The organism is Marinobacter sp. P4B1 (assembly GCF_001447135.1).
In the GTDB taxonomy this organism is placed as follows: Bacteria; Pseudomonadota; Gammaproteobacteria; order Pseudomonadales; family Oleiphilaceae; genus Marinobacter; species Marinobacter vinifirmus.
The window spans coordinates 112,846-170,176 of record NZ_LLXM01000005.1 but is presented as its reverse complement, the minus strand read 5'-3'; the positions used below and the strand labels follow the sequence as shown (position 1 = coordinate 170,176).

Here is a 57,331-nt window from a genome sequence, read left to right as displayed (position 1 = left end):
TCTTGATCAGGAGGGTGTCGAGGCGTATCTGGTGGAAATCGGCGGAGAAGTGCGCACCCGCGGCAAGAAGCCTGGCGGCGAGGTGTGGCGGCTGGCGGTCGAAGAGCCGGCCGATGAAGCAAGCCAGGGCCGGCAGGTGAACAAGATAGTGGCACTGGTGGACCAGGCCATGGCAACCTCCGGCGACTATCGTAACTATTACGAATCACAAGGGCAGCGCTATTCCCATACAATTAACCCTGATACCGGTAAACCGATAAGCCACAAACTGGCATCGGTAACCGTACTGGCGGATGATTGCATGACAGCCGACGCACTGGCCACGGCATTCAACGTGATGGGTTATGAGCGGGCTGCGAGCCTGGCGACCCGGGAAAACATTCCCGCATACTTTATCGTAAGGGGAGACAACGGTTTTGAAACCCATCAGACACCGGCATTCTCGTCTTACGTTGTCCAGTAAAGGAGGGCAGTAATGGGTACCTTTCTTTTAGTTCTGTTTATTGTGGTACTGCTGGTTGCCGGCATGTCGATCGGCGTTATTTTCGGTCGCAAGCCGATCAGCGGTACCTGCGGTGGTATTGGTGCCCTGGGCATCAGTGCTTCCTGCGATATTTGCGGTGGTAACACCCAGAAGTGTGAAGAGAGCCGGAATGGCTCCGACGAGCCGGCAAAAATGGAAGACCTGGCCTACGACGCCAGCAAAGCCGACAAGTAACCGCAACGGGTCACCTACAATCACTATAACGACAGCTACGCACTCAAGACGTAGATAAGGAGTCACTGCGCACATGGCAGAGCATCATTACGACGTAGTCGTGATCGGCGCCGGCCCTTCCGGGGAAGGGGCGGCAATGAACGCGGCCAAGCACAACAAGCGCGTCGCCATCATTGAAGACAAACCCACCGTTGGCGGTAACTGCACCCACTGGGGCACCATCCCGTCGAAGGCGCTGCGGCACTCGGTCAAGCAGATCATCACCTTCAACACCAACCAGATGTTCCGGGACATCGGCGAGCCGCGCTGGTTCTCCTTCCCCCGTGTGCTGCAGAACGCCCAGAAGGTCATTGGCAAGCAGGTTAAGCTGCGCACCCAGTTCTACTCCCGCAACCGGGTAGACCTGATCAACGGCCGTGCTTCGTTTGTTGATACGCACCGGCTGGAAATTCGTGGCAACAAATCGGTGGAAACCATCCACTTCAAACAGGCGATCATTGCCACTGGCTCCCGCCCGTACCTGCCGCCCGATGTAGACTTCCGCCATCACCGCATCTACAACTCAGACTCCATCCTGAACCTGTCCCACACCCCGCGCACCCTGATTATCTACGGTGCCGGCGTTATCGGTTCAGAATACGCGTCCATCTTTGCCGGGCTGGGTGTGAAGGTAGACCTGATCAACCCGGGTGACCGCCTGCTGTCGTTCCTGGATGACGAAATCTCTGATGCGCTGAGCTACCACCTGCGCAACAACGGCGTGCTGGTTCGTCATAACGAGCAGTATGAATCGGTGAAGGGCGACGACCACGGCGTAGTACTGTCGCTGCAATCCGGCAAGAAAATCCGTGCCGATGCCTTCCTGTGGTGTAACGGCCGTAGCGGCAACACCGAGAACCTGGGCCTGGAAAATGTCGGCCTGGTGCCGAACGGCCGCGGCCAGCTGGCAGTGGATGACCATTACCGCACCGAGGTAGAGCATATCTACGCTGCAGGTGATGTAATCGGTTGGCCAAGCCTGGCCAGTGCTGCCTACGACCAGGGCCGTGCGGCCTCTTCCGATATTACCCAGGACGAGTATTTCCGTTTTGTGAACGATGTGCCCACCGGCATCTACACCATTCCGGAAATCAGTTCAGTGGGTAAAACCGAGCGGGAGCTGACCGAAGCCAAGGTGCCCTACGACGTGGGCCAGGCCTTCTTCAAAGACCTTGCCCGGGCGCAGATTACCGGTGAAGCGGTCGGTATGCTGAAGATCCTGTTCCACCGTGAAACCCGGGAGATTCTGGGTATTCACTGCTTTGGTGACCAGGCAGCCGAGATCGTACACATCGGCCAGGCCATCATGAACCAGGAAGGGGAAGCCAATTCCCTGAACTACTTTATCAACACCACCTTCAACTACCCGACCATGGCGGAAGCCTACCGGGTAGCTGCACTGAACGGCCTGAACAGAATCTTCTGACCAGGCCGTGGTGCCCGGGCCTGCCTCAGGCAGGTTCCGGGCTGCTTTCCCTTGCCGGCAGGCTCAGTAACGCCTTGGCCCGGTTATCGAAGAACATTTTGGTACTGGTGGGATAGTCAGAAATAATGCTGTCCACGCCCATTTCTTCCAGCTTCAGCATGTCGTGAATACGGTTTACCGTCCAGGTCGACACGTGCATGTTGCGCTTGTGGGCGGTGTCCACCATCTCCTTGTTCAGGATTTTCCAGTTAACGCAGAAATACTCGCAACCCAGCCGGGTGGCCAGATTCAGGGGCTTGGGAAACTTGCGCTCCGCTACCAGGCCGATGCGGATATTGCGGTTACGCCGGCGGATTTGCCGCAAGAACCACGGGTCTGTGGAGGTGACCGCGCAGGTCTGGTACAGGTTGCGGCGCTGGATAATCTCGGTTAGCCGGTTGCACAGAATGTTCAGGCGCGAACGGCTGTCTTTCTTTACCTCCAGCTGCACGTGTTCCAGGTCGTCAAACTGGTCCAGCAGGGTTTCCAGTGCCGGAATCCCGGTTTTGCGGGGCCAGGCGCTGGTGTTGCGCCTGGCGTCCATGTTTTCCAGCTCGGCTGCCGTGTAGTTACCCACGTTGCCTTTCTGGCCGGTGGTGCGGTCTACCGTCAGGTCGTGCACCAGCACGGGAATGCCGTCTTTCGACAGCACAAGGTCCAGCTCGAAATGCCGGATGCCCTGCCGGTATGCATGCACAAAGCCGGGCAGGGTATTTTCGGGGGCCTCACCCTTGGCCCCCCGGTGACCATAAACGATCATTCTGCAGTGTTGTCCTTAAGACGTTGATAAATGGCCTGGCGCTTCTTCCAGGTGTCGTGGCACAGGCGGATATCTTCCAGGTACGCCGGCAGCTCGTTCATCAGCAGGGCCTGGGGGCCATCTACCAGGGCTTTTTCCGGTTTCGGGTGGAAGTCCACCAGCACCATGTTGGCACCGGCAATCACGCCCTGAGCGGTGGCGTGCATCACATCCAGGATGCCGTCCGGAGCGCGGTCACGGCTGCCCACAGAGTGGGACGGGTCTACACACACCGGCATACGGGTCAGCCGTTTTACCGCCGGCACGTGGGCGAAGTCCACCATGTTACGGTGCGGCTGGCCGGCCTCGGTTTTCATACCACGCAGGCAGAAAATCACATTGGCGTTGCCTTCGCTGGCCAGGTACTCCGCCGCGTTCAGGGATTCGTTCAGGGTAATACCGAAGCCGCGCTTCAACAGCACCGGGTAGGTGGTCTGGCGGCCAATGGCTTTCAGCAGCTCGAAGTTCTGGGTATTGCGGGTGCCCACCTGCAGCATCACGCCGGTCGGGCGGCCCAGTTTCTCCAGGCAGGTATCGATTTCTTCGATGTGGCTTTCGTGGGTAATCTCCATGGCCACCACCTTGATGCCATGCTTGCCCGCCTTCTCGAACACCCAGGGCAGGCAGCCCTTGCCGTGGCCCTGGAACGAATAGGGATTGGTGCGGGGCTTGTAGGCGCCCATGCGGGTGCATACTTCGCCGGCGTCTTCCAGCGCCTGCATCATCTGCTCAACGTGCTCGGGTACATCCACCGCGCACAGGCCGGCAAAGATATTCAGGTTGTTCTGGCTGAACTCCACGCCGTTGTAGGTGAAACCGCTCTGGCGATTGTCATCTTTATGGCGGCCCAGAATCCGGTAGTCATCGGAAATGCGAATGGCCCGCTCAACCGCCGGCAGCGCTTCGATCTCTTCCTTGTCCAGGGTCTTGGTATCGCCCAGCAGGTAAACCTCGGTCAGCCGCTGGCTGGCGCCCTGGATTTCGTGAACGCGAATGCTCACGCCAGGCAGGTTTTCCAGGTAATGCATGGTCTGGCGATAGGCATCGCTGTCCAGCGCCGTATTGGGGTGAAGAATGGCTAGCATGGAACGTCCTCGTCCTTAAAATTACGCGGCCCGGGAAGCCAGCTGGCGCACCCGGTTCTCAAGCTCAATCTGGTCGGCCGCAAAGCGGCGGATGCCGTCGGCCAGTTTCTCGGTGGCCATGGCGTCTTCATTGGATTCCCAGCGGAACAGCTTTTCGTCTACCCAGCCCATCTTCTCGGAGACTGTGGCGGAATCCGGGCTCAGCTTGCGGCTGAGTTCGCCCTGGTCTTCTTTCAGTTCCTGCAGCAGGGCAGGGCTGATGGTCAGCCGGTCACAGCCGGCCAGCATTTCAATCTCGCCGGTATTGCGGAAGCTGGCGCCCATCACCACGGTGTTGAAGCCATGGGCCTTGTAGTAATTATAGATGCGGGTAACCGACTGCACGCCGGGGTCTTCCGCCGCCGGATAGCTGTCGCGGCCGGAACTGGCCAGGTGCCAGTCCAGGATGCGGCCCACAAACGGTGAAATCAGGTGCGCGCCGGCCTGGGCACAGGCAACCGCCTGCACAAACGAGAACAGCAAAGTCAGGTTGCAGCGAATGCCTTCTTTTTCCAGCTGCTCGGCCGCGCGGATACCTTCCCAGGTGGAGGCAATCTTGATCAGCACCCGGCTGGTGTCTACCCCTTGCTGGTCGTAAAGCTCAATCAGGCCACGGGCCTTCTGCAGGGTGGCGGCAGTGTCGAACGACAGGCGGGCGTCTACCTCGGTGGATACCACGCCGGGAATCAGGTTCAGGATTTCCTTGCCGGCCAGAACAGCCAGCATATCGGTAGCCACCGAGAGCTGGTCTGCCGAGGAGCCGCCGTGTTTCGCGGCAATGGCCACGGCTTTATCCAGCATGGGGCGATAGGCGTCAGACGCTGCGGCCTTCAACAGCAGGGAAGGGTTGGTGGTGGCATCTTCCGGCCGCCATTGGGCAATGGCGTCGATATCGCCGGTGTCGGCTACCACGGTGGTCATGTTTTTCAGTTGGTCTAACTTGCTGGTCATTCGTCCTGTCGTCCCGGTTGTTCTGTTTTGGTGCAGCATCCAGCTCCCGAATGCTTTGGCAACCCCTACAATAACGGCAGGTTACAACAGGAACAAGACAACAAAAGGTATGCCTGTTATCAGCTTTCCGCTATCGGTTGCGGCTCGCGTACCTTGGCCAGCGCCTGTTCGATCACTTCCAGCCCGGAACCGGGCTTGTTGGCGTTCTCGCTCAGGTGCCGGCGAAACTGCCGCCCGCCCGGCTGGCCCAGGAACAGGCCCATAATGTGGCGGGTAATGTGGGTGAGGTACACGCCCCGGTCCAGCTCCTGCTGAATAAACGGAAACATCGCCCGCAGCGCCTCGTGGCGGCTGGTAACGGCCGGTGGCTCGCCAAATAGTTCAGAATCCACCCCGGCCAGCAACCAGGGATTGTGGTAGGCCTCTCGCCCCAGCATCACGCCGTCGGTATGGGCCAGGTGCTCGTGGCATTCCTCGAAGGTCTTGATGCCGCCATTGATGATGATTTCCAGGTGCGGGTAGGCCTGCTTCAGGCGGTACACCCAGTCGTACTTCAGCGGCGGAATATCGCGGTTTTCCTTCGGGCTCAAGCCCTCAAGAATGGCAATGCGTGCATGCACAATGAAGGTCTTGCAGCCAGCGGCAGCCACCGTCTCGATAAACTCGCACAACTCATCCCAGGACTCGCGGCCGTTAATGCCAATGCGGTGCTTCACCGTAACCGGCAAATCCGTGGCCTCGATCATCGCCGCCACGCCTTCCGCCACTTTATCCGGGTGGCCCATCAGGCAGGCGCCAATCATATTGTTCTGCACCCGATCGCTCGGGCAGCCCACGTTCAGGTTCACCTCATCAAACCCGAACGCCTGCGCCAGCTTCGCACACTGCGCCAGCTCGTTGGCATCACTACCACCCAGCTGCAACGCCAGCGGAAACTCCGACGGATCATGCCGCAGAAACCGCGCCGTATCGCCATGAATCAGCGCCCCCGTAGTCACCATCTCGGTATACAACAAAGCCCTGCGGCTAAGAATACGCGCCAGGTACCGGAAATGCGGTGTAGTCCAATCCATCATCGGCGCAACCGAAAACCGGCGAGACAAAACGGGGGCGGGCTGTTGAGAGGTCATGAACATCCGGAGAACAAAGCAAATGAAGGCGCCAATTCTACCACGTTCCCCCCATTCGGAGTCGATTAGGGGTCTATCCGTACGTGCAGACTAGGGGTCTGTCCCTACGTGGACTGACCCCTCCAGGCACCAGGTTTACGCACTGGGGGGCTGCCCCTGAATTGACTAGGGGTCTGTCCCTACGTGGACTGACCCCTCCAGGCACCAAGTTCAGCCAGGCACCGTGCCTTGGGAAGCTGACCCCGTCGCCGTTCTGTTGGCGACGGTCGCCTGATAGCTTAGTGAGATGCAAGCTCGCTGTAGAACGCAGGGTTTTCCTGAATCGTTGCGAGCACTTTCGCTGCCAGGCCGGTTGGGTTCCTGCGTTTGCTTTCCCAGCTTTTAATCGTATCTACGCTTGTCCCCATCGCCGTGGCAAATTCTGCTTGCGAGACATTTAATTGGGCGCGGATAGCTTTGACATCCGATACTTCATGGCGAGTGATCCGGCCGGCTTTAATCTTACCTTTCTTGATGTCGACAGCCTCTTCCATTGAGGCCTGGAGTTCATCAAATACGCTCATTGGGCTCATCTCCCTTAAGCTGCTGGGCCAATATTTTCAACTTGGCTTTCTCTGCTGAAGTCAGGCTATCTTTTTCGCTTTTCGGATACGCCAGAATCAAATAAATGACCTCTCGCGTCGCCAGAAAATAGATCACCCGTGCTCCACCGCTTTTACCTCGATTCTGAAGAGGCATTCTTACTTTTCTGAGCCCTCCTGTACCTTGAATAAGGGCGCCTCTTTCAGGGGCCGCTATCAAGAGGCGCTGAAGTTCTCTTAATTCGTCGTCCGTTGCTATCTCTTTGATCTGGCGCGTAAATATAGGAGTTTCAATAAACTCGATGGCCTTGTGCACGGTTAGCAAATCCTTTTGCTGAACTAGTTTTGTGTACATAGTACGCCAGCCGAATGAATGGAGTCAAACCCCAACCTTAGACCCCTCCGTAGCCGGCGCCACCCCACCACCACCCCAAACCGGATAAGGAATCCCCGCCAGGCGGTTCATCACAAAGGCATGGGCCAGCAGCAGGGCTACGCCGGCCATCAGAATAGGCAACTGGGCCGGGTTGGGCATCAGGCCCAGGGAGACGATCAGGGCGGTGGCGCCGGCGGGAGGATGGGCTACGCGGAATACCACCATCAGACAGCTGGTGAGGCCCAGCGACAGCGCTGCAGCGCCTACCCTGGACAGGTCAACGCCGGTTGCGAAGGCGGAAGGCTGGCCCTGCAGGCCGAAAATGTACAGGCACAGTAACCCCATCAACGCGCCAATCAGGTGCCCGCACAGGGTATTCCGGGGCGACGCCGGCTGGGCCATCGGTACGTAGAACAGGATAAACGCCGTAGCGCCCAGCGATGGAAAGATAAACGCCTCCTGCGTAACCAGCGCCACAAACGACACCAACGCAATGCTGAAGCTACCATTCACCAGGTTGAACACCGCCATCACCGTGGTGCGGCTGTAACGGCTGGCTAACCGCTCCAGGTGCAGTGCATGAATCAGCCCTTTGGCCAGCTGCCAGCGAAGTTGTTCGTTGCGACGTCCCATAACGCGGTAAAGTGCCTCCACACGGTGCCATAAAAAGGGCGCGATACTAGGCACTGACGGATATCAAGGCAAACAAGGATTTTCGATAATGGTTAAGGGCCCGCTCAATAACCGCTCAAGCCTGGACTTGGTGCCTGGAGGGGTCAGTCCACGTAGGGACAGCCCCCTGGTCTGGCCGCTGGTGGTGGTTTTTTGGCTGCTGATGGCGGGGCCGGCGGGTGCGTTGGAGTTTGAGGTGCAGCAGATCCGGTTCGGGCTGGAGGACATCAGTCATCCGGCGTTGAAGCCGCAGGGGTGGTTGTTTACCGGGCGGGTTGGGGGTTCGTTGTCGGATGTGCAGCTGGAGGGGCAGATCAGTAATGATGCGGGGCTGGAAGCGGATATCAGTGTGCGGCATGTGGCCGGTGAGTTCCAGAGCATACGGCTGAGCACCACCATGGCCGGCAGCGAGGCCGTCGGCATCTTCAGGAATACGCTTACCAACTGGCCGGAGCAGCTGAACCTGCTGGAACTCGACAGCGGCGAACTCAGCGCCGAGGTGACCATTCATCTGCAACCCGACACCCCCATGGCTGTGCACAGCCGCGTGGAGTTTCGGAACCTCAGTGGCCTGATGGACCGAACTGCCATCACCAACCTCAGCGGCCACCTGCTGTTCAGCCTTGAAAACAACCAGCTCACCGCACGCCTGCGGGACACAACCGTCGGCCAGATCAACTCCGGCATCGGCATAGGCCCCATCAGCCTGCTGGCGGATTACCGGGCTGCTCAGGCAGAGCCGTTCGCCGGCGAGCTCAGCATCCAGCAGGCGAATGCCGAATTCCTGGATGGCCGCCTGCGCATCGCCCCGCGTACCATCAGCCTGGCTGACCAGCCCGTCAGAATCCCCGTGGAGGCCCACGAAATCTCCCTTACCCGCCTGCTGCAGGTATACCCCGCGGAGGGCTTTGAAGGCTCCGGCCTGCTCAGCGGCGCTATCCCCCTGGAAATCTCAAGCACCGGTATCGAAGTACAGCAGGGCAGCATTACCGCCCTCAGCCCCGGCGGCACGCTCAAACTGCCGGCCGACCAGCTGCAGGCCATGCTCGGCAGCGACGGCACGGTAGAAACTGTAACCCGCGCTTTGCAAAACTTTCATTATTCGGTGCTCAGCAGCGCGATAGACTACGATGAAAAGGGCAAACTCACGCTTGGCCTGCGCCTTGAGGGCAACAACCCGGACATCCGCAACGGCCAGCCAATTGTGCTCAATGTGAACCTGGAAGAAGACATCCCCGCGCTGCTCACCAGTTTGCAGTTGAGCGGCAGAGTAAACGAAGCCGTTACCGAACGCGTTCGCGAACGGCTGCAACAATCCGGGCAGGAGGCAACACCATGACCATGCTAAAGCGCCTACTGCTGCCAATACTGCCGCTGGCGCTCATCGCCTGCACGCCAACGGTACAAGTGGCCGCACCCAAAGAACCCATCACCGTAAACCTGAACGTAAAAATCCAGCACGAAATCTACGTAAAGGTGGACAAAGAAGTAGACGAACTGTTCAGCGAACAAGGCCTGTTCTGAACACACCCGGCCACCACCAAACGCTGATCAAGGAGTTGACCATGAAACGAATCATCCAAACCGCGGCCTTCATCCTCGCCCTTGGCGTGGCATTACCAGCACTGGCCATGGGCCTGGAAGAAGCCAAGCAACAGCTGGAAACCGCAAAACAACAAGGCCTGCTAGGCGAAACCCCCGCCGGCTACCTGGATGTAGTGCGCGCAGAAGGCAACGCCCGGGAAGTGGCCGAAGCCATCAACAACGCCCGACGAGAGGAATACACCCGCATTGCGGAAAAGCACAATATTCCGGTAACCCAGGTGGAAACCGTGGCGGGCAAAAAGGCTATAGAGAAAACGCCGGCGGGGCAGTTTGTGCTTGTTGGGGGCAGGTGGATTAAGAAGTGAAGGGGTCTGTCCCAACGCAGACTAGGGGTCTGTCCCAACTCAGACTAGGGGTCTGTCCCAGCTCAGACTAGGGGTCTGTCCCAACTCAGACTAGGGGTCTGTCCCTACGAGGACAGACCCCTCAACGTACCAAGTTGAGTCAGACTAGAACCAGGCTTGGTGCCTAGAGGGGTCAGTCCACGTAGGGACAGACCCCTAATCAGTCCACGTAGGGACAGACCCCTAATCAGACCCCTTCCTGAGCCCAGCTAACCAGCGCCTCCAAAGCCATAGGCCGAGCAAAGTAAAACCCCTGAAAGCGGTGGCAGCCCCAGGCTCTTAGGATATCGAACTGCGCCTCGTCTTCCACGCCTTCGGCAACCACGGTCAGGCCCATTTCGCGGGCCATGGTGATTACGCCTTTGCACACGGCGGCATCTTTGTGGTTGGTGACCACGTTTTCCACGAACGACTTGTCGATTTTGATGCTGCTGGCGGGCAGGTCTTTCAGGTAGCTGAAGCTGGAAAAGCCGGTGCCAAAATCATCAATCGCCGTGGAAATTCCCAGCTCCTGCAGGGAATTCACCAAACTAATAGCGCGGCAGCGGTCTTTCATCAGCACGCCTTCGGTCAAATCCAGCTCCAGCAGATCAGCCGGCAGGCCGGTTTCGGCCAGAATCTTCTTCAGCTTGTCCAGAAACCCCGGGCGGTGGAACTGCAGCGGCGACAGGTTCACCCCCATGCGTCCGGGCAGCAGCCCCATTTCCTTCAGCTGAACGGCATCCTTACAGGCCTGGGTGAAAATCCACTTGCCCAGCGGCACAATCTGGCCGGTTTCCTCTGCCAACGGCAGAAAACGCTCCGGCGCAATCAGCCCGCGAGTGGGGTGCTGCCACCGCACCAGCGCTTCCACACCGAAAAACTTGCCGTTCTGGTCTACCTGAGGCTGGTAATGCAGGAACAACTGGCCGCTGCGAATGGCCTCTTGCAGATCCTGGCGCAGGGTAACCCGGCGTGAAAGCTTGGCGTCCAGCTCTGCCGAATACACCTGAAACGTATCCCGGCCCTGGCGCTTGGCCTTGTACATCGCCATGTCTGCCTGGCGAATCAGCTTCTCTGGCGACGTTTCGCTGTCATCCAGCAGGCTGATCCCGATACTGGCAGACAAGTACAGCTCATGGCCGCCCACCTGCTGGGGCAGAGCAATCTTCTGCAGAATGCGTTCTGCCACCTCTTCTGCCTGCCGGGCCGATTCCAGGTCTGGCAGCAGCACCACAAACTCGTCGCCACCAAATCGGGCCAGGGTGTCGGTAGGGCGAATGCACGCCTCCAGCGCCCGCGCCACCGCCACCAGCAGGCGGTCGCCCACCTTGTGGCCCAGGGTATCGTTAATGGGCTTGAACTCGTCCAGGTCTATAAATAGCACCGCCATCAGCCGGTTGTTCTGGCGGGCCAGGGTAAAATCCTGCTGCAACTTCTCTTCAAACATCGTGCGGTTGGCCAGGCCTGTCAGCGCATCGTGTGAAGCCTGGTACGCCAGCTTCTTCAGCAACAACGCCCGGCCAGACGAACGAAACAGCCAGGCAGACATAACCATGCCACCCACCACCAGCGTGAGCGACCCGGCCCAGGAGAAACGCAGCGGCTCCGGTACCGGCAACTGCGGAAAGGCAGACGCCAGCAAACCGGCAAAACCGGCCAGCAAAGTGCAGGCCAGCAGCAACAATGGCCAGGCCTGCAACCGCAGTGCGTGAGAAACTTGTGGCATAGACGGAGCGCCGCCTCAGAGTGGAAGAAAAAAGCCGGCGCATATTGTTAGGCCAGTTTGTTTTTTGCACAACGGCAGTTGTGTAAATAAAGCGTCAAACACGTAAATTCTTGCAAAATCCGGGGTGGATGGTTGTCCAAAGCACAGCCATAGTGCAGATTGACTACCATGAGCCCGCCAAACTGATAGAAACGTTTAATATGCCGACCTGGTTCTCCCGTCATTCATTGCTGCTTCAAAGTTCCGCTTTGCTGGTCCTTATTGTTGTCGTCATTTTTGTCACTCAATACCCCACCTACCAGAAAGATCGGGAGCTGAAACAAGTCGACATCAACCGTAACCTGGAGCTGATGCAGCTGATGACAGCCGGCTATGTGCAGCAACTGACACGAGATGCCGATGTAATTGCCGCCTCTCCGGTGTTGCAGATGTACATAAGAGACCTGTCCGCAGAGGGCTTGCTATCTTTAGAACAGGCGTTTCTGAACCTCGCAGGTCTGAGGCCAAGTTATGACCAGCTACGTTATATAGATCGTTCCGGAGTTGAACAGGTTCGGGTTAACAACTACAACGGTGAGCCACAACTGGTCACGCAGGGCTTACAGCTTAAAATCCATCGTGACTACGTGAAAGCGGGGCTGGCAGGAGAGGCGGGGAGCGTCTTTGTGTCCCGCTTTGACCTAAATGTTGAAAATGGCCGCATTCAAGTTCCCTTTGTGCCCACGGTTCGGGTAGTCGCCAGCGTACACGTGGATGGTGAACAGGGTGGCATGGTGGTGCTCAATGCCAAGGCGAATGAATTGCTGCAACACCTGCGCACAGCGTTGCCGGACGGTACTGACCTGGTCGTGCTTGACGACGCCGGCGGTTGGATAGCCGGTGGTGGTGTTGCCGACTGGGCGTTTGCTGATGATTCCGCCAGTCGGTTTTCGGCTAGCTATCCGGCATTGTGGCAACAAGTGCGTGGCGCTCAGCAGGGACAGTTCGAGTTGGAAGACGAGTGCTATAACTACCGCTGGCACCGTTATTCGGATCCTCGCGTTGAGTCTCCCGAACTGTTGCTGGCCCAGCGAACGGCAGGGGAGCCCTGTTCGGCCGTCGGGATGGATTCGGTCAAAAAAGCGGGCGTTCGGCTGATTTCCGGACTGCTGGTAACCTACCCCTTGCTCTTGCTATGGCGACGCGCTAACACGCGTAAGTGGCAAATGCAGCGGGTGCTGGCAGAAAACTACCATCAGTTGCAGGTGGTTACGCAAATGTCCGGGCACGGGTTGTTGATGGTAGACCAACAATGCCGGGTGCAGTGGATTAATCCGGAAGGTGAACGGCTTTTGGGCTGGACAGAAGCGGAGCTGATTGGCCGCGACCTGCACCAAACCTGCCACGTTACCCCGGATGGCCATAGCCTGCATGACGGGCCTTGCCCGACACTGCACACCCTGGCTACAGGCGAGGACAGCCGCGCAGACAAAGAGCGCATGGTAGGCAGGAATGGCCGCATCGTGCACCTGAGTATGAGTGTTCGGGCGTTTGGTGATCCTGAAAACAGAGGTGCCATCCTGGCCATTGCAGACGTAAGTCGCCATGTTGAGACAGAGCGTAACCTGACCCAGCTGGCCCGCACAGATGCCTTAACCGGAGTATTAAACCGGGGCGCATGGTTGTCGGTGGTAAGCAGCTGGGTGGACAACGATAATGCCGCGCTCTATGTCATCATGTTGGATCTCGACCACTTCAAACGTGTGAACGATACCTTCGGCCATGGCGCGGGTGATACAGTACTAAAAACCTTTGTAAAGACCGTCAGTCACCTTCTGAGAAGGGATGATGTGTTTGGTCGCCTGGGGGGAGAGGAATTTGCCTTGGCCGTGCGCCACCTGACCAAGGAGCAAGTGTTGGTCCTGGCTGAGCGGATTCGCGTGGCGGTGGGTGACATGCTGTGCACCCTGGACGACGGCCAGGAAATTACCATAACCACCAGTTGTGGTGTGGCACAGTATAGTGGCGAGGAAAGCTTAAAACAGTTGCTGGAAAAGGCAGACAAAGCCCTTTACCTTGCAAAGCACGCAGGCCGGAACCAGGTTCAGTTTTACCAGCCGATAACGGATAACGGTTCAGAATAACCGGGCTGCGGCACAGGGAAACGTATGCAAAACTGGCTAACAGGCATAGACCTGGGCGGCACCAAAACCGAAGTGATCCTGCTGGATGATCAATCCAACGAACACTTCCGCAAACGGGTAGCCACCCCGGCCGGCGATTACCAGGCCACCCTGCACACCATCCACGCCCTGGTAAAACAAGCCGAAGCCCACGCCGGCACCACCGGCATACCGGTAGGCGTAGGCATACCCGGCAGCATTTCCCGCAAAACTGGCCGCATCAAAAACGCCAACTCCACCTGGCTGAACGGCCAACCCATGCAGCAACACCTGCAAGAATTACTGCAAAGGCCCGTAACCCTGACCAACGACGCCAACTGCCTGGCGCTCTCCGAAGCCACAGACGGAGCAGGGCGAAACCACCACACCGTATTCGCCGCCATACTGGGCACCGGCTGCGGCGCAGGCATAAGCGTGAACGGCCAGCTGCTTACCGGCCCCAACGGCGTAGCCGGCGAATGGGGCCACAACCCGCTGCCGTGGACGCAGGAAGCCGAACTGCAACAGCGCCCCTGCTTCTGCGGCCGCCACGGATGCAACGAAACCTTCCTGTCCGGAACCGGGCTATCACTCACCCACAAACTGCGCACCGGCCAGCAACTGCCCGCCCACACCATTGTTGAACATGCCGGGCATGGCGACCTGCAAGCCACCGAAACCCTGCACCAATACCTGGAACACCTGGCCCGGGGCCTGGCTGCCATCATCAACGTGATCGACCCGGACATCATCGTACTCGGCGGTGGTATGAGTAACGCCGAACAGCTCTACCAGGAACTGCCCGCCCGCCTGCCCGGCTACGTGTTCGGCGGCGAGTGCGACACACCCATCGTAAAAGCCGCCCACGGCGACTCCAGCGGCGTGCGCGGAGCGGCCTGGCTGGCCAATACCTGAACCCACTCACAAAAAATCCACCGCACGACGCTACCTGTCGCCCCCGTGACTAAACTGGAAGTAACGGCAACACCGGGGGAGATAACACCATGGCGAAGCACTTGATGATTGCCCTGGCCATTGTATTGTTAGTGCTGGCCTCCGGGTGGCTGCCCGCGCAGGAAAACTGCACCTACAGAAAAGACGCCCTGGGCAACATGCGCTACCAGTGCGACAGCGGCGAACAGGGCACCCTGCGCAAAGATGCATTCGGGCACTGGAACGACAACCGAACCGGCAACCGCTACGGCAAAGACAGCCTTGGAAACTATCGGTCTTCTGATGGTGAAGAGGTGTGGCGGAAGGATTCGCTGGGGAACTGGCGGAACCGGGAAGGGCGGCGGTGTAGGGAGGATGCGTTGGGGAATCTGGTGTGTGAGTAGGGCGGGTGGTTCGTAAACAAATGCAAAATTTTGTGTGAGTTTGATCGAACTCCCGGGAATGCCTTGGATTATTGTACTTAGAAGGCTAATGTTCTTTCAGGCCTGTGCTTTGTCACGGGTGGATGCATAACCCGGTAACTCGGGTTGAACAAAGGAATGTAAGGAGTATAAGAAATGCCCTCCAGAATCGCTCTCCGTCGAATTTTCACTGTAACAACCCTGGGTTTGCTCACCGCTTGTGGCGGAGGCGGGGGTGGCAGTGATGATGGTGGCTCACAGCAAACACCTCTTTCTCTGGACCCAAATAACTACGGCTCTAATCCTGCTCCGATTCGCCAGGTATCTGACCTGGATCGCTCCGTAGGTGTATACGACGACCTGACGGAAATTCAGACGCTCGTCGACGATGTGGACTACGCCTTATCCAGCACAGCCACCGGGTACTCTGCTACGGCTTCTAACTACTGCTCACAAGAAGCCGGAAATCTGGAAATCAAGGAAGAAGAAACTGGGCCCTACAGTGGCCGAATATCCTACCGTTTTGACGACTGCCAGGTTGCCGGATACCCCGAGACGCTCTGGCTGGATGGAACCCTGGTTATCGAAGGTTCCGGCGATGAGGTACAGGGCACCGTTAAAGAAACCTACGCGATAACAGGCCGTATCGGTGCGGACGGCGCGCCACTGGGTATTAAAGGAACGCTGACTTCCAGAATTACCGAGCGCAGCTACGATGATCAGTCTATCGAAATTACCAGCCCGGCGATGGAGTACCTGCTTCGTTCGAAATATGTTGCGATCCGTGATTCCAGAATGTCTGTGGCAATCAAGAACGATAGTTTCAGCCTGAGCATGCAATCGGATCTGATCGGGTCGGCTATTGGTGGTTTTGTCACGGTCACTACGCCAGTCACCATTTCTGGGCCTCTGAATGGTTGTCCCACCCAAGGGCATATGAAGATGAATGGTGATGGTGTGGTCGAAGCTAGGTATGGTCAGACTACCGGGACAGCCGCAGCAGTAGAGATTTTGCTGAATGGAAGTCAGGTGGAAAACCTGGACAGTTGCTACCGCAGCCTACCCGCTGTTGTTGGCGGCGGAAATACAAGTACTCCTTTACCGAGCGATAACTATTCGAGCACGCCTGTGGAGACAATGCCGGATAGTGCCCCGAGTGAATAATGCAACAAACCGGAATCTACGAGCAGCTAATCACCAAGCTCATCGAAAGCCGTCTCGACAGAGACAAGTTCTACGTTGGTGAACGCCAGCTCAACAGCGCCGAAGCCTCGGTGTGGCTGTCACGATTCCTGTCCAACATTCTGGAATTTGCTATTGAAGCCGTCCCGTCGGGAGACGACCGGCTTCAGGAGCAAATCGAACTCTCCAACCAGCTGCTGATGTGGCTCAAGAGCCAGATTTCAGACGAAGGCTTTCTGGAAGAGAACCTGCTCGATAGCCAGGGAAAGATCCTGACGGCTCTGTACGAGTTGGAAAACCCGGTTGCTGCCAACCTCCAACAGTACGTTGAAGATATCTTCCCTCTAACGGGATTAACCCAAAGCGAGCTGTTCTCAGGCAGCAATGCGGGTCTCTCGCTCGAATCGGAACTCAAGCGCGAAATTCTGTCAGCAGACAAAATCTACTGGCTGGTGTCGTTCATCAAATGGGCCGGCATCCGCATTTTCCGGAAAGAACTGGAAGCCTTTACCGCCAGTGGCCGGGAGCTCAAGATCATCACCACTTCCTACATGGGGGCAACGGATGCCAAAGCCGTTGAGTACCTGGCGAGTCTGCCGAACACCGAAGTGAAGCTGAGCTACAACACCGAGCGTGAAAGGCTGCACGCCAAAAGCTATTTATTCCTCCGGAATACGGGCTTTCACACCGGTTACATTGGCTCATCAAACCTGTCCCGATCGGCGCTGACCAACGGCCTTGAGTGGAACCTGAAGATCACCTCTCAGGAAATTCCTCACATCATCAACAAATCTCTCAGCACCTTTGAAACCTATTGGGCCTCGGAAGACTTTGAGCGGTTTGATGGCCAGGCTGAGAGTACCGAAAAGCTCAACCGCGCACTAAAACAACAAAAAGGATTGGACGCCCCTGGCTCCTCCCACTATTTCGAAATCACGCCGTTCCCCCACCAGAAGGACATTCTGGAGCAGCTGTCCGTGGAAAGGGACGTTCATCAGCGTTTCCGTAACCTTGTTGTGGCCGCGACCGGTACTGGCAAGACGCTGATTTCAGCTTTTGATTTTCAGCGCTTCCTGAAAGCAAAGCCAAACGCCCATTTTCTGTTTATGGCACACCGGGAAGAAATTCTGCGCCAAGCCCGCGAAGCCTACCGTGGCGTGCTGCGTAATAATGCCCTCGGAGAACTCTGGGTAGGAGGCCAGTTGCCGGAACACTACCGCCAGTTGTTCGTGTCGATTCAGACCCTGAACAACCAGCTGGACCAGCTGAAACTGACCAAAGACTATTACGACTACATCGTAATTGATGAAGTGCACCACATTGCCGCCTCCAGTTACCGGGCGGTACTGGAACACTTCTCGCCTGAGATACTGCTGGGCCTGACCGCAACACCAGAACGGCATGATGGTAGTGATATCCTAAGCGACTTTGGTGGCGTGATTGCCGCCGAACTCCGGTTGCCGGAGGCCATCAACCGACGCCACCTTTGCCCTTTCCAATACTTCGGCATAGATGACGATACCGACCTGCGCACCATTCCCTGGAGTCGTGGCCGTTACGATGTGGTTCAGCTAACCAACCTCTACACCCACAACCAGAGCCGGGTAGATAAGATCCTGCGCAGCCTGCGGGAAATCGTTACCGACATAACCAGCATGAAAGCTCTCGCTTTCTGTGTGAGCCGTGAACACGCGACATTCATGGTGGAGCAGCTCTTATTACACGGCATCAAGGCCGATGTGCTCACCAGTGACAACAGCCACGAACGCCAACAAAAGCAGCAAGCCATTCGCTCCGGGCAAATAAATGTTCTGTGTGTGGTCGACATATTCAACGAAGGCGTCGATATTCCAGAAGTGGATACCTTGCTGTTCCTGCGCCCCACCGAGAGCCTGACCATCTTCCTGCAGCAACTCGGCCGTGGACTGCGTTTGGCAGACGACAAAGACTGCTGCACGGTTTTGGATTTCGTGGGCAACTCCCGGCCGGAATATGATTTCGCCAATAAATTCCGGGCGCTGGTGGGTAAGTCAGAACGCTCAATTACGGAAGAACTGAAGCAGGGCTTTCCCCATGCACCACTGGGTTGCCGAATTGAGCTCACCAAGAAAACCCAGGAAATGGTGCTGAGTAACATCCGGCAAGCCACACTGACCATGAAACGGCTGGTGACACTTGTTCGGCAGTTCCCGCAGCACTCCACGCAGCCACTCACGCTGAAGAATTTTATAACCCATCATCCCCACATCGACCTGAACGAGCTCTACAAACGGGGTAGCTGGGCCGAACTGGTGAGCAAAGCGAAAGACGAAGACGTCGCCGATGACTCGCCGTTCAAACTAGCGAAGAAGGCCATCTACAACCGGATTTTGATCTGCGACGATCACCAGTACCTGCTGTTCCTCAAGGAACTATGCCAGGCCGGATTTAGCTGGGACGACACCAGCAATCGCCAAGCCCTGATGTGCCATTACGACTTCTGGCAGAAAGCCGGGCCGGAGCTGGAGTTTGATTCGCTGGCACAAAGCCTGGCAGAACTCAGCAAGTTGGGGCTGGAACAGGAGCTGGCGGACGTGCTCGACTGGAAACTGGCGAAAACCAAGCACGAACAGCCGGCCATGCCGGAGTTACAGGAAGTCCCGCTGCGATTGCACGCCCGCTATTCCCGAGAGCAGATTCTGGTTGGCTTTGGTGCCATGACGTTCAAGCACCAGCCGCCATCGAGGGAGGGCGTTTATGTCATCCAGGATCAGAACATTGAGCTGCTGTTTGTCACCCTGGACAAGAACGAAAAGCAGTTCTCCCCAACCACCATGTACCACGACTACGCGATCAACGAGCAGCTGTTTCACTGGCAGTCGCAAAACAGTGCCCGGCCTGACCGTGGCAAAGGTAAGGACTATATTCAACACCAAGCCATCAACAAACGTTTGTTCCTGTTTGTAAGAGAGCAAGCGAAGGACGAATATGGCCGCACGATGGGGTTTGTGAATTACGGAGAGGTTAATTACGTGTCTCACACCGGCTCTCAACCCATGAGTATTACCTGGCAACTCCGAACGCCGATGCCGAACTTTATGTGGCAGCAGGCGGCTAAGCTGGCGGTGGCATGAGTTACGGTCCCTACAACAAAAACGCCCAAAAATTCTTCACCCAATACCAGTCCCTGACCTTCGAACAGGTCCACAGCGACTGGCTCCCCCAGTTGGACAAGAAAACCGGTCTCGCGCTCGATGTAGGTGCCGGCAGCGGCCGCGATGCGTTGGCACTGGCGGAGCGTGGCTGGGATGTGGTGGCGGTGGAGCCGGCGGCGGAGTTGCGTCGGCTGGGTGAGGCGGCAACGGCTCATCGCAGTATCCAGTGGGTGGATGATTCCCTGCCGGACCTGAATGAAATCCGCAAACTCAGTTACCAGTTTGATCTGGTGCTGGTGTCTGCAGTGTGGATGCACCTTCCGCCCACCTCTCGGGAGCGTGCGTTCCGTATTTTAACGGAGCTGCTGGCACCGTCCGGTGTGTTGGTTATCACGCTGCGCCATGGGCCGGGGGATGGTGAGCGCCAGTTCTACGAAGTCTCGAAGGCCGAGCTGGACAGTTTTGCCCGCCACCGGGCGGTTATGTCGGTGCCTTTGCCGGATATGCCGCGTGCGGATCAGCTGAAACGCGAGGATGTGTGGTGGGAAACCGCCGTATACCGTCTGCCGGATGATGGCACCGGGGCGTTGCCCACGCTGCGGCATATCATCATCAATGACAACAAATCCTCCACCTACAAACTCGGACTGCTGCGAACCCTGGTGCGCATGGCAGACAGCGCGCCGGGGCTGGTACTGAACCGCTCCGATGATTGGGTAGAGCTGCCACTTGGGGCAGTGGGGCTGTTTTGGATCATGCTGTACCACCCGCTGGTGCTGAAGCATCATTTACGGCAGGCGCCGGGTTCCCGTGGTTTGGGCTTTGCCGGGGATGATTTTTATGAGTTGGGCAAGCTGTCCCCGCTGGATTTCAGGGTTGGTTTGTCGCTGTCGGCGGAGTTCGCACCTGTGGTGATGCGAGCGATCAAAAAGGCTGCCTCGAACATTCTAAAAAATCCCGCTCACTTCACCACCTGGCCGGGCACCAATCGCCAGGTTTTCGAGGGTGGCACCAGTCGACTGACTATTCGTAACGAGGCGGTTCGCCTGGACAAGGAAACCCTGGCCCGGTTCGGGCGTTTCCGGGTGCCTGCCATGCTCTGGGACACATTCAGCCGTTACGCCTGCTGGGTTGAGCCGGCCATTGTGAATGAATGGATCAACCTGGTGGGGAGCTGGGAAGCCCGTTATTCAACGGAAACCTATCATCAGGCGTTGCAGTGGGTAGAAGGGCGGCGAGATACCACGGTCGTGCGCAAGCTGGTAGAGCAACAGCTTTCCGCTGGCCCGGTGGAGTGTGTCTGGACTGCCAGAAATCTTGCCCGTACCCGCTACGATATTGACCACTGTTTTCCCTGGTCCCGCTGGAACAACAACGATCTCTGGAACCTGTTGCCGGCTTCTCATACCGCCAATGCGGCGAAGTCTGAAAAGCTGCCGGCGGATTCGTTACTGAAACAAGCCCGGCCCCGGGTGATCGAGTGGTGGGAGCACGCCATCATCGGTACTGAGCGGGAACAACAGTTCTTCTCCGAAGCGGAAGCCGCGTTGCCGTTGTTGGGGGAGAGCCGCACGGTGGATAGTGTGTTTGAAGGGATGTTGCAGCAGCGCTTGCGGTTGAAGACCAATCTGCAGTTGGCGGAGTGGCTTGGGGTTTAGCCATTCGCCTTGCCTTCCCCCCAACCCCAATTACAATGAAATTAGCTTTCAACCGAAAGCGAATGACGAGCAGGAGGCAATCATGTCCAAGAAAGAAGCGAAAAACCTGAAGAAAAAGATCAACGCCCGTAAAGCCAAGATCGAAAAGCATGAAGCCAAGATCAAGTCGCTGAAGAAGAAGCTGAAGAAAGCTGCCTGATGCGATGCGGGCCGCCCTGTGCGGCCCGTTGATACGCTAGCTATGTAGTTGTCCAGTTAACCTACCGTCACAAACAAACGCGTTTTTGTCACAGTCTCCCCGCCGCTAACAATTTAAAATTCTGCGAAATCTCTCCCTCTGCGGTGTTGTTTCCTATGCCCCATTTTTTGCAGAAATTCCCCCTGTACCTGGTTGTTGTCCTGTTTGGTGTGCTGCTGGCCGGTTGTGGTGGCGGTGGCTCTGGTGATGACGTGGGTAGCGCCCGGGCGGGTGGCTCTTCTGTGCCATCGGGGCAGGAGTCTGCTGTGGGCAGCGAGTCGGTTTCTGAACGCAAGGCGGTACTCAGCTGGACAGCGCCCAGCAGTCGTGAGGACGGTTCTGGCTTGTCGATGAGTGAGTTAGACAGCTACGTTATTCGCTATGGCCAGGACAAAGACAACCTTACTGAACAGGTTGTTGTTCCAGACGCTGCGGCCGAAGATTCGCAAAGTTACCCGTCTTACACCATCACCGGCCTAAAGCCGGGCACCTGGTATTTTACGGTGCAGGCGCAAGACCACGCCGGTCTGCTCAGCGCGCCTTCCGAAATGGTTAGCAAAAACATTTCTTCCTGATGACAATCGGTAGGAATTGTTGGCATTTCGGCTATAGTGAAACACATATGGACGTTGCCCGAACGGATTCACTATGAAGCGCAAAATGGCCGAGCTGGCAGACCAGCAAAAAATTCAGGACATGATTGCCCACCAGGTCCCGTTCGAGGAAATCCTGGGTGCCATTACCGACATGGTCGCGCGCCAGATGCCGGAGTGCGTGGTGTCTTTCATGATGTACGACCCCTCCGACAACACCCTTAGCCTGGTTGCAGGGCAGGGCGTGTCTGAAACCTACCGCCAGGCCATGCAGCGGGTTGTGATCGGCCCGAATGTGGCCAGCTGCGGCAAAACAGCCTTCACCCGCGAAGTTGTCATTACCCCGAATATAGAGCACGAGCCGGACTGGGCGCCCTTCGCGCACCTGGCCCGGGCCGAGAGCCTGAAGTCTTGCTGGTCTGTGCCGGTGCTTACCCCGGGCAATGATCTGTTGGGCACCTTTGCGGTTTATGGCCGCTATCCTTCTGAACCGGCTAGTGAAGACCTGGTGTTGATGTACCGGGCGTCTGGCCTGTTGGCGTTGGCGACCGCCCGGGAGCGCGACAGAAAAGCGCTTCAGGATCACGAGCAGCGTTATCGCAGGTTACTGTACCAGCATGAAAACACGCTGTCTGAACTGCGTTTTCAGGAAACCCACGATCCGCTAACCCGCTTGCCCAACCGCACCAGTTTTGAGGCGTTGCTGAACGAGCATTGCTGCTCGAATGGCGACCGGCTGGTGGGGTTGCTGGTGAACCTGGACGGCTTTACCACGATTAACGAAGGCCTGGGCCACACGGTGGGCGACCAACTGTTGCAGGCGGTGGCCGGGCGATTGCGGTCGGAGGTGCCGAAAGAAGCCTTTCTGGCGCGCCTTGGTGGCGACGAGTTTGGCATTCTGTTGGGCACTCGCAGTGAGTACACCGATGAGTTGCCTCTGAAGACAGCAGATACGGTGCTTGCGTTGTTGTCCCGCCCGTTTGTGGTGGGCGAGCACACGGTGCATATCAGTGCCAGCATCGGGATTGCGTCTGGCTCCGATGGCTGTGAGGGCAATTGTGCGCTGATGGCCCACGCCCATACCGCTGTGCGAGAGGCCAAGAACCAGGGGCGAAATACCTGGGAGTGGTACGCCGGCGAGCAAGATAGTTCCATTCGCGAGCATGTGGCCATTCGCCGGGAGCTGCTGGAGGCGATCGAGGGCGATCAGTTTGTGGTGCATTACCAGCCGCTGGTAGATGCCGCCACCACCGAGATTCGCGGGGTAGAGGCACTGGTGCGCTGGCAGCATCCGGAACGCGGCCTGGTGCCGCCGGGGCTGTTTATTCCGGTGGCGGAAGCAACCGGGCAGATTATCGACATCGGCCGGTGCGTGCTGCGCCAGGCCTGCCACGACATGAAGCAGATTGTTGAGCACCTGGGCAGGCCCATTACTTTGGCGGTGAACATTTCACCGGTGCATTTTCGCCGGTCCAGTTTTTTCAGTGAAATCCAGGGTGTGCTGGAAGACAGCGGCCTGAGCCCGTCTTGCCTGGAGCTGGAAGTCACTGAAGGCGTGCTGATGAGCGCGGCGGAAAAGGCCTTGGAACAGGTTCAGGCACTGCGTAACCTGGGCGTGAAGGTGGCTATCGATGATTTCGGCACCGGCTTCTCCAGCCTCAGTTACCTGCGGGACTTGCCCATCAACAAGGTGAAGATAGACCGTAGTTTCATCAACGATATCGACACCAGCCGCCACAATGCCGCCATTGTGAAAGGCGTGATCACCATGACCCACCACCTGGGCCTGGAAGTGGTTGCCGAAGGTGTGGAAACCGAAGCCCAACACGAATACCTGCGCGCCCACGGTTGCGACTTGCTGCAGGGCTTTTATTTCTCTCGCCCTGTGCCCCTGAAAGAACTCCTGAAATAGCAGGCTACAAAGATTGGCAGGCTACAAAGGGGTCGTACTCCTGGCAGGGGTACGACCCCACCCATCTGCCAGCGCCAGTCACCGAAAACCGCTTTCCCCCTAAGTACTTGCCCGTAACGAATTGTTGTCCCGCCCCACAAACTGACCGATATCAAATTCCCACAAGCCTGCTTTGCTACTGTCCAACCTAGATAGCAACCGACTCATCACGCAGGTGATTCCATGGACAAAATCCGCCGGGCCTTGCTCGGGCAGATCGCAAAGCTGACCGCCGGTGCCGCGCTGGTTCCTTTAAGCAGCCTTGCCTCTGCCGGCATTAACAGCCAACCCCCGCGCCGCGAAGGCGACCCTACCAAGCGCTACGCCATGCTGATTGATTTGCGGGCGTGTATTGGCTGCCAGGCCTGTACGGTGTCTTGCCATATCGAGAACGAGGCGCCGCTGGGCAGCTTCCGTACGATTGTTTCCCAGTACGAGGTAGAGCATGAGGAAACCGGCGACATTGCTACGTTCATGCTGCCGCGCCTGTGTAACCACTGCGACAACCCGCCTTGTGTGCCGGTTTGCCCGGTAGAAGCCACCTTTCAGCGCCAGGACGGCATTGTGGTGGTGGATAACGATGTGTGCGTGGGCTGTGCCTATTGTGTGCAGGCCTGCCCGTACGATGCCCGCTTCATTAACGAACACACCCAGACAGCCGACAAGTGCACCTTCTGTGCGCACCGCCTGGATGTCGGTCTGCTGCCGGCCTGTGTGGAGTCTTGTGTGGGTGGCGCGCGGATCATTGGCGACCTGAACGACCCAGACAGCCAGATCAGCCGCATGATGAAAGAGCACTATGAAGACCTGATGGTGCTGAAGCCGGAGATGGGAACATCGCCCCACGTGTTCTATCTGGGCATGGAAGAGCGGTTTATGTCTCGCCCACAGGCCAAGCCGGCCATTTGGGATGTGCGTACTCAGGAAGGTGAGGAGATCGGTTATGAATTCGATGGCCATTGAGGTTCTTACCCCTCGCTATGGCATTGCTTGGTACCCCTGGGCGGTGCAGTACTTTTTCATGATTGCGGTCTCTTACTCGGCGCTGTTGCTGACGGTGCCTGGGCTGATCTTTGGCAAAAAGAACTATCAGCCGCTGGCGAAGGTGGCGTTGCTGGTAACGGTTACCTGCACCCTGGTGGGGCCGGTGGCGCTGCTGGCAGATTTGCACCAGCCGCTGCGGTTCTGGCACTTCTACGCCAATCTGAATACTCAATCCTGGATGTCTATTGGCAGTTTGTTGCTGCCGCTGTACCTGGTGATGGTGCTGGCCTATGCCTGGCTGGCGTGGCGCCCGGCCATGCAGGAGCAGGCACAGGAGCCCGGCTGGATTGGCAAGCTGTCTGGCTGGATCAGCATGGGTAGCTGGCAGGCACCACGCTGGATGCTGGTGCTGGCGGGCCTGGGTGCCCTGGCGTTTGCCTTCGGCATCATGCTGTACACCGGGGCGGAAGTCGCCATTCTGAAATCCCGCCCGCTGTGGCACACCAACTGGCTGCCGGTGATGTTTGTGCTGACTGGCCTGGTGGCGGCTTCTGGGCTGGTGGTTCTGATCAACCGCTTGATGACCGGTAACGATGAAGAGATCAACCGGCAAGGTCTGAAAGTGATCTTTGTGAGCATGGCGCTTGCGGCGATTGTGGCGGCGCTTTGGGTATCTGAAGGCATCACAGGTTTCAGCCCGTCTGTTGAAGCAGCGTTTGAGTCTTTGCAGGGCAACGCGGAGTGGCGCCTGGTGGCTATTTATGGCCTGGCGGTAGGCATTGTGCTGACCCTGGCGACCCTTGCCATGCTGCGCCGCCCGGGCTGGATGACCCGTGCCTGGATTGCCGGCCTGCTGGCGGTACACATCGGCTGGACCTTCCGCTGGATGGTGCTGATGGAAGTGCAAACCGTGGCCAAGAACACCGCAGGTTATTACCAATACGCCGTTGAGGCAGGCTCCAGTGGCCTGCTTGGAATTGTCGGCACCTTCGGGTTGTGGCTGGCAGCGTTACTGATTATCGACATCCTGGTGCCCTGGAAGAAAGGCCTCCAGGCTGGCAGCCACTGATTAAGGGCGGAGCATAGTTATGGACAAGAATCGTCGTAATTTTCTGAAAGGAGCAGCGGCCGCTGGTGGTGCTGCTACCTTCGCGGCGGGCTACTACGACCCGCTGGAAAAGATGGCCAAGGGCCTGGTGAACGGTACCTCTGGCAAACAGACTAACGACCGGCTGCACGCCAACAGCCTGGCGCCGGAGTATTCCGTAGACCCCACCACCGGTGAGGTAACACTGAACCCGGACCAGCGCATTGCCTTCACCGTGTGCTATGGCTGCACCACCAAGTGCGGCGTGCGGGTGCGGATTGATAAAGAGCAGGACAAGGTTCTGCGGGTGTCTGGTAACCCGTACCACCCGCTGTCTTCTGACGAGCACCTGGACGAGAACACGCCGGTAATGGATGCGTTCCGCCAGATGAGTAACTTCAAGGATCAGGGCCAGCTGAATCGTTCTACCGCCTGTGCCCGTGGCAACGCTGCCATGGCCCAGCTCACCAGCGATCAGCGGGTACTCACCTGCCTGAAGCGGGTAGGGCCGCGGGGCAGCAATCAGTGGGAATCTGTGCCGTTCGAGCAGCTGCTGGATGAAATTGTGGAAGGCGGCGACCTGTTCGGTGAAGGTGAAGTAGAAGGCCTGCGTGCCATTCGCGATATCGAAACCCCGCTGGACCCTGAAAACCCGGAATACGGCCCCAAGGCCAACCAGTTGCTGGTAATGGAAGCCACCGATTACGGCCGTTCCGCGCTGCTGAAGCGGTTCGCCTGGAACGCCTTCGGTACCCGCAACTATGGCCACCACGGTGCCTACTGTGGCCTGGCGTTCCGGATGGGCTCCGGTGCGGTGATGAACGATCTGGCCAAGAACGCCCACGTGAAGCCGGACTTCGCCAACACCAAGTTCGCGCTGTTCATTGGAACTGCACCCAGCCAGGCCGGTAACCCGTTCAAGCGCCAGGGCCGTTTGCTGGCCCAGGCCCGTACCACGGGTGACCTGGAATACGTGGTGGTCGACCCGGCTTTGACTGCGGCTGCGTCTCACGCGGCGGGCGAGCGCAATAACTGGATTTCCATTCTGCCGGGCACAGACCCCGCACTGACCATGGGCCTGATGCGCTGGATGCTGGAGAACGATGGCTACGCCAAGGATTACCTGGCCATTCCGGGGAATACTGCGGCCCAGGCGGCCGGTGAAAAAGGCCACTCCAACGCCACGCACCTGGTGATTGAAGACGAGGCCCACCCGCGGGCGGGTTACTTCCTGCGTATGAGCGATATCGGCCGTGCCACTGAGGGCGCTGCAGACGATGTGCCGGTGGTGGTGGATGCCAATGGCGAGCTGGCAAGCTCCGAAGTGGCCAGCAGTGCCGAGCTGTTTGTGGAGCGTACCGTAGAAACCGGCAACGGCCCGGTTGTGGTGCGCAGCTCCCTGTTCAAGCTGCGTGCAGAAGCGCAGAAGTACAGCATTGAAGAGTACGCCGATATCTGCGGTATTGATGCGGAAATCATCCGCCGGCTGGCGAAGAAGTTTGCCAGCCATGGCCGGCAGTCCGCCGCCGATGCCCACGGTGGCATGATGTCTGGTGCGGGCTTCTACGCCTCTTTCAGTGTGAACATGCTGAACGTGCTGGCGGGCAGCTTTAACCATAAAGGTGGTGTGGCCAAGGGTGGTGGCTCCTTCAATGGTGTGGGTAAAGGCCCCCGGTACGACCTGGCAGATTTCCCCGGCAAGGTCGGCCCCAAGGGTATTTTCCTGAGCCGTTCACGGTTCCCGTACGAGAAGTCTTCCGAGTACAAGCGCAAGGTGGCCAGTGGCCAGTCTCCGTACCCGGCTGAAGGCCCCTGGCGCAAGCTGGCGCCGCCGATTCTGACCGAGCATTTGATGTCTGGCCTGGATGGCTATCCGTACCGCATCAAGGCGATGATCGGTGCCATGGCCAACCCGCTGTATGGCCAGGCTGGTCTGACTTCCGTCATCGAAGAGAAGCTGAAAGACCCGAAGAACATCGGCCTGTTTGTGGCGGTGGATGGTTTCATCAACGAAACCAACCGCTTTGCCGACTACATTGTGCCCGATTCCGTGATGTATGAGGTGTGGGGCTTTACCGGTGCCTGGAGCGGCACGCTCACCAAGATGACTACTGCCTGCTGGCCGGTGGTGGAGCCTCGCCAGGTGAAGACTGCGGCCGGCGAGCCGGTGAGCCTGGATACCTTCTTCATTGAACTTGGCAAGAAGCTGAGCCTGCCGGGCTTTGGTGATGATGTGATTGCCGGTGCCGATGGCACCATGCATCCGCTCAACCGCGCTGAGGACTTCTACCTGCGTGCGGCGGCGAACATTGCGATGACTGGCAAGCCGTTGTCTGCGCCCAGCGAGGAAGACATTGTGGCTGGCGGCATTGAGCCGCTGATGGATCGTATCAAGTCTACCGTGGCGGAAGACGAAGTGGGCCCGGTGGCTCACCTGTATTCCCGCGGTGGCCGGTTCGAGACCATGGAAAAGGCCTACGACGGTGACAAACTGGGCCACGCCTGGAGCCGCCCGCTGTGTGTCTACAACGAAGATGTGGGCACAGCCATCGACAGCTACAGCGGCAAGCGCCTGACCGGTACTCCCATGTACCATCCGCCGCGCTTCTGGGATGGCTCGCTGATGCGGGAGCACTTCCCGGAAAACGAATGGCCGCTGCTGGCGTTCTCGTTCAAGAGCAACCTGATGAACTCCTACGCCATCGGCCTTGAGCGCCTGCGTATGATCAAGCCCTACAACCCGGTGCTGATCAACCGCAAAGATGCCGAGAAGTTTGGTGTGCAACACGGCGACACCATCAGCATCGAAAGCCCGGGCGGCAAGGTGCTGGCATTGGCGCTGGTGGGGGATGGTGTGCACGAAGGCGCCATCGGCATCGAACACGGCTATGGCCACCGCGAACTCGGTGCCGCCGGCCACGTAATCGACGGAGAAGAACGCCCCGGCAACCCCTACCTGGGCGCCGGCGTGAACATCAACGACCTCGGCTTCGCCGACCCCACCCGCACAGACCAGGTTGCCACCTGGCTGGAAAACGTCTCAGGCGCCGCCGTGCGCCAGGGCCTCCCGGTGCGAATCCGCACCGTTTGATAAGGCGGGGTCAGACCCCCGGTACATTTCGAGTGGTGAAATGTATTGGGGGTCTGACCCCGTTCATTAGCCTGCCAGTTCTTCTACCAAGACTCCCGCCGGAATCTCCCGACAACCGCTGGCATTCTGCCCGGACCACAATGGTGAGAAATCCCCGGTGCCAGCCGCTTCCCCGGCTGCTCGCAGCGGTGCAATGGCATTCGTTGCCAGGGGAAATACCGGCGCCTGATCGCAAACCGGGCCCAGTTCCCGCATTACCCGGTTAACAATGCCCCGCGCGGGGCCGCCGGAGAACAGGTTGGTGATGGCTGTATGCCGCGCCGCTGGGCTTTTCAGGGCCTCGCGATGCAGGGGCTTGGTGGTGGCTTCCGGGCAGAGCATGAACGCGGTGCCGATTTGTGCAGCCACGGCGCCCAGGTCCAGGGCTGCCCGCACACCTGCGGCCGTGGCAATGCCGCCGGCGGCGATTACCGGAATCTTCACTGCAGCCACAATCTGCGGCAGCAGGGCGAACGTGCCCATCTGGGTGGTCATGTCCGTGTTGAGGAAAATGCCCCGGTGCCCGCCGGCTTCCAGGCCCTGGGCGATGATGGCATCGGCGCCGTGCTGTTCCAGCCAGAGGGCTTCGTCTACGGTGGTGGCAGTGGACAGCACCTTCGCACCGGCTTTTTTGACGCGCTCCAGCAGCTCCGGCTTCGGCAGGCCAAAGTGAAAACTCACCACGGCGGGGCGGAACGCTTCGACAATCGCTGCGGATTCTTCATTAAACGGCATACGCCCCGGGCCGGCGGTGATGCTGGCCGGATCGATGTCGAATTCCTTGTAATAGGGCGCCAGCGCCTGCCGCCAGTTGGCTTCTTGCTGCTCGTTGGGCTCGGGTGGAGTGTGCGCAAAAAAGTTCAGGTTGTAGGGCTTGTTGGTGGCTTCATTCAACGCCTTAAGCTCCTCCCGCAACGCCTCCGTTCCCAGCATTGCACAAGGCAAAGACCCGAGCCCACCGGCATTCGAAACCGCCGTCGCCAGCCGATAATCCTGAACCCCCGCCATCGGCGCCTGGATGATGGGCTTCTCGACGTTAAACAGGGCTGTCAGTGCGTTACTCATAGTTTCTTCTCCAATTCGGGGTCAGACCCCCAGTACATTTCGTGTGGCCAAATGTATCGGGGGTCTGACCCCCGCAGTGTGTCGGTTGGGCCAAGGTTTGTGGCGGGGTGGGTTGGTAAGTTTATCGGAATAACAAGTTCAATGAGCGGAGTCTGGGTTTTATGAGTCGACAGGTGTTTATTACCGGCGGGGCCAGTGGTATCGGGTTGCAGCTGGCACGGAGTTATGTGCGCACGGGCGCAGCGGTAACTTTGTTTGATGTGCAGCCGGCGGAGCAGGCGGTGGCGGAGCTTTCGGCGCTGGCCGGGGTGCACAAGGTGCGGGCGTTTGCGATGGATGTCACCCGGCCGAAGCAGGTGCGGGAGGTGCTTGCAGAGGCCGCACGGGAGGCTGAGCCCGATGTGTTGATTCACTGCGCCGGCATTTGTGTGGCGGCGGATTTCGAGGCGATTGATGACGACACCTACGCCCGGGTGATCAACATTAACCTGGTTGGCTCCCGCAATGTGGTGGCGGGCGCGCTGCCGCATCTGAAATCCGGCTCGCAGTTGGTGCTGATTGCGTCCATGGCCGGGCTGGTGGGCTGTTACGGGTATGCGGCTTACTGCGCTTCGAAATACGGGGTGGTTGGGCTGGCGGAGGTGTTGCGGATTGAGCTGGCGCAGAAGGGGATTGATGTAACCGTGGTGTGCCCGCCAGAGGTGGAAACGCCGATGGTGGAAGCCGAGCGGCTGAACCGGCCAAAGGAGACCGAAACCCTGAAGCTGATGGCCGGCACCCTGCCGCTGGATTATGCGGTGCGGCAGATTCGAAAGGGCATTGATGCCCGGCGCTTTATGGTGATCCCGGGCTGGCGGGCCCGGGGGTTGTGGTTCACCAACAAGTTGTTGCCGGGGGTTATGACGCGCCGGTTGGCGGATTTTTTGGTTAGCCGGTGATCGGTGGCGGGTCTGACCCGCCGATAAAAATCCGCTCTGGAGGATAATTTATCGGGGGTCTGACCCCGAATCAGGAGAGGGCCTGGTTGAGGTCGGCGATCAGGTCTTTGGCATCTTCCAGACCTACGGACAGGCGCAGCATGCCGTCGCCGATGCCGCGTTTGAGGCGTTCTTCGTGGCTCAGGCCGTGGTGGCTGGTTGCGCTCGGTTGGCTGACCAGGCTTTCTACGCCGCCCAGGCTGGTGGCGAGCAGGAAGATTTTCAGGGAATCTGCCACTTTTTCAGCTGCTTGCTGGCCGCCTTCCACTTCAATGCTGAGCATGCCGCCGAAGCCGGTCATCTGCTGTTGGGCCAGGTCGTGGCCTTCGAAGGAGGGCAGGCCGGGGTAGTGGACTTTGGTGATTTTCGGGTGCTGTTCCATGGCCTCAGCTACCGCCATGGCGTTTTCGTTGTGCTGACGGATGCGCACCGGCAGGGTTCGCAGGCTGCGGGAGAGCAGGGCGGCGGTTTCCGGGGCGATCAGCTGGCCCAGGTTTTTGCGCCAGGCGGCAACCGGTTTGGCCAATTCGGCTGAGGTCATCAGGGCGCCGGCGGTGATGTCGCTGTGGCCGCTCAGGTATTTGGTGGCGCTGTGCAGTACCAGATCTGCCCCCAGTACCAGCGGTTGCTGGTTGATGGGGCTGGCGAAGGTGTTGTCTACCGCCACCAGGGCGCCGTGTTGGTGGGCGGTTTCTGCGATGGCGCGAATGTCCAGAATGGCCATGTTCGGGTTGGCCGGGGTTTCGAAATACACCAGCTTGCCCGGTTCACCCAGTTCGTCGGCCAGCCGGTTCTGTTCTTCACGGAACAGGAAGGTGACCGGAATGCCCAGGGCCATGCAGTGATTTTTAAGCAATTCCTGGGTGCCGCCGTAAAGGTCCCCCACGCAGACAATTCCCTTGCGACCGTGGGCCAGCAGCGTTGCAGAAATCGCCGCCATACCCGAGCCAAACGCCAGCGCCGCTTCCGCCTGCTCCAGCCCGGCCAGTCCCTGTTCCAGTTCACGAATGCTCGGGTTGGTGCCCCAGCGCGTGTACAGGTTGCCTTCGCTGCGCCCTTCAATCACATCCAGCAACGCGGCGGTGTTCTCGAACCGGTAGGTGGTGGTGTTGTACACCGGCGAGTAGGGGCTGCCGAACTGATCTTTGTGGCGGCGGTTGTGGATGATGCGGGTGGCGGGGCCTTTGTGGTTCATGGTGGTTCCTGTTTGTGCGGAGGAGATTCGGCTTATCCGTTGAAAGGGATAAAATGATCGGGGTCAGACCCCACTTTCTGGGCTTGTGCTCGAAGGCCGGTGAGAATCGGGTCAGCTACTTTCGCCGGAAATCCATTGGGTAGCCGTGCGTTGACGGATTCGATGACGGCTTCGGTTTGAGCCACCGTTTCTTCCATTATGGCGGCGGCCCGCGTCGGCGAAAAGCCCATGGCCTTCGCTGTTGAGAGGAAGTGCCGGGGAAGTATCTTAGCGCGTGCGGGTGCCAGGCTGTCGTGATCCATCAGCGGATAGGCTGAAATGACGTCGTACAGTGGCGTCATGCGGTAGGCCGAGCCGGGTTCAAGGAACAGACTGAAGTTCTTGGCGTGGCCGTCGATGGCCGCCAGAAGCCAGAACACCAGCTGGGTTTTGAAAAACGTGTCCCGGTCCTGGCTGGCATTCTGCGAGCCTTCAAGAATCTTCATGCATTGCCGAAGACCTGGCCCGCCATCACTTTCATATTTCAGCGCGGGCGAAATGCCCAGTGCCTGGCAGAAGTCTTCCTGGGGCAGACGCATCAGCCAGGAACGATCACTTGACCATTTCCGGTCAAAACGTTCGACAATCAAGATGCTTTGGTTCCCGAAACGCGCCAGGTCTGCGTTGGCGGTTGGCAGGCCGAAGGCTTTGAGAATCTGAAGGCAGAGCCATTCGTTCTCGCTGCTTTCGCGCAGATCAATGTTGCTGTGCTCGAGAAAACCAATCGGTAGTTTGAAGATGTGGCTGGTGGGCGTCGACCCCAGAGGAAGTTGCCATTGATTCTGGTGCCACAGCAGTGCGGTTTTCTCCTGTGCGCCGGCCAGTGATATGCGGAAATCGTGATCTTTGGCCATACCCAGCGGCGCATCCTGGTAGCCTGCCAGAAGGTTCTCGATGTCCCGGTTGTTCAGCGGCCTGGCCCTGGTTTGTGTAACGTCAGGCAGCACCATGCCATTGGGGTATAGCTGATTGGCCCCAATGCAGTCTCTGCCCACGCTGGCAAGGAGATCGAAGGGGTGACTGCTGGCAACACGAAAGCGAGCTTGCATGCGGGCTCGGAGGGTATCGGAATCCGGCAGCAGGTTGTCGAAGAAGTTATAGACTTTTTCACCCTTGTAGGGTGCAAGTGTGAGCGGCAAGGACAACGAGATAGCCCGCGCGCCCGGCCGGTCTACCCATTCTTTCAGGTACTGAAAAGTCATCGCGCCGGAGCGAGCCTTTTCAAGAGTGCCAACCTCAATTCCGTTGAGGGCTACCAGCAGTTGTGACATCTCACCACTCCTGGTCCCAGCCAGCTTCGGCATTTTTTGTATCGCGCTCGCTCAGGTGCAGCTCCAGATCGAGGGAGGTAAGCAGCTTGAACAGCGTTTCAACCCGAGACGCCTCCGGCTTGTTCTCGAAGCCAGATAGGGTCGCCTGCTTCAGGCCAACGTTATCAGCAACCACGCTCTGGCTGAGCTGACGTTCCTTCCTGATGTTCTTCAATGCCTGCGCCAGCATTTCCGGTGATGTGATTCTCACACTTATCCCCTTAAGCGGATTTTCTCAACCATATACCCTGAAGGGGATAAAGTCCATTTATCCTCTTGTCGGGATAAAAAGTTCGGGGTCTGACCCCGGTGGTTTTATTGGCCGGGGAGTAGGCCGCATTGTAGACTGTTGCGTATTGAGAGGATAACCAAGTTGCTTCAACCCAAAGAAGGATGACGCTTTGTCTATCAAGTTGACTGAATTCAGCCACGGCGCGGGCTGTGGTTGCAAGATTGCGCCGGATGTTCTGGACCGGATTCTGCACACCGATATGCCGGATTTTCATGATCCGAAACTGCTGGTGGGTAACAGCAGCCGGGATGATGCCGCGGTGGCGGATATCGGTAACGGGATTGGCGTGATCAGTACCACCGATTTCTTTATGCCGGTGGTGGATGATCCGTACGATTTCGGCCGGATTGCGGCGGCGAATGCCATCAGTGATGTGTACGCCATGGGCGGCAAGCCGGTGATGGCGATTGCGATTCTGGGCTGGCCGGTGAATGAGCTGGCGCCGGAGATTGCCGCGCAGGTGATTGATGGCGGCCGTGCCGTGTGCGCCGAGGCAGGCATTGCACTGGCCGGTGGCCACAGTATTGATTCGCCAGAGCCGATTTTTGGGCTGGCGGTGACTGGCCAGGTGGCGGTAGACCGCATTATCCGCAACGACACCGCCAAGGCGGGTGACCTGCTGTATCTGACCAAGCCGCTGGGCGTGGGCATTCTGACCAGTGCCTCCAAGAAGGGCAAGGTAACGCCGGAAGACCTGGCCGTCGCGGTGCAGAACATGTCGACCCTGAACAAGGTGGGCGAGGTGTTCGCACAGATTGATGGCGTGAATGCGATGACCGACGTAACCGGTTTCGGCCTGGCTGGCCACCTGCTGGAAATCTGCCGGGGCAGTGGCCTGAAGGCTACCGTCAGCCGCAAGGCGATTCCGACCCTGCCAAACCTGCAGCCGTACATTGATGCCGACTGCATTCCGGGCGGTACCCACCGCAACGCGGCAGCGTTCGGCAAGGCCATCTCCGGCATGACCGAGGCCGACAAGCTGCTGTTCTGCGATCCGCAAACCAGTGGCGGCCTGATGGTGAGCGTGGCGGAAAGCAGCCGCGAAGCCTTCGAAGCCAAGGCTCGCGAGCAGGGGCTGGAGCTTCAGCCGCTGGGTCGTCTGGAAGCAGCCGGTTCCGAAGAGAGCCTGGTGTTCATCGAAGACTGATAGCACCCGCAATCAAAAAAGCCGCGCCCGGTACCAAACCCGGCGCGGCTTTTTTGTATTCGGGGTCAGACCCCGAATACATTTGGTGGGTCAAAATGTACCGGGGGTCTGACCCCCATGGAAGATCAGGGGCAGGTGGTTGAAGCCGCCGGTGGGGAACATGGCGCGTTCTGGTTGTTCGTCTTTTGCGATGTCTATGGCTGATATCTGTTTCAGGAATTCTTCCATGAATACCTGCAGCTCCATGCGGGCCAGGGGGGCGCCGGGGCATACGTGGATGCCGGCGCCGTAGAGCAGGTTTTTGTTGGCGTTCTGGTGTGGGCAGTAGCTGTCCGGGTTGCCGAATTCGGCTTCGTCCCGGTTGGCGGAGGCCCAGAGGAGGGTGATTTTCTCGCCGGCGGGAATGGTGCGGCCGCCGATTTCGACTTCGCGGGTGGTTACCCGGCGGTTGGAGATCAGCGGGGCGTCCATGCGCAGGATTTCGTCGATGGCTTCGGGTAGCAGCTCCGGTGCGGCTTTCAGGTCGGCCATTAAGGCCGGGTGCCGGGCCAGGTAGTTCAGCAGTATGGAGACGGAGGCCGAGATAGTGGCCAGTTCGCCCACGGTCCAGTTGCGCATCAGGCTGACCAGTTCGTCATCGGTCATGGGTTTGCCGTTCACCTGTTCGCGCATCAGCGAGGTGGTGACGTCATCCGGCGCCTGGTCGCCAGCCTGGCGGCGGGTTTCAAGCATGTCGGTAATGTAGTCGTCGAATTCCCGGGCCACAGCGGCCATGGCGTCCCGATCCCGGGCGAGGGTGGCGCGGTGGTTCTTGCGTACCCATTCCGCCAGGGGTTCGTGCAGGCGTTCAGGCCAGCCCATAAAGGCGCACTGGATATGCAGGGCGAAGGGGCGGCTGAGGGCATCGACCACATCCACGGCCTCACCCTTGGCCAACTGGCTCACCAGCCCGCGGGCAATCTCACGGCAAACCGGTTCGAACCGGGCCATGGGTTCCGGGGCGAAGTAAGGTTCGATCACTTTGCGATAGGGGGTGTGCTCGGGCGGGTCCATGCCGTTGGGAACGGACAGGTGGGCAGACACGGCGTTGCTGAAGGTGTCGTGGTCTTCCAGTACGGCCATCACGTCTGCATGGCGGAACAGCGTCCATTGCTGGTAGTCGCTCCAGGCCACGGGGCAGCGTTCGCGCATGTCGTCGTACGCGCGGATCTGGTCTTTCTGTACGCTGGCGGCTCTTGGGTCCCAGTCTTCGTGGCGCTGTTCGGTCATACGGCCTCCTGATGGTCTCGTTAGCTTGCTTTCAGGCTAACACCGGAGGCCGCTGGCCATTTGGAGAAATGTCAATTTATGACATTTGTAAAGGAAATTGCTTATGCGCCGCGAGTAACGCTCACCACCTTCAGGTGGATGGGCTTGCGGCCTTTCATGGGCCATTCGATGCTGTCGCCGATGCTCAGGCCCAGCATGGCGGCACCGGCCGGGGCCAGGATGGACACCTTGTGGTCTGCATCGCCCACTTCGTGGGGGTAAACCAGCATCATTTCGTGTTCTTTGCCGGCGTCTTCATCCACAAAGCGCACCAGCGAGTTCATGGTGACCACGCCTTCGGGCATTTCGGCCAGGGGCACGAGGTCTGCGCGGCTGAGTTCGTCTTCCAGGCCGTCGGCGACGTCGGACTTGCCGGCCATGCGCTCGAGCAGGGTGCTCAGGCGGTTGTAATCTTCTTCGGCAACAGTAATAGAGGGTAATTCAGACATAGAAATCTCCGGAAAAATGGTTCAACAATGTTTGGTTTTAAGCGCTGAATCCGGAAGGGTTGTAAGGTGGATTCAGCGAAATCAGAGGCGGATAGCAGCCCTGCCGGTGTTCGCAGAGGAAGACCGCAGTGCCAAAGAGGATGTGTGAATACAGGAAATCTGGCTGTTCACGTTGTTCGAATCAGTCCGTTATAGGATGCTATAGGCTGAATCTAACCCCCAAAGAGCAAAATGGCAACGGTTAAAAGGATGATGGCATGCCGGTAGTTGTACAGGCCCTGTTTCCGGTTTTCGTATTGATCATGTTGGGCCATGTTTTACGGCGGCTGAACTTCCCGGGCGGGGATTTCTGGCCCGAGGCGGAGCGGTTCACCTATTACATCCTTTTCCCGGCCATGCTGGTGTTCAAGCTGGGGCAGGCCAGGTTGCCGGCCTCGGCCTATGCCGACACCGCGTTGCTGATTGTGGCCATGCTGCTGGCGATGACGGCGGTGCTGGTGGCGGTTCAGCTGTTCTGGCGCTGGAGCGGGCCGGTGTTTTCCTCGGTGTATCAGGGCGCTATTCGCTTTAACTCCTATGTGGGCCTGGCGGCGGGCGGAATGCTGCTGGGGGATGATGGGCTGTCCCTGACGGCCATCGCGGTGGCCATTATGGTGCCGTTGCTGAACCTGCTGTGCATTCTGATGTTCTCGCTGGTGGCGGGGCAGGACAAGGTCAGCGTGGTTCAGGTATTGCGGGCGATTGTGACCAACCCGCTGATTGTCGGCTCGGTGCTGGGGGTATTTTGGAGCTGGTTCCAGATCGGTTTCCATCCGCTACTGGCGGGCATCCTGGCACCCCTGAGCAACCTGGCGCTGCCCATGGGGCTGATGACGGTGGGGGCAGGGTTGCAGTTGAGCGCCTTGCGGGGTGCTTCGGCGCCGTTCCTGGTGTCGTCGGGGTTGAAGCTGCTGGCCTTCCCCACCATGGTGGTGGGGCTGGCCTGGGCGCTGGGGCTGAGTGGTTTGTTGGTGCAGGTGGCGGTGTTGCTGGCAGCGTTGCCTACCGCCACCTCGGCCTACATCCTGGCACGCCAGCTGGGCGGTGATGCGCCGCTGATGGCGGGTATCATCAGCGGGCAGACCTTGCTGGCGATGGTCACCATTCCGTTAATGCTGAGCCTGCTCTGGTAGGCATTCCAGTACAGCGTCCGCAATGGATTGCTGGAACTGGATGTAGCCTTCGCTGGTCGATTCGATATCGGTGGCCAGCGGGTCCCAGGTGCTGAAGGTCACGTCCAGGCCTTCGGTGATGGAACGCCACCACTGGCGGTTGAACTGGGGTTCGGTCAGTAGGCACGGCTGGTTGGCCTGGCGCAGTTTGTCCTGCACTTCGGCAATATGCCGGGCGCCGGGGGACAGCTCCGGGTTCAGGGTGAGCACGCCATCCAGCTGCAGTTCATAGTGTTCGGCAAAGCGTTCAAAGGCGCTGTGGTACGCAAACAGGCTGATGCTGTGAAGCGGTGCCAGGCTGGCTTTGATGTCCCGTTCTGCCGCATTCAGGTCTTGCTCGAACCGGGCCAGGTTGGCGTCCAGTTCTTCTTTCTTCATATCCTCCAGCGTGACCAGTCTGGCGTGGATGTCCCGTGCCATGTCCAGGGCCAGTTGCGGGTCTGTCCAGATGTGCGGGTCTTCGCCGTCTCCGTGGTCGTGGCCATGGTCGTCGTGGTGATCGTGGCCGCTGTGTTCATCTTCGTGATGATTGTCTTCACCTTCCGGCACGTCGGTAAAGGCCACCACCCTGCCGTCGAATTCATGGCCACCGAGCAGGCGGCTGAGGAAGGTTTCCATTTCCGGCCCAACCCAGAAGATGGCATCCGCCTGTTCCAGGGCTCGGCGCTGGGAGGGTTTCATGGTGTAGTTGTGGGGGCTGGAGCCGGCAGGTACCAGGGTTGAAACCTGCACGCTGTCGCCGGCCACGGCTTTTACCAGCAGTTCCAGTGGCTTGATGGAGGTAACAACGTTGGCGGCCGAGGCCGGAAAGGCGGTAACGGCCGCGGCCATGCCAAGGGCGAGAGAGAGGGTGCTGCGTTTCATGGTACTGAATCCTGATGATGTCCTGAAACGTTATAATATTACATTAACGGCAGTTGGTGCAAAGCCGATCATGCGAAACCGCCCCATGGCCGCTATAATGCGCCCTTTATAAATCGGCCACTTATTTTCAGGATGGTTTCATGACAGTACGCACCCGAATTGCCCCGTCGCCCACTGGCGATCCACACGTTGGTACCGCCTACGTGGCCTTGTTCAACCTGTGTTTTGCACGCCAGCACGGTGGCCAGTTCATTCTGCGCATTGAAGACACGGATCAGGCCCGTAGCACGGCGGAATCCGAGCAGGATATTCTCAAGGCCCTGCGCTGGCTGGGCCTGAACTGGGACGAAGGCCCCGATGTGGGCGGCCCCCACGGCCCTTATCGCCAGTCTGAGCGTAAGCACATGTACGGCCAGTACGCAGAAGACCTGGTTACTGCCGGCCATGCTTTCTATTGCTTCCGCACCCCGGAAGAACTGGACGCCATCCGCGAAGAGCGCAAGGCCCAGGGTCTGAACCCGGGTATCAAGGGTGACCTGGAGCTGCCGGCAGACGAAGTGAAGCGCCGCCTGGATGCCGGCGAGTCTTACGTTATCCGCATGAAGGTGCCGGACGAAGGTGTGTGCGAGATCCAGGACATGCTCCGGGGCACCATCGAAATCGACTGGGCCCAGGTGGATTGCCAGATCCTGCTGAAATCCGACGGCATGCCTACCTACCACCTGGCCAACGTGGTGGATGACCACTTGATGGGCATTACCCATGTGTTGCGGGGTGAGGAGTGGATCAACTCTGCGCCCAAGCACAAGCTGCTGTACCAGTACTTTGGCTGGGACATGCCGGAGCTTTGCCACCTGCCGCTGCTGCGTAACCCGGACAAGAGCAAGCTGTCGAAGCGCAAGAACCCCACCAGCATCAACTTCTATGAGCGCATGGGCTTTTTGCCGGAGGCGGTCACCAACTATCTGGGCCGCATGGGCTGGTCCATGCCGGACGAGCGCGAGAAGTTCACCCTGGATGAGATGATCGAGAACTTCGACATCCAGCGTGTGTCTCTCGGTGGCCCGGTGTTTGATGTAGAGAAGCTGCGCTGGCTGAACGGCCAGTGGATTCGCGATGAGCTGAGCGACGAACAGTTCATGGAGCGGATGCACCAGTGGTGGTTCAACCGTGACGACCTGCAAGCGCTGGTGCCGCACATCAAGGGCAGGGCAGAGGTGTTCTCTGACGTAGCTCCGATGGCTCAGTTCATGTTCAGCGGCATGCTGAACCTGAAGCCGGAAGACTTCGCCCACAACAAGCTGGAAGAAGCCCAGGTCAAGCGGGTGCTGCAGTTCACCCTGTGGAAACTGGAGGCCCAGCGCCACTGGAGTAAGGAAACCATCTTTGCCGACATCAAGGCCCTGGCCAAGGCCATGGACCTGAAGATGGGGGATTTCATGTTCTCGATCTTCGTGGCCATTGCCGGAACGCCCAATTCCTGGTCGGTAATGGACTCCATGGCCCTGCTTGGCCCGGACATGACCCGCGCCCGTTTGCGCACCGCGCTGGACGTAATGGGTGGTTTCTCCAAGAAAGAAACCAAGAAAGTAGAGAAAGAATACGCCGCTTTGGGTATTTAATAAGCGGTTTGTCGGATAATTGAACGATGTGAACAGGGATGTTCAAAAAACTTTAAAAAAAGCGAAATCGGGTGTTGACGGCCTAGGGGCGGATCCTTAATATACGCATCCGTTGAGGGGCCATAGCTCAGCTGGGAGAGCGCAACACTGGCAGTGTTGAGGTCAGCGGTTCGATCCCGCTTGGCTCCACCAATTTCTAGTCCCCTTCGTCTAGTGGCCTAGGACTCCGCCCTTTCACGGCGGCAACAGGGGTTCGAACCCCCTAGGGGACGCCAATACGGCTTGACGGTTTAGTCCACCGGATAGCCATCAAAAAAACCGCCTTCGGGCGGTTTTTTTGTGCCTGGAATTTGCCCCGGGGTCAGACTCCCCAACGGGGGTCTGACCCCCAGTTCTGAAGTGACCCCGAAGTTCTCCCGATTCTCCGAGTTAAAAGGGGTCAGACCCCCGTTGGGGAGTCTGACCCCGGGGAGAGTTTTGATCCCTAGCGGGCAGCAATCGCTCCCTTGCCCACGCCTTCATAAGCCTTCACCCGAATCTCGTCTTCCGGAAACTCCGCTTTCAGCGTGTCGGCAATATACGCGGCAATCAGCTCTACGGTGGTGTCGGTATCCAGCATGTACACGCGGCTTTCCGGCAGAGTGAGGGCGAATTCGCCCTGGTTGGCTTCGTATTCGAAGGTGATGTACGCCGCGCCGTCGTCGCCTACAAAGCGGCGGGTTACGTCTTCTTCGGTGCCTACGTAGATATCCTTCCACAGTTTGGCCCAGCGGTTTTCCAGGTCGTAGTCCCGGTGGCCGTTGCGGTCGATGCGGATGGGGGAGCGGTGGCCGTGGGCGATGCGCTGGCAGTTGCCCAGGTGTTTCTTCAGGCCGTGTACGTAGTGGTAGTAAGCGCCTTCAATCACGTCTTCCCGCAGGTTGATTTCCACAGAGGTGACGTTGCCGGGCAGTACTGCCATCAGTTCTTTTTCCAGCAGGGCGGCTACGGCCGAGGGGACTACGCGGTCTGAGGACAGCCACACCACGGCTTCATCCGGTGAGCGGTGTTCGATGCGGCTGCCGTCGGTCAGGTCCCAGATAAAGGTGTCCGGGGTTTCTTCGTCCCAGTGCAGGCCTTCATAGCCACGGGGGATCACCAGGCGGTGGTCTACCCGCTCGTCGATCACCCGTTTGATGGTGCGTTTGACCAGGCTGAAATCGAACACCATGCCCTGATCGTCCAGTTCGCCGCCCAGAACCACGTCTGCAATCCAGCTTTCACCCACAAGGCCCCGGCTTGGGTCCAGGTAGGCGAAGTCAATCACGGTGAGGTTGTCGACAAAGAGGTGGTTCATGAATGGTCCGGCTGATTTGGTTGCATGGTGGCGGAATTCTAGCAAAAATCGCGGGATTCAGCAGTTTACTGCAGCTATCCACGCTATTAAGGAATCCGGCATCTTAACTATCAACCCTTGTTCTCACGATCAGCAGTTTCCGGCATTGGTGCTGGCGGCGGGCCGTGCCTCCCGTATGGGGCATTACAAACAGTTGTTGCGGGTTCCGGGGCGGGGCACGTTGCTGGATAACGCCATTGGCCAGGCCCGGCAGTTGTCGGCGCAGATCACGGTGGTGGCCGGTGCCGGATATCCGCTGGTGCGTTTTCGCTGCCACAGGCAGCCGGCAAGCTGGATTGTGTGCGACAACTGGCAGGCCGGGCTGGCGGAATCCCTGAAGGCGGGTGTGGCCGCCCTGGGGCCGCGGGTATTGGGCGTGTTTGTGGTGTTGGGGGATCAGCCGTTATTGGATGTGGACGGCCTGAAGCAGCTGGCCCGGCAGGCCCGGGATAACCCGGCAAAAGCCCTGGGTGCCAGTTACGGGCGCAGAACGGGAGTGCCGGCGTGGATTCCGAGGGCCCTGTGGCCGCAGGTGTTTCAGCTGGAAGGGGATGCCGGAGCGGGTGTTATCCTGAACCGTGCGGGAGCCGGACGGGTAGAGATTGCCGGGGTGCAACAGGATGTCGACACCCCCGGCGACTGGCGTCAGGTACGTGCGATGTTAAACGCCGAACAGTCCTGACAGCCAGGCAATACCCACACTGAAAATGCCGAGGCTCACGGCCAGGCCCAGCGTGTACATGCGGGAGTTGGCGGAGCGCTGCTGCGAGACGTACAGGTCGATGGTGCGCTGGGCGATGTCTTCCGCGGTTTCACGGGAGATTTCGTGGGCCTGCTGAATGGCTTCAGACTGCAGGGTTTGCCAGAACTCGGTGTCGATGGTCTGCACATTGGTGATGTGGTCTTTCAGCTCGGCCATGTGATCGGGGGTAAAGCCGGCGGTTTTCGAGAGTTCTTTCTTCAGGGCCGACAGTTCCCGGCCCAGGTTGATGTTCACCTCGGCGGCTACGTCGTCCCGCAGGTTGCGGGTGCGCTCGTCTACCATGGCAGACAGCGCGTTCAGGCGTTCTTCCAGCTCGGCTTCCTGCTTGCTCCGGGTGTCGTCCAGGGCCCGTTTCAGGTGGTCGTACTGTTCATCAAACAGGTCGCTCAGCAGCTCGTGCAGGCGATTGTTGATGTGGGTTTTAACCGCCGAGCGGGAAATCTGTTCGATCAGGTCGCTGGTCAGCGGCACCACATCGGCACCGGCGTGGCCGTTCAGGTTGATCTCGGATTTCGGCTCGACCTCGGCGGATTCCATCTCGGCGGGTGGCTCCGGCAGGGTGCCGTGCTCTACGTCGTTGGCCAGCTCCTGCAGGGCGAGCTCCAGGCGCTCGGTCTGGGGCGGCTTGGTGAGGATGCTGTAGATGCCGAAGTTCCTGGCTTCTTCCGTGAAATCGGAGGATTTCTTGGAGGTGCACATGATAATCGGAATGCCGGCGGTGTCCGGGTTGCCCTTGATGGCCTTGGTGGCCTCTACGCCGTTCATGCCGGGCATCAGGTGATCCATAAAGATCACATCCGGGCGGCCGTTGTTTTTCAGGAAGTCCAGGGCTTCCTCGGCAGAGCTTGCCATGTTCACTTCCATGTCACGACTCTCGAGCAGTTTGCTGAGGGCAAACCGGGCTACCTTGGAGTCGTCCACAAGCAGAGCATTCTTGATTGGCATGTCACTTCCTCAACCTGTTACTGCTGACGCGTGGGTGCTGCGACCGGGTTTTTGATTACCAGCCTTCCAGTTGCGGGCACTGGGTGGCCCGATAGCTTTTTTCCCGATAACACACACCGGGTTCCGTTGAGCGGGCGGTAAATATTTCGCCGGCTGCGGTTGTCAGGCGAACCTGTCCGTAGGGTTCACCGTGGCGGAAAGTGGCTTCGATGGAGCTGCCGTTGGGGTTGCGCAGCAGCCCCTTGCCATGGAATTTTCCTTCCATGTATTGCCCATCGTACTTCTTCCCGTCTGCAAAAATTTCTGTGCCCTGGCCGTGGAATTCGCCATTGGAGAATTCGCCTTCATAGGTGCGGCCATCGGGGTAGGTGAGTGCGCCCTGGCCGTGGAACTCGCCATTGCGGAAGCCGCCCACATAAAGCATGCCTCCGGTGGTGGTCAGGGAGCCCTGGCCGTGCAGGTTGCCCTGGGCCCAGTTGCCGGTCAGGGTGTCGCCGTTGGCCCGGGCCAGGGTGCCCTTGCCATGGAATTCGTTGCGTTCGAAAAGGCCGTTGTAGCGGCTGCCATCCGGATACCAGGCGGTGCCTTCACCGTGGAACTTGCCATCGATAAAGTGGCCTTCGTAACGCAGACCGGTATCGTCTTCGTAAGTGCCATCGCCGGTTTTAACACCGCCCAGCCACTGGCCGTTGCGGAATTCTACGCGGGTGAGTTCTTCGAGCTGGCCAACCAGGGTCATCTGCTGGCCGGCTTTCAGGGCCACCGAATTGGTCCAGGGCTGGTAGCCGGGCTTGGCAATGGTGACGTCGTAACGGCCGGGGTCCAGTTCCAGGTCCAGGCGGGTGGCGCCATAGTTGCGGCCGTTAATGGTGACCACATCGCCCACCACGTTGGAGCGCAGTACCAGCTTGCCGGTGGTGGCCGGTTCGGGTTCCGGGGCAGGTTTGGAGGCAGTTTCGGGTTCGGCCTTTGGTGCCGGCCTGGCAGCCGGGGCTGAGATAGCAGCCACGGGCTCGGCCATGGCAAGCATTTCCGGCTCTTCGGGCATGGGTTCAACCGAGAAGGGTTCGGCAATCAGGGGCTGTTCGGGTTCCGGGGCCGGCTCGGGTTGAACCTGTGGGGCAGGCTCTGGTTCGGGCTCAGGTTCGGGTTCTGCATCGGCAAAGACCGGTTCCGGGGTTTCGGCGGGCTCCGGGCCGGGCTCTGCACTGGCTTTGGCAATGGCGGCTTCCACCTCGGGCGCCTGGACTACGGGCAGGGTGATGTCTTTGCGTACCGAGGCAAATCCGGCGGTAACCAGCAGCATTAGGGCAAGCGCGTTGATGAACAGCAGTGGTCTGAAATCGACCATGATGAAACCTCGTGATCCATACGTTCCGGATGCTTTTGTTATGGTTTCATCTTAACCACTGTGTGCAACGTTATGTAACAGAAACCGCCTGCAGTTGGTCAGAATGCTGGCCAAATCACACTTTGTCCGGAAGCGGGTCATGGTTAACCTGCTCCCACGCCTTCATGTATACATCGGCTTCATATTCATAGGGTGACCGGAACGGGGTCAGAACGAAGTCGAACACCAGGAAAAAGCTGCCGATGGACAGCCAGGCGATGGTCAGGGTACTCAGGGTGGTGGCCTGTTGTTCCGGGTTGGAGGCAACGAACTCCTGCAGCATGGGGATCAGGCTGTTGGCCATCACCACCGGGTTAAAACTGGACAGTACAAAGGGCAGCCAGAAGGCGATCACCAAGGGGAAGAAGCCGTAACACCACAGGGCGCGGCGTAGCAGGTAGAGGGTAACTTCCTTGCGAAACTGCTGTCTGAGTTCCGGTGTTTTGCGGATCTGCTCCAGGTACCGGCGGCGTTCGGCCCACCAGGCGGCTACTTCAGGAGAGTCTATGTGCTTCTGGGTATGGTCTGTCATAAATCGGCAGGCTACCTTGTTGAGTCCGTTCCGTGCATCATATCCGATAGTACGTGTTACCCTGTAATTCTCCAATTGTTCAATACACAGGATCGTTTTAATGGCTGCAGCGACAGACAACGCAATCCATCCGGCTTTCGAGAAAATTCGCAGTCACCGGATTGGCACCCTTAACCTGGAGGTTGAGGAGTATCGCCACAAGAAAACCGGTGCCCGCCATCTTCACCTGGCGGCAGATAACGACGAGAACGTGTTTTTCGTGGCCCTGCGTACCTTCCCGATGGACTCCACCGGTGTTGCGCACATTCTCGAGCATACGGCACTGTGCGGCAGTGAGCGTTATCCCGTTCGCGACCCGTTTTTCATGATGATCCGGCGTTCCCTGAACACCTTTATGAACGCCTTTACCAGCAGCGACTGGACTGCCTACCCGTTCGCCAGCATGAACCGCAAGGACTTCGACAACCTGTTGTCGGTGTACCTGGATTCGGTATTCTTCTCCAAGCTGGACCCGCTGGACTTTGCCCAGGAAGGCCATCGCCTGGAGTTCGACAAGCCGGATGACCCTTCCAGCGACCTGGTGTACCGGGGCGTGGTCTATAACGAAATGAAAGGGGCCATGAGTGCGCCCACTTCCCAGCTGTGGCAGAACCTGACCAGCCACCTGTTCCCGACCACCACCTACCACTACAACAGTGGCGGTGAGCCGGACCACATCGTAGACCTCAGCTACGATGACCTGGTGAAGTTCTACAAGCACCACTACCACCCGAGCAACGCGATTTTTGCCACCTACGGCAATATTCCCGCGCACGAGCACCACGAGAAGTTCGAAGAGCAGGCCCTGAAGCGGTTCGACAAGCTGGATATCGAGCTGCCGGTGCGGGACGAAAAGCGCATGTTCGCCCCTATGCGGGTAGAGCAGGGCTATGCGGTGAATGACGGCGAAGGCACCGAGAACAAAACCCACATTGTGATGGGCTGGTTGCTGGGCCACAGCTTTGACCTGCAGGAAAACCTTGAAGGCCAGCTGCTGTCTTCCGTCTTGCTGGAAAACAGTGCATCACCGCTGATGCGGGCACTGGAAACCACCGATCTGGGCCACGCGCCATCGCCCATGTGCGGGCTGGAAGATTCCAACCGGGAAATGACCTTTGTGTGCGGTATTGAAGGTAGTGAGCCGGAACGCCGTGCCGAGCTGGAGCAGCTGGTGGAGTCCACCTTGCAGAAGGTGGTCGACGAAGGCATCAGCCAGGAGCGGCTGGAAGCCATTCTGCACCAGTTGGAACTGCATCAGCGGGAGATCGCCGGCGACAGCTTCCCCTATGGTTTGCAGCTGATCATGCACGCGATTTCACCCATGGTGCACGGCGGGGATCCGGTGGAGCTGCTGGACCTTGAGCCGGTACTGGCTACCCTGCGTGAAAAGATCAAAGACCCGGACTACGTGCCAGGCCTGATTCGTCGCAAACTGTTGGATAACCCGCACCGGGTAACCCTGACCCTGCGCCCGGACGAAAACCTGGAAAGCCAGCACCAGAAGGCGATCCGGGAAACCCTGGCCAAGCGCAAGGCCAGCCTGAGCGAAGAGGAAGTGCAGCAGATTGTCGAGCGGGCACAGGCGCTGGAAGAGCGCCAGCTGCGCAAAGACGACGATTCCATTCTGCCGAAGGTAGGGCTGGACGATGTGCCCCTGCAGATGCCGGAGCCAGTCGGCAGTTACGATGCTGAAATTGGCGCTACGGTGTATGCCCGCGGCACCAACGGCCTGGTGTACCAGCAGGTAGTCCTGCCACTTCCGGCCCTGAGCAAAGACGAACTGCTGCTGTTGCCTTACTACACCACCCTGATTTCCGAGCTGGGTTGTGGCGACCTGGATTACCTGCAGATGCAGGATCGTATTTCCGCAGAATCCGGCGGCATTGGCGCATCCTTTACCGCCAAGGGCCGGATTGACGATGTACAGGCTATGTCCGGCTACCTGATCTTCAGCGGCAAGGCACTGGCCCGCAACAGTGCGGCGCTGACCCGTCTGCTGAAAGATGTGTATACCGGTGTGCGGTTTGACGAGCACGATCGCATTCGCGAAATCGTGGCCCAGGCCCGTGCCCGCCGCGAACAGGCGGTAACCGGCAGTGGCCACGCACTGGCGATGGGTGCTGCCGCCCAGGGTCTGAGCGCCGGCGCCTGGCTGACGTTCCGGTTGGGTGGCCTGGAAGGGATTCGGGGCACCAAGGCCCTGGACAAGTCCCTGAAAGACGAACAGGCCCTGAAGGATTTCTGTGCCAGCCTGGCCGCGCTTCACGACAAGATTCGCAACCAGGGCCGCCAGTTCCTGCTGATTGGCGAAGATGGCCAGCTGGCGCCCATGCTGGACGAGCTGAAAGCCTGCTGGCAGAACGACAGCGGTGAAACCAGCGAAAGCTGGAGCATGGAGCCGGTGAACTACAACACCCGCGAAGCCTGGCTGACCTCTACCCAGGTGAACTTCTGCGCCAAGGCCTACAGCACTGTTGCTGTGGACCATCCGGATGCAGCAGCGCTGACGGTACTGGGTGGTTTCCTGCGTAACGGTTACCTGCACCGGGCTATCCGTGAGAAGGGCGGCGCCTACGGTGGTGGTTCCGGGCAGGACAGTGTGAATGGTGTGTTCCGGTTCTTCTCGTACCGCGATCCACGCCTGGCGGAAACCCTGGACGATTTCGATGCGGCGCTCGAGTGGCTGCGCACCGAACAGCATGATCACCAATCCCTGGAAGAAGCTATTCTGGGCGTGATCGGCCAGCTTGACCGGCCCCGTTCTCCGGCCGGCGCTGCCCGCCATGCGTTCCATAATGGCTTGTTTGGCCGGTCACCAGAGCAGCGCGCCCGGTTCCGGGAACGGGTGCTGGGCGTGACAATGGATGAGCTGCGCCGGGTGGCAGACACCTGGCTGAAGCCGGAAAACGCCAGCGTGGCGGTAGTCACCAGCCCGGACAACCGGGAAGTTGCCGAAGGGCTGGGGCTGGCTATCCAGGAGCTTTAACGGTGACGTTTCAACCCGGTGGTTACCATAATCCGGGTTGAAATCTCTTCCACCGAGTAGGCTGTGGTGTTCAGGTAGGGGATGCGTTCCCGCTTGTACATCAGCTCGATTTCTTCGATTTCGTGCATGCACTGCTGGATGGACGAGTACCGGGAATTGGGCCGCCGTTCGTTACGGATGGTGGCCAGGCGGTCCGGGTCGATGGTCAGGCCGAACAGCTTTTCTTTATGGGGCCGCAGGGCCGCCGGCATTTTCTGGTCGTCCAGGTCTTCTTCGGTGATCGGATAGTTGGCGGCCTTGATGCCGTACTGCAGGGCCAGGTACAGGCAGGTAGGTGTTTTGCCACTGCGGGACGCGCCCACCAGGATCAGGTCTGCTTCGTCGTAGTGGCGGGTACGTGCGCCGTCGTCGTTATCCAGTGCAAAGTTGACCGCATGGATGCGCCGCTCGTAGCTGCCTTCGTTGTTGATGGAGTGGGACTTGCCCACCGAGTAAGACGACGACGAACTCAGTTCCTGCTCCAGCGGGCTCAGGAAGGTGCCGAAGATATCGATCATGAAGCCTTCAGCATCGCTGATAATCTCGCGGATGGTACTGTTCACAATGGTGTCGAACACCAGGGGCCGTTCGCCATCCACTTCAGCGGCCTTGTTGATGCGGATGACCATCTCGCGGGCTTTGTCTTCGTCATCAATATAGGGCACGGTTACCCGTTCGAAATCGATTTTTTCAAACTGTGCCAACAGCGCGTGGCCCAGTGCTTCGGCGGTCAGCCCTGTGCCGTCCGAGATAAAAAAAGCCGTTCTTTTCATGATTTCTTTCCGTTCAGTTTTAGGCTAGTCCCTAGGTAATTCCCGCAGCTTACAGTATCATAGCCGCCATATTCGAGACTCCGCGCCACACAGACTCAAGGGAGACCACGCTTTGGAAGATTACATTATCTGGTTTGACCACCTGGGAATGTCCGATGTTGACCGTGTTGGAGGCAAGAACGCTTCCCTCGGTGAAATGATCAGTAATCTCGCCAATGCAGGTGTTACCGTTCCTGGCGGTTTTGCAACAACTGCACACGCCTACCGGGAATTCCTGGCCACCGATGGCCTGAAAGACCGCATTGATGAAGCCCTGGATGCCCTGGACGTTAACGATGTTAACGAACTGGCCCGGGTTGGCGCACAGATTCGCCAGTGGGTGATCGACACCCCGTTCCCCGACGTTCTTGATAATGCCCTGAAAGAAGCCTACGCGAAACTCCGGGATGGCAATGAGTCCATGGCGGTTGCTGTTCGTTCTTCTGCGACTGCCGAAGACCTGCCGGATGCATCTTTCGCTGGCCAGCAGGAAACCTTTCTGAACGTGGTTGGCCTGGAGCAGGTTCGTGTTTCTGTCAAAGAAGTATTTGCCTCCCTGTTCAACGACCGTGCGATTTCCTACCGGGTTCACCACGGCTTTGACCACAAGCTGGTGGCGCTGTCTGCCGGTATCCAGAAAATGGTGCGCAGTGAAACCGCTTCCAGCGGTGTAATGTTTACCCTGGATACTGAATCCGGTTTCCGTGACGTGGTGTTTATCACCTCTTCCTATGGCCTGGGCGAGACAGTGGTACAGGGCGCGGTAAACCCTGACGAATTCTATGTACACAAGCCGACCCTGGAAGCGGGCCGTCCGTCTGTGCTGCGCCGTAACCTGGGCAGCAAGGCCATCAAGATGGTTTACCATTCCGAGCCGGGCGAAGGTAAGTTTGTGGAGACCGTGAAGGTAGACCACGACGAGCGCAACAGCTTCTCCATCACCGACGCGGAAGTAGAAGAACTGGCCAAGCAAGCCATGATCATCGAAAAGCACTACCAGCGCCCGATGGACATTGAGTGGGCCAAAGACGGCGATGACGGCAAGATCTACATCGTTCAGGCCCGCCCTGAAACCGTCAAGAGCCGTGCGTCTGCCAACGTAATGGAGCGCTACCTGCTGAAAGAAACCGGCAAGGTGCTGGTGGAAGGCCGCAGTATCGGCCACAAGATCGGCAGTGGCCCGGTGAAGATTATCACCAGCATTAACGAGATGGACCGTGTGCAGCCCGGCGACGTGCTGGTAACAGACATGACGGACCCGGACTGGGAGCCGGTCATGAAGCGTGCGTCTGCCATTGTGACAGACCGTGGCGGCCGTACCTGCCACGCGGCGATCATTGCCCGTGAGCTGGGTATCCCGGCGGTAGTCGGCTGTGGTGATGCCACCGAGCTGCTGAACGATGGCCAGGAAGTGACTGTGTCCTGCGCCGAAGGCGACACCGGCATGATCTACGAGGGTGCGCTGGACTTCGAACTGCGTGAGAACACCGTCGATTCCATGCCCAACATTCCGTTCAAGATCATGATGAACGTGGGCAACCCGGACCGTGCCTTTGATTTCCAGGCGCTGCCGAACGAAGGTGTGGGCCTGGCCCGCCTCGAGTTCATCATCAACCGGATGATCGGCGTGCACCCGAAAGCACTGCTGAACTACGACAACCTGCCGCGGGATATCAAGCAGACCGTAGACAAACGCATTGCCGGCTACACCTCGCCGGTGGACTTCTACGTGGACAAGCTGGTTGAGGGTATTTCCACCCTGGCCGCAGCCTTTGCGCCCAAGAAGGTGATTGTTCGCCTGTCTGACTTCAAATCCAACGAGTACGCCAACCTGATTGGCGGTACTTTGTACGAGCCGGACGAAGAGAACCCGATGCTGGGCTTCCGTGGTGCGTCCCGCTATATTTCCGAAACCTTCCGTGACTGTTTCGAGCTGGAATGCCGTGCCCTGAAAAAGGTGCGCAACGAGATGGGCCTCACCAACGTGGAAGTGATGGTTCCGTTTGTGCGTACGGTGGGCGAAGCCGAGCAGGTGGTGAACCTGCTGGCCGAGAATGGCCTGAAGCGCGGCGAGAACGGCCTGCGGGTGATCATGATGTGCGAGCTGCCGGCCAACGCGCTGCTGGCGGACCAGTTCCTGGAGCACTTCGATGGCTTCTCCATCGGTTCCAACGACCTGACCCAGCTGACCCTGGGCCTGGACCGGGATTCCGGCATCATTGCCCACCTGTTCGATGAGCGGAACGACGCGGTGAAGATCCTCCTGTCCAACGCTATCCAGGCCTGCAAGAAGGCCGGCAAGTACATCGGTATCTGTGGTCAGGGCCCGTCGGATCATCCGGACCTGGCCAAGTGGCTGATGGACGAGGGTATCGATACGGTATCCCTGAACCCGGATTCTGTACTGGATACCTGGTTCTTCCTGGCCGACGAAAAGATTGACTGATTACGAACCTTCGGAAAAGGAGAGTAGCAAGGTGAGCAATATTATTACGCCGGATCTGTGCGACGAGTTTCCGGAAGTACAGGTGGTGGAAGCCGGCTTCAACAACTACGGTGGTGTTCGTCAGTTTGGCGGCGAAATCGTAACGGTTAAGTGCTTCGAAGATAACTCCATCGTAAAAGAGCAGGTTGGCCTGCCGGGCAACGGCCGGGTGATGGTGGTTGACGGTGGCGGCTCAAAGCGGAATGCGCTGCTGGGCGATATGCTGGCCGAGAAAGCCGCTGAGAACGGCTGGGCCGGGCTGGTTATCTATGGCTGCATCCGCGATGTAGACGAGATCGGCAAGACCCATCTGGGTGTTCAGGCGCTGGGTACCATTCCGCGCAAGACCGAGAAGCGTGGCATTGGTGACCTGAACATTCCGGTGACCTTCCACGGGGTGACGTTCCACCCGGGGCAGTATGTCTATGCCGATAACAACGGCATCATTGTTTCCGAGAAGCCCCTGGTGTAATTCCGGGGCAGGAAGCAAAACCAAAAACGGCGGCCAGATGGGCCGCCGTTTTTGTTTGCAGGACTGGAACTTGAAGGGCCGGTGATCAGGCCCAGTTGTCGGTCTTGCGGGTAGGCTTGAGCATGGGCACCAGAAGTGCCAGCAGCACGCCGGCAAACACCAGGCCTGCGCCCAGCAGCATGAAGTCGGATTCTTTGCCGGCTTCCAAGCGCTCGTTTTCTGCGGTCAGTACTTCCAGGTCGTTACGCAGTTTCTGGTTGTCTTCCAGCAGCTCGCGGTTGCGGCGCTCCAGGTTGATGGAGTCGGCGGCGATGTTCTTGATGCGCTCCAGTTCTGTCTGCAGTTGCCGGGACCGGCTGGACAGGTTGCTTTCGGCACTCTCCAGTTCGTCGCGCTCGGAGGTAACGGCATTGAGCTGCTCCCGGGCCTGGGCCAGTTCTGTCCGGGCGGTTTCAAGGTCTCGGGTTGCCTGTTGCAGACGGTCTTCTGCGATGGGCTGGTTGCTCAGATACTGGCTGGCTACCCAGCCTTCGTTACCCTTGGAGGTGCGTACCCGGGTGTAGCCGTCTCCGGTTTCGAGCACTTCCATGCGGGTGCCGCTGACTGCGTTCTCGATAATGCGGAACTGGGAGCCGGCGCCGGTGCGGACCGGCAGGTAAACTTTGTCGTCTACCCAAACCGTTCGGGCCTGGGCCACGGCAACCGAGCTGATGATAAGCAGTAAGCTGAGAAATAAACGAAACGGTGTCACGGGCGGGTTTCCCTGAGTTTGACGGTTGTTGCTTTAGTTTGCCTGAAAATCAAGGCGCCAATTTTGTCACAGGATGGCCGTGGTTCAAAAGCGCCCGAGGGTTACAATCCGCTCATGCTGCTCAGGGCAGGGCGACCTTGTAGGGCTTCACTTTCACTTCCTTGTAAACACCAGCATCCACATAAGGGTCAGCATCGGCCCAGGCCTGTGCCTGCTCAAGGGATTCAAACTCGGCAATTACCAGGCTGCCGGTAAAGCCGGAATCGCCCGGTTCCGGTGAGTCGATGGCCGGGTGCGGGCCGGCAACCAGCAGGCGGCCCTGGTTTTTGAGGTCTTCAAGCCGGGCCAGGTGGGCCGGGCGCGCCTGTTTGCGCAGGGCCAGGCTGTCCGGGATGTCTTCACTGATAATGGCGTAATACATGGGTGCTCCGGTTATCGTGGGCCGGGGTAACGGCCCGCAGGCCAAGGCTGATACACTGTGGCCACGTTTTATGACAGGAATGCCCGTGACTATACCCCAACACCAGACTCCATGCATCGACCTGCATTGCCACAGCACCGCGTCGGATGGCGCGCTGGCTCCCGAGGAGCTGGTTCAGCGCGCGGCAGAGCAGGGCGTTACCCACCTGGCCCTGACTGACCACGATACGATCAACGGCCTGGAGCCGGCGCGACAGGCGGCTGCAGGGCACGGGATGACACTGGTTAACGGCACTGAGCTGTCCTGCGTATGGCGCAGCCAGACCATTCATATCGTCGGGCTGGATTTTGATCACGAGGATGCCGACTTCCTGGCAGCGCTGGCGCGCCAGCATGACAACCGCTGGCAGCGTGCCCGGTTGATCGCCGACAAGCTGTCCAAGCTGAAAGTGGATGGATTACTGGAAAAGGCCACCGCCCATGCCGGTGGGGATGTTCCGGGCCGCCCCCACTTTGCCCGGGTGCTGATTGATGAGGGTGTGGTCTCCCGAATGGATGCCGCCTTCAAGCGCTATCTGGGTACCGGCAAGCCGGGTGATGTGAAAGCCTGCTGGCCGGAACTGGACGAGGTGGTTGGCTGGATTGAGCGGGCCGGGGGGATCTCTGTGCTGGCGCATCCCCGCAAGTACAAGCTGACCGCGACCAAGTTGCGGGAGCTGACGGCGGATTTCCGAAGAGCCGGGGGGCGAGGTATCGAGGTGTCTGTTTCCGGGCAGTCCAGTGGTGATCTGGGCTTTGTGGCGGAACTGGCCAGGCGGGAGAAGCTGCTGGCATCGCAGGGCAGTGATTTCCACTTTCCCGGTGCGCCCTGGTGCGAGCTGGGCAAGATAACAAAAATGCCAGAGGGGCTGGAGCCCGTCTGGCATCATTTCAAGCAGCCGGTCAGCGCCGGGGTTTAATCCGGCGCGTGGAACAGCAGGTACAAGTCGGTCAGTGAATCCGGGATGGCTTCTGCCATCCGGCTGGCCAGTTTCTCGTCGTTGCGGACTTTCTGGAAGTCTTCATCGTCGAACAGGCCAGACAGTGTCAGCATGGGCACCATCAGGTCTGCCACTTCTTCTTCACCGGCGGCTTCGAGCCATTCTTCCTCGTGATCCAGGAAGGTGTCTACGAACCCTGCGCACCAGTTTTCCAGTGCGTTCATGGGGTCGCCGTCTTCCGGCTCCGGGAGTTCCAGTGACTGGCCCATATCCAGCAGGTGGGCCATTTCCCTGGAGAGTTCGTTCACGCAGTGAGCGAAGATCTCGGGTACCCCGCCATCGGGCAGGTTATCTGCGCCGGTGGCAAGGCGGAAGATATCTTCCGCCCCGAGGCTGACCGGGCCAACGACGCTGGCGCATACCACCCCGTGCAGTCCGAAGAAGTCCAGGGCGTCGTCGCCCCAGGGCTCGGCGAAGAGGATGTCTTCCAGCGCTTCGATGTCCGAATTGGTCAGCATAATCAATTACTCCCGGCCTGCTTTTCAGCTTCGGCCTTTTTAGCTTCTTCGGCCGCTCGCTGACGCTTGCGGACCTCTCTTGGATCATTGTAAGCGCGGCCCGGTGTTACCGGTACGTCTTCCGGCTTGGCCTGGGCTTCGGGAGCTGGCTCTTCCGCTTTCTCAGGCTTTGCTTCCGGCTTTTCTTCGGCCTTCACTTCAGGCTTGGGCTCTGGCTTGGCTTCAGCCTTCTCCTCAGCCTTGGGCTCGGTTTTCGCTTCAGGTGCCTTGGCAGGCTCAGCCGCTTCGGCCGGCTTGCTGGTGGCTTCCGGAGCTGTCTCTGCCTTGTCGGCTTGTTCCGGCTTGTCAGCGTTATCCGCCTTTTCTGCCTTCTCTGCAGCCTTGGGCTTGCGCGGGCGGCCGCCGGAGCGGGGTTTGCGGGCTGGCTTGTCTTCGCTGGCTTGAGGCTTTTCCTCGGCCTTGGCTTCCGCTTTGTCTTCGGCCTTGGCTTCGGTGCTTTCAGTCTGCTCAGCTTTCGCCTCGGCCTTTTCCGCTTCTGGCTTGGTCTCTTCAGCCTTGGGCTCTGCAGGCTTGGACTCTTCAACCTTCGGCTCATCAACCTTCGACTCTGCAGCAGGCTTGGTTTCAACCGGCTTGGTTTCGGCTGGCTTGCTGGCTTCAGGCTGTTCTGCCGTCTCGGCCTTGGGCTTTTCTTCAGCCGCCGGAGCCTTCTCGGGCTGCTTGGCAACCTCTTGCTTCACCTCGGCCTTGGCTACCTCAGCTTTTTTCACCTCGACAGTATCCTGCTCGACGGCTTTTTCCGGCTGGGTGTCTTTCTGGTGCTTTTCGCTACGCTCGGCTTTACGCTCAGCCGGAGTAGACACCGGAGCCTCGGCCGGAGAACCGTCCCGGTTACGCTGACGACGCGGCTTGCGGCGCTTGTCATCGGCTGCCGGCTTGTCGCTGGCCTGCTGCGGCTGCTGGCTGTCAGCCTGGTCGCGGGTCTCCTTCTGGTCTTTCTGGTCCTTCGGATCCCGCTGCGGACGGTTACGGTTCTGGCTGCGGTTCTGGGAATCCCGGCGGTTATCGCGACGGTTGTCGTTTCCGCGGTTATCCGCGCCTTTGTTGTCGGCAGACTTGTCCTGCTGACCCTGGCGACTGCCGCTACTGCGGGACTGGTCGTCGCTCCGGTTGTTGCGGTTACGGCTGCGGTTGTCGTCGCTGCGGTTCTGGGAGCCGCCCTGACGGCGATCGTTGCCGTTGCGGTTACTGCTGCCACCGCCACTGCGCTGATCACCACGGGCTACGCGGGTTTTCCGGCGATCCTGGCGGGCCTGGGGCCGACGGTCGTCAGTACGCTCGCGGGTGGTGCTGCGCTGGTTGGTGATGCCTTCGCTTTCCGGCTGGTCGCCGCGGAAGAAACAGGCAATCTTCTTGCCCAGTTTGCGGAACAGGCCTTCTTCCTGCTCGCTGGCTTCCTGGCTGGCCGGCGCCGCTGCCGGAGTGGGCGCAGGAGCCGCCGGGCGAATGGCTTTTACAGCGGCCTGTTCGCGTACCGGCTTTTCGGTGCCGGGCATTTCAACGACGGCTTCTTCTTCGCGCTCGTTGTACTGCTGGGCAACCTGGTGGCTGGAAACGTGTTCCGGGGTGGCTTCATCCTGGCGCAGACGAATGATTTCGAAGTGCGGGGTTTCCATGTTGGGGACCGGGGCAACCACCACAGAGACACCCTGGCGGGCTTCGATATCGGCCAGCTGCTTGCGCTTCTCGTTCAGCAGGAAGGTGGCCACAGAGACCGGCACCATGGCGCGGACTTCGGCGGTTTTTTCCTTGGAAGACTCTTCGTAGATCAGGCGCATGATGCTCAGGGCCAGGGATTCGATACCCCGGATGGTGCCCTGGCCTTCACAGCGCGGGCACACTTCACTGCGGGTTTCACCCAGAGACGGGCGCAGGCGCTGCCGTGACATTTCCAGCAGGCCGAAGCGGGAGATCTTGCCAACCTGAACGCGGGCCCGGTCGATTTCCAGGGCTTCGCGCATTTTATGCTCGACTTCACGCTGGTGCTTGGCCGGGGTCATGTCGATGAAGTCGATCACGATCAGGCCGCCCATGTCGCGCAGGCGCAACTGGCGAGCGATCTCTTCGGCCGCTTCCAGGTTGGTCTGCAGGGCAGTCTCCTCGATATCGTGGCCCTTGGTGGCCCGGGAGGAGTTGATGTCGATGGATACCAGCGCTTCGGTCGGATCGATCACGATGGAACCGCCAGACGGCAGTTTTACTTCGCGCTGGAATGCGGTCTCAATCTGGCCTTCGATCTGGTAACGGCTGAACAGGGGGATTTCATCCTTGTACAGCTTGATCTTGTTTTCGAAGGTGGGCATGACGGCGCGAACGAAGC

Annotated in this window: 50 protein-coding genes and 2 tRNA genes (2 of these 52 running past the window's edge); 28 read left to right on the top strand and 24 right to left on the bottom strand. The window is 58.9% G+C overall.

Annotated features, from left to right (window positions below):
• The 3 genes from AQ621_RS02550 to sthA all read left to right on the top strand — a co-directional run.
• Window positions 1-463 carry the 3' end of an FAD:protein FMN transferase gene (locus AQ621_RS02550; protein ID WP_058340137.1) on the top strand. It extends 596 nt beyond the left edge of the window, so 463 of the gene's 1,059 nt are visible here — the last part of the coding sequence; the start codon falls outside the window, past its left edge; the stop codon is at window positions 461-463.
• Between the two features lie 12 nt (window positions 464-475).
• Window positions 476-718 carry a (Na+)-NQR maturation NqrM gene (nqrM, locus tag AQ621_RS02545; protein WP_022988783.1) on the top strand — a complete coding sequence of 81 codons (243 nt, stop codon included), beginning with the start codon at window positions 476-478 and terminating at the stop codon, window positions 716-718.
• 73 nt (window positions 719-791) lie between these two features.
• Window positions 792-2,183: a Si-specific NAD(P)(+) transhydrogenase gene (gene sthA, locus AQ621_RS02540; RefSeq protein ID WP_022988784.1), complete on the top strand. Its 1,392-nt coding sequence runs from the start codon at window positions 792-794 to the stop codon at window positions 2,181-2,183.
• Between the two features lie 25 nt (window positions 2,184-2,208).
• On the opposite strand, the gene AQ621_RS02535 is transcribed toward sthA, so the two are convergent.
• The 7 genes from AQ621_RS02535 to AQ621_RS02505 all read right to left on the bottom strand — a co-directional run bounded on the left by AQ621_RS02535 (window position 2,209) and on the right by AQ621_RS02505 (window position 7,816).
• A complete protein-coding gene (locus AQ621_RS02535) occupies window positions 2,209-2,982 on the bottom strand; it encodes a glycerophosphodiester phosphodiesterase (protein ID WP_058340136.1) in 774 nt (257 codons plus the stop codon).
• Window positions 2,979-4,106 (bottom strand): hypothetical protein, encoded by a 1,128-nt coding sequence (locus AQ621_RS02530; RefSeq protein WP_058340135.1) that lies wholly within the window; start codon window positions 4,104-4,106, stop codon window positions 2,979-2,981. The genes AQ621_RS02535 and AQ621_RS02530 overlap by 4 nt, the downstream gene beginning before the upstream one ends.
• A 21-nt stretch (window positions 4,107-4,127) precedes the next feature.
• Entirely contained in the window at window positions 4,128-5,096 is a 969-nt protein-coding gene (gene tal / locus AQ621_RS02525; protein ID WP_058340134.1) for a transaldolase, read from the bottom strand.
• A 119-nt stretch (window positions 5,097-5,215) separates the two neighbouring features.
• A complete protein-coding gene (dusA, locus tag AQ621_RS02520; RefSeq protein WP_227508202.1) occupies window positions 5,216-6,232 on the bottom strand; it encodes a tRNA dihydrouridine(20/20a) synthase DusA in 1,017 nt (338 codons plus the stop codon).
• A gap of 272 nt (window positions 6,233-6,504) precedes the next feature.
• Entirely contained in the window at window positions 6,505-6,789 is a 285-nt protein-coding gene (gene nadS, locus AQ621_RS02515; RefSeq protein ID WP_058340132.1) for a NadS family protein, read from the bottom strand.
• Window positions 6,776-7,111 carry a type II toxin-antitoxin system RelE/ParE family toxin gene (locus AQ621_RS02510; protein ID WP_201785315.1) on the bottom strand — a complete coding sequence of 112 codons (336 nt, stop codon included), beginning with the start codon at window positions 7,109-7,111 and terminating at the stop codon, window positions 6,776-6,778. The genes nadS and AQ621_RS02510 overlap by 14 nt, the downstream gene beginning before the upstream one ends.
• 75 nt (window positions 7,112-7,186) lie before the next feature.
• The gene (locus tag AQ621_RS02505) at window positions 7,187-7,816 is read right to left on the bottom strand and encodes an HPP family protein (protein WP_058340130.1); all 630 of its coding nucleotides are present in this window, start codon (window positions 7,814-7,816) and stop codon (window positions 7,187-7,189) included.
• Between the two features lie 88 nt (window positions 7,817-7,904).
• Here AQ621_RS02505 and AQ621_RS02500 point away from each other — a divergent pair, with 88 nt between their 5' ends.
• From AQ621_RS02500 to AQ621_RS02490, 3 genes are read left to right on the top strand one after another with little or no spacing between them, the layout of a single operon-like run.
• Entirely contained in the window at window positions 7,905-9,194 is a 1,290-nt protein-coding gene (locus tag AQ621_RS02500; RefSeq protein WP_058340129.1) for an intermembrane phospholipid transport YdbH family protein, read from the top strand.
• A gap of 2 nt (window positions 9,195-9,196) precedes the next feature.
• Window positions 9,197-9,379 carry a YnbE family lipoprotein gene (locus tag AQ621_RS02495; RefSeq protein ID WP_036219367.1) on the top strand — a complete coding sequence of 61 codons (183 nt, stop codon included), beginning with the start codon at window positions 9,197-9,199 and terminating at the stop codon, window positions 9,377-9,379.
• Between the two features lie 41 nt (window positions 9,380-9,420).
• Window positions 9,421-9,765: a YdbL family probable chaperone protein gene (locus tag AQ621_RS02490; protein WP_058340128.1), complete on the top strand. Its 345-nt coding sequence runs from the start codon at window positions 9,421-9,423 to the stop codon at window positions 9,763-9,765.
• Window positions 9,766-9,991: 226 nt separating this feature from the next.
• Here AQ621_RS02490 and AQ621_RS02485 read toward each other — a convergent pair whose 3' ends face one another.
• A complete protein-coding gene (locus AQ621_RS02485; RefSeq protein WP_082640860.1) occupies window positions 9,992-11,512 on the bottom strand; it encodes a putative bifunctional diguanylate cyclase/phosphodiesterase in 1,521 nt (506 codons plus the stop codon).
• A 200-nt stretch (window positions 11,513-11,712) separates the two neighbouring features.
• Between AQ621_RS02485 and AQ621_RS02480 the strand changes: the two genes are divergently transcribed.
• The 11 genes from AQ621_RS02480 to AQ621_RS02430 all read left to right on the top strand — a co-directional run bounded on the left by AQ621_RS02480 (window position 11,713) and on the right by AQ621_RS02430 (window position 28,926).
• Window positions 11,713-13,635 (top strand): sensor domain-containing diguanylate cyclase, encoded by a 1,923-nt coding sequence (locus tag AQ621_RS02480; RefSeq protein WP_158499520.1) that lies wholly within the window; start codon window positions 11,713-11,715, stop codon window positions 13,633-13,635.
• Between the two features lie 24 nt (window positions 13,636-13,659).
• Window positions 13,660-14,568 carry an ROK family protein gene (locus AQ621_RS02475; RefSeq protein ID WP_058340125.1) on the top strand — a complete coding sequence of 303 codons (909 nt, stop codon included), beginning with the start codon at window positions 13,660-13,662 and terminating at the stop codon, window positions 14,566-14,568.
• 89 nt (window positions 14,569-14,657) lie between these two features.
• Window positions 14,658-14,990, top strand: coding sequence for a hypothetical protein (locus AQ621_RS02470; RefSeq protein WP_201785313.1), 333 nt, complete (start codon window positions 14,658-14,660; stop codon window positions 14,988-14,990).
• A gap of 174 nt (window positions 14,991-15,164) precedes the next feature.
• The gene (locus AQ621_RS02465) at window positions 15,165-16,172 is read left to right on the top strand and encodes a hypothetical protein (RefSeq protein ID WP_058340124.1); all 1,008 of its coding nucleotides are present in this window, start codon (window positions 15,165-15,167) and stop codon (window positions 16,170-16,172) included.
• Window positions 16,172-19,303 (top strand): DEAD/DEAH box helicase, encoded by a 3,132-nt coding sequence (locus AQ621_RS02460; RefSeq protein WP_058340123.1) that lies wholly within the window; start codon window positions 16,172-16,174, stop codon window positions 19,301-19,303. The genes AQ621_RS02465 and AQ621_RS02460 overlap by 1 nt, the downstream gene beginning before the upstream one ends.
• A complete protein-coding gene (locus AQ621_RS02455) occupies window positions 19,300-20,982 on the top strand; it encodes a class I SAM-dependent methyltransferase (RefSeq protein WP_058340122.1) in 1,683 nt (560 codons plus the stop codon). Before AQ621_RS02460 ends, AQ621_RS02455 begins: the two co-directional genes overlap by 4 nt.
• A gap of 354 nt (window positions 20,983-21,336) precedes the next feature.
• A complete protein-coding gene (locus tag AQ621_RS17215; protein WP_082640857.1) occupies window positions 21,337-21,795 on the top strand; it encodes a fibronectin type III domain-containing protein in 459 nt (152 codons plus the stop codon).
• Between the two features lie 73 nt (window positions 21,796-21,868).
• Window positions 21,869-23,725 (top strand): bifunctional diguanylate cyclase/phosphodiesterase, encoded by a 1,857-nt coding sequence (locus AQ621_RS02445; protein WP_058340121.1) that lies wholly within the window; start codon window positions 21,869-21,871, stop codon window positions 23,723-23,725.
• A 222-nt stretch (window positions 23,726-23,947) separates the two neighbouring features.
• Entirely contained in the window at window positions 23,948-24,727 is a 780-nt protein-coding gene (gene dsrO, locus AQ621_RS02440; RefSeq protein WP_058340120.1) for a sulfate reduction electron transfer complex DsrMKJOP subunit DsrO, read from the top strand.
• Window positions 24,708-25,817 carry an NrfD/PsrC family molybdoenzyme membrane anchor subunit gene (nrfD, locus tag AQ621_RS02435; RefSeq protein ID WP_058340119.1) on the top strand — a complete coding sequence of 370 codons (1,110 nt, stop codon included), beginning with the start codon at window positions 24,708-24,710 and terminating at the stop codon, window positions 25,815-25,817. Before dsrO ends, nrfD begins: the two co-directional genes overlap by 20 nt.
• Before the next feature lie 19 nt (window positions 25,818-25,836).
• Entirely contained in the window at window positions 25,837-28,926 is a 3,090-nt protein-coding gene (locus AQ621_RS02430; RefSeq protein WP_058340118.1) for a molybdopterin-dependent oxidoreductase, read from the top strand.
• 66 nt (window positions 28,927-28,992) lie between these two features.
• On the opposite strand, the gene AQ621_RS02425 is transcribed toward AQ621_RS02430, so the two are convergent.
• Window positions 28,993-30,030, bottom strand: a complete 1,038-nt coding sequence (locus AQ621_RS02425) for an NAD(P)H-dependent flavin oxidoreductase (protein WP_058340117.1) — start codon at window positions 30,028-30,030, stop codon at window positions 28,993-28,995.
• Window positions 30,031-30,191: 161 nt separating this feature from the next.
• On the opposite strand from AQ621_RS02425, the gene AQ621_RS02420 reads away from it, so the two are divergent.
• Window positions 30,192-30,968, top strand: coding sequence for an SDR family oxidoreductase (locus AQ621_RS02420; RefSeq protein WP_058340116.1), 777 nt, complete (start codon window positions 30,192-30,194; stop codon window positions 30,966-30,968).
• A gap of 70 nt (window positions 30,969-31,038) precedes the next feature.
• Here AQ621_RS02420 and AQ621_RS02415 read toward each other — a convergent pair whose 3' ends face one another.
• The 3 genes from AQ621_RS02415 to AQ621_RS02405 are packed head-to-tail and all read right to left on the bottom strand — an operon-like array spanning window position 31,039 to window position 33,762.
• Window positions 31,039-32,202: a trans-sulfuration enzyme family protein gene (locus AQ621_RS02415; RefSeq protein WP_058340115.1), complete on the bottom strand. Its 1,164-nt coding sequence runs from the start codon at window positions 32,200-32,202 to the stop codon at window positions 31,039-31,041.
• Between the two features lie 32 nt (window positions 32,203-32,234).
• Complete coding sequence (locus AQ621_RS02410; RefSeq protein ID WP_058340114.1) at window positions 32,235-33,512, bottom strand: type II toxin-antitoxin system HipA family toxin; 1,278 nt, start codon at window positions 33,510-33,512, stop codon at window positions 32,235-32,237.
• Between the two features lies 1 nt (window position 33,513).
• Window positions 33,514-33,762 (bottom strand): helix-turn-helix domain-containing protein, encoded by a 249-nt coding sequence (locus AQ621_RS02405; RefSeq protein WP_058340113.1) that lies wholly within the window; start codon window positions 33,760-33,762, stop codon window positions 33,514-33,516.
• 190 nt (window positions 33,763-33,952) lie between these two features.
• Between AQ621_RS02405 and selD the strand changes: the two genes are divergently transcribed.
• Window positions 33,953-34,990 carry a selenide, water dikinase SelD gene (gene selD, locus AQ621_RS02400; RefSeq protein WP_058340112.1) on the top strand — a complete coding sequence of 346 codons (1,038 nt, stop codon included), beginning with the start codon at window positions 33,953-33,955 and terminating at the stop codon, window positions 34,988-34,990.
• Between the two features lie 90 nt (window positions 34,991-35,080).
• Here the strand turns inward: selD and AQ621_RS02395 are convergent, their stop codons facing one another.
• Together AQ621_RS02395 and rnk are read right to left on the bottom strand one after the other, a co-directional pair.
• A complete protein-coding gene (locus AQ621_RS02395; protein ID WP_058340111.1) occupies window positions 35,081-36,259 on the bottom strand; it encodes a cytochrome P450 in 1,179 nt (392 codons plus the stop codon).
• Between the two features lie 101 nt (window positions 36,260-36,360).
• On the bottom strand, window positions 36,361-36,747 hold the full coding sequence (gene rnk, locus AQ621_RS02390; RefSeq protein WP_022988098.1) for a nucleoside diphosphate kinase regulator: 387 nt from the start codon (window positions 36,745-36,747) through the stop codon (window positions 36,361-36,363).
• A gap of 257 nt (window positions 36,748-37,004) precedes the next feature.
• Here rnk and AQ621_RS02385 point away from each other — a divergent pair, with 257 nt between their 5' ends.
• On the top strand, window positions 37,005-37,919 hold the full coding sequence (locus AQ621_RS02385; protein WP_058340110.1) for an AEC family transporter: 915 nt from the start codon (window positions 37,005-37,007) through the stop codon (window positions 37,917-37,919).
• Here AQ621_RS02385 and AQ621_RS02380 read toward each other — a convergent pair.
• A complete protein-coding gene (locus AQ621_RS02380) occupies window positions 37,896-38,822 on the bottom strand; it encodes a zinc ABC transporter substrate-binding protein (RefSeq protein WP_058340109.1) in 927 nt (308 codons plus the stop codon). The genes AQ621_RS02385 and AQ621_RS02380 overlap by 24 nt on opposite strands.
• A gap of 140 nt (window positions 38,823-38,962) precedes the next feature.
• Between AQ621_RS02380 and gltX the strand changes: the two genes are divergently transcribed.
• From gltX to AQ621_RS02365, 3 genes are all read left to right on the top strand, one after another.
• The gene (gene gltX / locus AQ621_RS02375) at window positions 38,963-40,444 is read left to right on the top strand and encodes a glutamate--tRNA ligase (protein ID WP_058340108.1); all 1,482 of its coding nucleotides are present in this window, start codon (window positions 38,963-38,965) and stop codon (window positions 40,442-40,444) included.
• Window positions 40,445-40,560: 116 nt separating this feature from the next.
• Window positions 40,561-40,636: transfer RNA gene (locus tag AQ621_RS02370), tRNA-Ala, on the top strand.
• Between the two features lie 7 nt (window positions 40,637-40,643).
• Window positions 40,644-40,719 (top strand) — tRNA-Glu (locus tag AQ621_RS02365).
• Between the two features lie 209 nt (window positions 40,720-40,928).
• On the opposite strand, the gene AQ621_RS02360 is transcribed toward AQ621_RS02365, so the two are convergent.
• Window positions 40,929-41,780, bottom strand: a complete 852-nt coding sequence (locus AQ621_RS02360) for a 6-carboxytetrahydropterin synthase (protein WP_058340107.1) — start codon at window positions 41,778-41,780, stop codon at window positions 40,929-40,931.
• A 175-nt stretch (window positions 41,781-41,955) separates the two neighbouring features.
• On the opposite strand from AQ621_RS02360, the gene AQ621_RS02355 reads away from it, so the two are divergent.
• The gene (locus tag AQ621_RS02355; RefSeq protein WP_058340436.1) at window positions 41,956-42,501 is read left to right on the top strand and encodes a nucleotidyltransferase family protein; all 546 of its coding nucleotides are present in this window, start codon (window positions 41,956-41,958) and stop codon (window positions 42,499-42,501) included.
• Here AQ621_RS02355 and AQ621_RS02350 read toward each other — a convergent pair.
• From AQ621_RS02350 to AQ621_RS02340, 3 genes are all read right to left on the bottom strand, one after another.
• On the bottom strand, window positions 42,481-43,527 hold the full coding sequence (locus tag AQ621_RS02350) for a response regulator (RefSeq protein ID WP_058340106.1): 1,047 nt from the start codon (window positions 43,525-43,527) through the stop codon (window positions 42,481-42,483). The two genes, AQ621_RS02355 and AQ621_RS02350, sit on opposite strands and share 21 nt — an antisense overlap.
• Window positions 43,528-43,582: 55 nt before the next feature.
• Window positions 43,583-44,878 carry a PEGA domain-containing protein gene (locus tag AQ621_RS02345; RefSeq protein WP_058340105.1) on the bottom strand — a complete coding sequence of 432 codons (1,296 nt, stop codon included), beginning with the start codon at window positions 44,876-44,878 and terminating at the stop codon, window positions 43,583-43,585.
• Between the two features lie 115 nt (window positions 44,879-44,993).
• Window positions 44,994-45,449 carry a hypothetical protein gene (locus AQ621_RS02340; RefSeq protein WP_058340104.1) on the bottom strand — a complete coding sequence of 152 codons (456 nt, stop codon included), beginning with the start codon at window positions 45,447-45,449 and terminating at the stop codon, window positions 44,994-44,996.
• A gap of 100 nt (window positions 45,450-45,549) precedes the next feature.
• On the opposite strand from AQ621_RS02340, the gene AQ621_RS02335 reads away from it, so the two are divergent.
• On the top strand, window positions 45,550-48,474 hold the full coding sequence (locus AQ621_RS02335) for an insulinase family protein (protein ID WP_058340103.1): 2,925 nt from the start codon (window positions 45,550-45,552) through the stop codon (window positions 48,472-48,474).
• On the opposite strand, the gene AQ621_RS02330 is transcribed toward AQ621_RS02335, so the two are convergent.
• Window positions 48,471-49,286, bottom strand: coding sequence for a posphoenolpyruvate synthetase regulatory kinase/phosphorylase PpsR (locus AQ621_RS02330; RefSeq protein ID WP_058340102.1), 816 nt, complete (start codon window positions 49,284-49,286; stop codon window positions 48,471-48,473). The genes AQ621_RS02335 and AQ621_RS02330 overlap by 4 nt on opposite strands.
• Before the next feature lie 112 nt (window positions 49,287-49,398).
• Between AQ621_RS02330 and ppsA the strand changes: the two genes are divergently transcribed.
• Both ppsA and rraA read left to right on the top strand, forming a co-directional pair.
• Window positions 49,399-51,771, top strand: coding sequence for a phosphoenolpyruvate synthase (gene ppsA / locus AQ621_RS02325; RefSeq protein ID WP_022988087.1), 2,373 nt, complete (start codon window positions 49,399-49,401; stop codon window positions 51,769-51,771).
• Window positions 51,772-51,802: 31 nt separating this feature from the next.
• Window positions 51,803-52,282: a ribonuclease E activity regulator RraA gene (gene rraA / locus AQ621_RS02320; RefSeq protein WP_022988086.1), complete on the top strand. Its 480-nt coding sequence runs from the start codon at window positions 51,803-51,805 to the stop codon at window positions 52,280-52,282.
• An 85-nt stretch (window positions 52,283-52,367) separates the two neighbouring features.
• Here the strand turns inward: rraA and AQ621_RS02315 are convergent, their stop codons facing one another.
• Together AQ621_RS02315 and AQ621_RS02310 are read right to left on the bottom strand one after the other, a co-directional pair.
• The gene (locus AQ621_RS02315; RefSeq protein ID WP_058340101.1) at window positions 52,368-53,033 is read right to left on the bottom strand and encodes a TIGR04211 family SH3 domain-containing protein; all 666 of its coding nucleotides are present in this window, start codon (window positions 53,031-53,033) and stop codon (window positions 52,368-52,370) included.
• 121 nt (window positions 53,034-53,154) lie between these two features.
• On the bottom strand, window positions 53,155-53,454 hold the full coding sequence (locus AQ621_RS02310) for a YciI family protein (protein WP_058340100.1): 300 nt from the start codon (window positions 53,452-53,454) through the stop codon (window positions 53,155-53,157).
• Window positions 53,455-53,539: 85 nt separating this feature from the next.
• Between AQ621_RS02310 and AQ621_RS02305 the strand changes: the two genes are divergently transcribed.
• Window positions 53,540-54,412, top strand: a complete 873-nt coding sequence (locus AQ621_RS02305) for a PHP domain-containing protein (protein WP_082640883.1) — start codon at window positions 53,540-53,542, stop codon at window positions 54,410-54,412.
• Here the strand turns inward: AQ621_RS02305 and AQ621_RS02300 are convergent.
• Window positions 54,409-54,951: a YecA/YgfB family protein gene (locus AQ621_RS02300; protein WP_058340099.1), complete on the bottom strand. Its 543-nt coding sequence runs from the start codon at window positions 54,949-54,951 to the stop codon at window positions 54,409-54,411. The genes AQ621_RS02305 and AQ621_RS02300 overlap by 4 nt on opposite strands.
• Window positions 54,952-54,953: 2 nt before the next feature.
• Window positions 54,954-57,331: the 3' portion of a ribonuclease E gene (gene rne, locus AQ621_RS02295; RefSeq protein WP_058340098.1), read on the bottom strand. Its footprint extends 727 nt past the window's final position; 2,378 of the gene's 3,105 nt are visible here — the last part of the coding sequence; its start codon lies beyond the right edge, outside the window; the stop codon is at window positions 54,954-54,956.

Coding starts and splice junctions, on each gene's coding strand:
- nqrM (WP_022988783.1), top strand. CDS start 476: ATGGGTACCTTTCTTTTAGTTCTGTTTATTGTGGTACTGCTGGTTGCC.
- sthA (WP_022988784.1), top strand. CDS start 792: ATGGCAGAGCATCATTACGACGTAGTCGTGATCGGCGCCGGCCCTTCC.
- AQ621_RS02535 (WP_058340136.1), bottom strand. CDS start 2,982: ATGATCGTTTATGGTCACCGGGGGGCCAAGGGTGAGGCCCCCGAAAAT.
- AQ621_RS02530 (WP_058340135.1), bottom strand. CDS start 4,106: ATGCTAGCCATTCTTCACCCCAATACGGCGCTGGACAGCGATGCCTAT.
- tal (WP_058340134.1), bottom strand. CDS start 5,096: ATGACCAGCAAGTTAGACCAACTGAAAAACATGACCACCGTGGTAGCC.
- dusA (WP_227508202.1), bottom strand. CDS start 6,232: ATGTTCATGACCTCTCAACAGCCCGCCCCCGTTTTGTCTCGCCGGTTT.
- nadS (WP_058340132.1), bottom strand. CDS start 6,789: ATGAGCGTATTTGATGAACTCCAGGCCTCAATGGAAGAGGCTGTCGAC.
- AQ621_RS02505 (WP_058340130.1), bottom strand. CDS start 7,816: ATGGGACGTCGCAACGAACAACTTCGCTGGCAGCTGGCCAAAGGGCTG.
- AQ621_RS02500 (WP_058340129.1), top strand. CDS start 7,905: ATGGTTAAGGGCCCGCTCAATAACCGCTCAAGCCTGGACTTGGTGCCT.
- AQ621_RS02495 (WP_036219367.1), top strand. CDS start 9,197: ATGCTAAAGCGCCTACTGCTGCCAATACTGCCGCTGGCGCTCATCGCC.
- AQ621_RS02490 (WP_058340128.1), top strand. CDS start 9,421: ATGAAACGAATCATCCAAACCGCGGCCTTCATCCTCGCCCTTGGCGTG.
- AQ621_RS02485 (WP_082640860.1), bottom strand. CDS start 11,512: ATGCCACAAGTTTCTCACGCACTGCGGTTGCAGGCCTGGCCATTGTTG.
- AQ621_RS02480 (WP_158499520.1), top strand. CDS start 11,713: ATGCCGACCTGGTTCTCCCGTCATTCATTGCTGCTTCAAAGTTCCGCT.
- AQ621_RS02475 (WP_058340125.1), top strand. CDS start 13,660: ATGCAAAACTGGCTAACAGGCATAGACCTGGGCGGCACCAAAACCGAA.
- AQ621_RS02470 (WP_201785313.1), top strand. CDS start 14,658: ATGGCGAAGCACTTGATGATTGCCCTGGCCATTGTATTGTTAGTGCTG.
- AQ621_RS02465 (WP_058340124.1), top strand. CDS start 15,165: ATGCCCTCCAGAATCGCTCTCCGTCGAATTTTCACTGTAACAACCCTG.
- AQ621_RS02460 (WP_058340123.1), top strand. CDS start 16,172: ATGCAACAAACCGGAATCTACGAGCAGCTAATCACCAAGCTCATCGAA.
- AQ621_RS02455 (WP_058340122.1), top strand. CDS start 19,300: ATGAGTTACGGTCCCTACAACAAAAACGCCCAAAAATTCTTCACCCAA.
- AQ621_RS17215 (WP_082640857.1), top strand. CDS start 21,337: ATGCCCCATTTTTTGCAGAAATTCCCCCTGTACCTGGTTGTTGTCCTG.
- AQ621_RS02445 (WP_058340121.1), top strand. CDS start 21,869: ATGAAGCGCAAAATGGCCGAGCTGGCAGACCAGCAAAAAATTCAGGAC.
- dsrO (WP_058340120.1), top strand. CDS start 23,948: ATGGACAAAATCCGCCGGGCCTTGCTCGGGCAGATCGCAAAGCTGACC.
- nrfD (WP_058340119.1), top strand. CDS start 24,708: ATGAATTCGATGGCCATTGAGGTTCTTACCCCTCGCTATGGCATTGCT.
- AQ621_RS02430 (WP_058340118.1), top strand. CDS start 25,837: ATGGACAAGAATCGTCGTAATTTTCTGAAAGGAGCAGCGGCCGCTGGT.
- AQ621_RS02425 (WP_058340117.1), bottom strand. CDS start 30,030: ATGAGTAACGCACTGACAGCCCTGTTTAACGTCGAGAAGCCCATCATC.
- AQ621_RS02420 (WP_058340116.1), top strand. CDS start 30,192: ATGAGTCGACAGGTGTTTATTACCGGCGGGGCCAGTGGTATCGGGTTG.
- AQ621_RS02415 (WP_058340115.1), bottom strand. CDS start 32,202: ATGAACCACAAAGGCCCCGCCACCCGCATCATCCACAACCGCCGCCAC.
- AQ621_RS02410 (WP_058340114.1), bottom strand. CDS start 33,512: ATGTCACAACTGCTGGTAGCCCTCAACGGAATTGAGGTTGGCACTCTT.
- AQ621_RS02395 (WP_058340111.1), bottom strand. CDS start 36,259: ATGACCGAACAGCGCCACGAAGACTGGGACCCAAGAGCCGCCAGCGTA.
- rnk (WP_022988098.1), bottom strand. CDS start 36,747: ATGTCTGAATTACCCTCTATTACTGTTGCCGAAGAAGATTACAACCGC.
- AQ621_RS02385 (WP_058340110.1), top strand. CDS start 37,005: ATGCCGGTAGTTGTACAGGCCCTGTTTCCGGTTTTCGTATTGATCATG.
- AQ621_RS02380 (WP_058340109.1), bottom strand. CDS start 38,822: ATGAAACGCAGCACCCTCTCTCTCGCCCTTGGCATGGCCGCGGCCGTT.
- gltX (WP_058340108.1), top strand. CDS start 38,963: ATGACAGTACGCACCCGAATTGCCCCGTCGCCCACTGGCGATCCACAC.
- AQ621_RS02360 (WP_058340107.1), bottom strand. CDS start 41,780: ATGAACCACCTCTTTGTCGACAACCTCACCGTGATTGACTTCGCCTAC.
- AQ621_RS02355 (WP_058340436.1), top strand. CDS start 41,956: ATGGGGCATTACAAACAGTTGTTGCGGGTTCCGGGGCGGGGCACGTTG.
- AQ621_RS02350 (WP_058340106.1), bottom strand. CDS start 43,527: ATGCCAATCAAGAATGCTCTGCTTGTGGACGACTCCAAGGTAGCCCGG.
- AQ621_RS02345 (WP_058340105.1), bottom strand. CDS start 44,878: ATGGTCGATTTCAGACCACTGCTGTTCATCAACGCGCTTGCCCTAATG.
- AQ621_RS02340 (WP_058340104.1), bottom strand. CDS start 45,449: ATGACAGACCATACCCAGAAGCACATAGACTCTCCTGAAGTAGCCGCC.
- AQ621_RS02335 (WP_058340103.1), top strand. CDS start 45,550: ATGGCTGCAGCGACAGACAACGCAATCCATCCGGCTTTCGAGAAAATT.
- AQ621_RS02330 (WP_058340102.1), bottom strand. CDS start 49,286: ATGAAAAGAACGGCTTTTTTTATCTCGGACGGCACAGGGCTGACCGCC.
- AQ621_RS02310 (WP_058340100.1), bottom strand. CDS start 53,454: ATGTATTACGCCATTATCAGTGAAGACATCCCGGACAGCCTGGCCCTG.
- AQ621_RS02300 (WP_058340099.1), bottom strand. CDS start 54,951: ATGCTGACCAATTCGGACATCGAAGCGCTGGAAGACATCCTCTTCGCC.